Genomic DNA, 57,671 nt, shown 5'->3' on the forward strand with positions numbered 1-57,671 from the left:
AGTAGTTTGAGGTATATACATTACTGGTCATATCCTTTCGAGTAGAATTTTGTGTGGTAACTCAATTATTACTCTATATTGGATATGATTTTTAATTTTTTGTGAATTACTTTTGCAACACTCTAATCAAGAAAGTATAAAATTTTAGATTAGCACCACCATAAAAATTCATTGCATAAGGTTAGAAGGGGCGTAGTGTTACGCTCCTTTTTATTATTAAGGGAAGTATATAATTTATAAAAAATTATGTGAAACAATGAGTGTTTTAACTGGTTATTAGAATGCAACCTCTGTTGCTTCTTAGAATTTTTAATGAAATGCGACAAATGTCGAGAATGGATTGCCCTTTTCAGATAAAATAACCTCATAGATTAAGAGTTCCAGTTAGAAGGAGGTTGATATGAGAAGAGCTGAACTATTACTTTTACTGGAAAGGGGAGGTTGCATCCCCAGGGACAGAACCAATACCTTCAGTTTAAATCCAGAGGAGATCTACTTGAAACTCAAGTATTATTACCGAAGGCTGAGTATACAGAAGATTTGTGAGGGTATATATGAGATTAAGGGGAAGAGCGGATTTCAGATAATTATAGAGGAGGTTTAATTATGTTAGAGAGGTTTGAACAGTTTAGGAAGGAAAAATTGGGAAGTATTGAGTTTCTATTGTTTGTATATACCTTTTCAGCTTTTATCTCTACTATGTTTGCCATACTTGTAAGGACTGGTATACTCAGTATATAACTTTTTTATCCCCCAGAAAGGAAATACAATTAAATGGAGAATAGCTACTTAGCGAGGATTATTAAACATAACAACAAGATCCTTGGAGAAAAAGGGGGAAGAAATGAATTATAAGTTAGTAGCTATAAAGATGGATGACAGACAAAAATCAGCAGTAAAGGTGCAGAATATTTTGACTGAGAATGGATGTCTTATCAAGGTAAGACTGGGGCTTCACGATATTGGGAGTGATGTGTGCAGCGCATCTGGACTTATTCTTCTGGAGGTACATCCAGAGAACATTCAGGTAGATGAGATGATAAGTGCCCTAAATAGCATAGAAGAAGTTACTGCCAAAGATCTTACAGTTTAGATGATTATGAATTATTGAAAAATTAAAAGTTGAAGGATAAGAGGCAGCCAGGCTGCCTCTTATTTATATATTTAGAGTTGTTGAACTACTGATCTCAAGTAAGGAGGTACCCATGAATAGCCGGAAAAGACAGGAACTGAAAAAAGATATCGGTAAGTGGATAGAGAGTTATGGAGGGGGCAGGTCATCTATCCTCTCGGTACTAGAGGAGCTGATAAAAAAATATAAGAGGATAGATGGATTTGCTCTCCAGGAGATAGCCTTTAAGCTGGGGATCCATCCCAGTGAAGTATATGGAACCTCAACCTTCTACTCCTTTCTAGACGGAAGAGAGGAGAGGGGAAGTCACACTATAAGGCTCTGTAAGACCATCTCCTGTCACATGAAGGAGAAGGAAAGGATTGCCAAGCAGCTGGAAAATGAGCTAGGTATAGCCTTTGGAGAAACCACACCAGATAAGAGGTTTACCCTAGAGTACTGCAACTGCCTGGGGATGTGTGACCAGGGGCCGGCCCTTCTTATCGATGATGTGCTTATTCCCAAGGTGAAACCCCACGATATCCCAGAACTCATAGACAGCTGTATAAGGGGAAAACTCAAGGAGGCTTATAGGGATACAGTGGTCTCCACAGTGGCTCAGAAGGGAGCACTTCTTCTAGAGGACTACCATCCTGGAAGGATCCTGGAGAAGGTTCTTCTGGCAAAACCAGAGGAGATCTTGAAGGATATAGAGGATGCAGGCCTAAGAGGGAGGGGAGGAGCAGGTTTTCCTACTGGATTTAAGTGGCGGCTGGCCATGGAGGAGAAGGGAGATCTAAAGTATGTAGTCTGTAATGCCGATGAGGGAGAACCTGGAACCTTTAAGGACAGGTTTCTTCTGCACAAACACTTTTCCAGGGTAATAGAGGGGATGTGTGTGGCAGCCTATGTTATAGGGGCTTCCAAGGGATATATCTACCTGAGGGGGGAGTACTCCTACCTCAAGGAGAGGATGGAGGAGACCATCTCCCAATGGAAGAAAGATGGACTTTTGGGAGAGGATATCCTGGGGAAGAAGGGCTTTTCCTTTGATGTAGAGGTAAGGATGGGAGCAGGGGCATATATCTGCGGTGAGGAGACAGCCCTCATAGAATCCTTAGAGGGTAATAGAGGGGAACCCAGGAACAAGCCACCCTTCCCGGTGGATACAGGATTTTTAGGTGATCCCACCATTGTTAACAATGTGGAGACCTTTCTCTGGGCCTCCCTCATCTGTGAAAAGGGAGTGGAGTTCTTTCAGCAGTATGGAACTTCCAAGTCCAAGGGGAGTAAGTTCTTCAGTGTCTCTGGTGATTGTAGGAGGGAGGGGATCTATGAGCTTCCCTTTGGAATCACAATAGATAAGATAGTTGAGCTTTCAGAAGGAGTTGATATAAAGGCAGTACAGGTTGGAGGGGCTGCAGGTGAGTGTATTCCTAAAAGGGACTTTCATAGGACCATAGCCTTTGAAGCTGTTCCCACTGGAGGATCGATAATACTCTTTAACAAGGATAGAGATCTTCTGGATGTGGCGGAAAACTTCATGGAGTTTTTTGTTGAGGAGTCCTGCGGGCAGTGTACCCCTTGCAGGGAAGGGACAATAAAGATCCTTGAGGGAGTAAGGCTCCTTAAGGAGGGAAGGTGCTCCATGAGTCACCTGGAGAAACTGATGGAACTCAGCGAGACCATAGAGCTGGCATCTAAGTGCGGACTGGGACAGTTAAGTGTAAAGGCATTTAAATCTATTGTTGAAAACTTTAAGGAAGAAGTTCTTGGAAGACTTCCAGAGGAGGGATAGGCCATGATAAAAGCTTGTAAATATAGATCCTGTAGAACTCCTAAAACCGAGAGGCTGAGGGATGCCTGTGAAAGCAAGGGAGAGGAGTGTTCCATAGAGGTAGTAGCAGTTAATATAGATGGGAAGGAGATTCAGGTAAATAAGGGGACCACTATCCTAGAGGCTGCCAGAAGAATAGGGATAAAGATCCCTACCCTCTGCTACCACGAGGACCTCTGTGTAGCGGGGATATGTCGGATATGTCTGGTGGAGGTAGAGGACAGTAATACCTTAGAGGCTGCCTGCTCCTACTCTATCTATAAATCCCTTAAGATAAAGACCCATACCCCTAAGATTAGAAGGGCCAGAAAGAATGTACTGGAGCTTATGCTGGCCTCCCATGTGGGAGAGTGCTACAGCTGCATCAGAAACAACAACTGCGAGCTACAGCGACTTGCCATGGAGTACGGGATAACCTCCTATTCCTTTGGTCACGAAAACACCCCTAAGAAGGGAGTGGATAAAACTAGCCATTCAATTGTAAGGGATATGGATAAGTGTATCCTGTGCAGAAGATGTGTAAGGAGCTGTATCGACCTGCAGGAGGTAGGAGTATATACAGTAAAGAACAGGGGGAAGGATTCCTCTATAGCCACCTTCAAGGACTGCAGTATGGAGGATGCTGTATGTATAAACTGTGGTCAGTGCGTCAATAGATGTCCCACTGGTGCCCTCCATGAAAAGGATGAAACTGAGGAGGTTTGGAGGGCTCTGGAAGATTCCAGTAAACATGTAGTTATCCAGACGGCTCCAGCTCCCAGAGCGGGGATTGGTGAGGAGTTTGGTATGCCTCCGGGAACTCCTCTTACCCTGGAGATGAACACTGCTTTAAGGTACTGTGGCTTTAAAAGGGTTTTCGATACCTGTTTTACAGCGGATCTTACCATAATCGAGGAGGGAACGGAGCTTTTGGTGCGTCTCAAGGATCAATTGATAGGTGAGAAGAAGAAGGTTCTTCCCATGTTTACCTCCTGTTCTCCAGGTTGGGTAAAGTATTTGGAGCACTTCTATCCTGAGTTTATTCCAAGCTTGTCCACAGCTAAGAGTCCCCAGCAGATGTTTGGAAGTATTATAAAAACCTACTATGCTAAAACTCATAATATTGATCCTAAAGATATTGTGACTGTGGCTCTTATGCCATGTACAGCTAAGAAGTTTGAAGCTGGAAGACCTGAGATGAACTCCTCAGGTTACAGAGATGTGGACTACGGCCTGACAACTAGGGAGATGGCTAAGATGTTCAGGGAAACTGGAATAGATCTTCCAAATATGGAGAAGAGCGGGTTTGATACTCCCTTTGGGGGAGGCAGTGGTTCGGGAATAATTTTTGGAGCTACTGGAGGAGTGATGGAATCAGCCATTAGAACCCTCTTTGAGCTGGTAACTGGTGATGAGATCAACTCCCTCTTCCAGCATGGGGAGATTAAGGAGGTCAGAGGATTTGAGGATGTAAAGTATATGGAACTGGAGATCCCTAAGGTAGGAGAGGTTCCTGAAATTCTTAGAGGAGTTGTGGATGATTTCAACTTCCTGAAAGGAGCAACCCTCAAGGTAGCTATCTGTCACGGTACCGCCAATGCCAGAAGAGTATTGGAGGATATTAAGGCTGGAGGAGTATTCAGCGAGTGTCACTTTATAGAGTTCATGGCTTGTCCTGGAGGATGCCTCGGAGGAGGAGGACAGCCTATTCCTACAGATGAAAATATCAGAAGGGAAAGGGCCAAGGCTATCTACTCCGAGGACAATGAGGCCAGTGTAAGAAAATCCTATCAAAACCAGGAAGTTTTAAAGCTCTATGAGGAGTTCCTCCCAGAGGGACCAGGATGTAAGAAGGCTCATAAATATCTTCATACCTCCTATACTCCTAGGGGGAAGGAGGAAATTAAAATTTAGAAGTTATTGGAAATTAAAATTAATAGAAAGGGGAGGAGCAGGCTGTCTATTCAGCCTGTCCCTCCCCTTTAAAGGTCTCTATAAACTTTTGGGCTACCCTGGACAGGGTTCTGTTTCTTACCCATGTAATGAGGGTCTTGGTATTTAGAGAGGAGCTGTCTATCTCCCTTATCACCATATCCCTTGAAGGAAGAAGTTCTCCGGCGCTCCTTGGAACCACAGCAACTCCCATTCCCGAGGAAGCCCATCCCAGAAGGGATCTGCTGTCCTCCCCTTCACACAATACCTTGGGAATAAACCCCGCCTGCTGGCATGCCCCTATAATCAACTTTTCAAACCTTTTGTCTATAACCAGAGGTAAACCCTTCAACTCGTTCAGCTTCAACCTTTCCTCTCCCCAACCCTCTAAATACCTTTCTGTGGCAACGGCTACCATCCTCTCACCTGGAAGCTCTACATACTCGTAGTTTTCCAGGTTAAAGGGTGTTCTTACAATCCCCACCTCTATAATACCGTTGTTTAGCAGATCCAGTATCCTGTGGGTACTCCCCTCACGCACTTGAAAGGTGACCTCTGGATACTTCCTGTTAAAGTCCGGTATCCTGTGGGGCAGGAGGGCAGCTCCCGATGAAGCCACGAAACCCACACTGAGGGTTCCCTGCATCTCCGATACAGAATCCCTCACCTCCCTGACGGTACTGTCCATAAGTTCCATAATCTGAAGACATCTCTCCCTGAAAACTTTTCCCGCCTGGGTTATCTCCAAACTTCTTGTAGTTCTTTCAAAGAGTTTTACCTCCAGCTCCTCCTCCAGTGCCTTTAGCTGTTGACTCAGGGGCGGCTGGGAGATGTAGAGCTTCTTGGCGGCCCTGCTTATGCTTCCATCCTCTGCGATAGCCAAAAAATACCTAACTTGTCTTATATCCATAGCTCCTCCTATTTATATTTAAAACAACTTAATCCTATACTATTTAAATATTTTTCATATCTATATCTTCTAGGTATAATGTTACTACTTTAGAGGAAATTATTCCATAACTTTTAGGAGGAGCATATGAAAACATTGGGTATTCTCGGGGGGATGGGTCCCCTGGCCACTGCAGATCTTTTCTATAAGATAATTAACCTTACCCAGGCCAAGTGCGACAGGGACCACATCCATATAATCACAGACAACTACTGTGAGATTCCAGACAGAAGTGCATATATCCTGGGAGGGGGAGAGGATCCCATAGATCACATGTCCGAGGCTGCCAGGAAGCTTGAAAGTATAGGGGCAGATTTTCTGGTGATGCCCTGCAATACAGCTCACTACTTCTATTCTGAGCTCTCAAAGAGGGTGGATATTCCCTTTCTGAATATGATCGAGGAAACAGCTTCCTATCTTGCCGGGGAGGAGAGAGTAGGGCTCCTTGCCACTGAGGGGACATACAGCGCCAAGCTCTATGAAGGAGCCTTTCTTCCCCGTAATATCAAGGTGGTGACCCCAGATGAAGATATAAAAAAACTTATCAACACCCTCATCTACAACTTCAAGGGTGGAAGAGGTGCAGGAGAGGAGGATCTTTTCACTATTCTGAAGCACTTTAGGAGTAAGGGCGTGGATAAGCTTATCTTAGGATGTACGGAACTGCCTCTGATCTTCAAGGGAGTTGTCTCGGACATGACCCTGGTAGATCCCACAGAGATCCTGGCTGTGGCGGCTATAAGATATGCTGGTAAAGAGGTAGTGGGAATCAACTGATCTATAAGTATTCCTTCAATGTATAATAAAATTTTCTTAAAAGGGCTATTGAAAAATCAAAAAAACTGTGATATTGTATAGCTAAATTAACAAATATAACGCTCATATATTCTCGAAATATGGTCGAGAGTCTCTACGGCTAACCTTAAATTAGCTACTATGGGTGATAGGGATAAATTAGATTTTAGGAGGATCTGGCTTATTTTCTTTCACTTATAGTGGGAAGATAAGAAGATCCTTTTTGTTTTTCCACTAGATGAGCCGTTATTAAGAACTATTAATAAAAAGGTTTTAGGAGGAAAAGAAAATGACAAACAGATCACCTTATCACTTGGACGGGAGACCACCACTTAAGGAGGCGTTCCCTCTTGGGCTTCAGCATATCCTGGCTATGTTTGTAAGTAACCTTGCACCAATTCTTATTGTTTCAGGGGCCATAGGAGTTACAGATGCTGAAAGAACTATGCTTGTACAGTGTGCTATGTTAATGGGAGGAGTATGTACTCTAATTCAGACCTATAGAATCGGAAGAGTGGGAGCTAAGCTTCCAGTAGTTGTAGGAACAAGCTTTGCCTTTGTACCAGTGGCACTGTCCATTGGTAGCAGATATGGTATGGAGGGAGTCCTTGGAGCTGCCCTTGTGGGAGGTATATTTGAAGCTTTCCTGGGAACATTTATCAGTAAAATTAAGAAGTTTTTCCCACCTATTGTAACTGGTGTTGTAGTGTTGTCCATCGGACTGTCCCTGCTTCCAGTGGGAATTAAGAACTTTGCCGGAGGAGTGGGAGTACAGGACTTTGGTTCCCCTTCAAACCTTGCTCTTGGATTCATAGTTCTAATTTCAGTTATATTTCTTAAGCAGTTTACCAAGGGAATTACAAGTACAGGAGCTATCGCTCTTGGTACCCTTGTGGGGGTAGTAGCTGCAACTCTTATGGGTAAGATGAGCTTTGCTCCCATCGGAGAGGCTGCTATCTTTACCCTTCCAAAGCCATTTATGTTTGGATTTGCCTTCCACCTGGATGCCATCCTGGCTATGATGCTTATGTTTGTGGTATCAGCTGTGGAAACTGTGGGAGATATGTCTGGTGTGGCACTGGCTGCAGGTCAGAGAGATCTTAGAGACGATGAACTTACTGGAGGAATCATTGCAGACGGACTTGGAAGTGCCCTCTCCACTGTATTTGGAAACCTGCCAATGACATCATTTAGCCAGAATACAGGTATCATCATCATGACTGGGGTTGTAAGCAGATTTGTAGTTGGACTGGGAGGAGCTATCCTGGTTGCTGGAGCATTTATTCCTAAGATCGGTGCTCTATTCACAGCTATTCCTACAAGTGTTATAGGTGGAAGTTTGGTAATGGTATTTGCCATGATTACAATTGGTGGAATCAGGCTGATCACAAAGGAGCCTCTATCCAACAGAAATAGTCTTATTGTAGCTGTTTCCCTGGGACTTGGATTTGGTCTTGGAAGTGTACCTGAGGCACTGGCTTACTTCCCTGAGGCTATTCAGCTTATATTTGGAGGATCGGGAATCGTAGTTGCTGGTGGAATAGCTATCATTATGAATGTTCTTCTTCCTGCAGAGATAGTGGAGACTGAAAAGAGTGTGGAAGCTAAGCTTCAAAATGCTTAAGGATTAGGATATTTTAGACCTTAGAAGATTCTAAGGTCTTTTTTTCTTTTCACGTAAGTTTGAAATTTGAAGAATAAGAGGTAATATAGTATAGAGGTGGTTAGATGTTTGTTTTTTCCAGCCGTATTAAGATAAGGCTTCATAGTAGTTTTTCCCTAAAGGATAAGAGGCAGGTTATTCACAGTCTTAAACATAAATTTAATTCATTCTTTAAGATCCTTCTGGTGGAGATAGGGGAGCAGGATAACAAGAGGTTATCCCTTTTAGCCTTTACCTTTGTGTGTGAGGAGATAGCCTATGGAGAAAAGCTTCAAGGTAAGATGCTGGACTTCATAGAGGAAAACTGTCTTGAAGAGGTAGTAGATATAGAAAATTTTTTAGAGAAGTATTAGGAGGAAAGATGTTTGTTGAAGAATATAAGGTAACTGTTGGAGATATAAACTATGGAGGACATATGGGAAATGAGAGAGCCCTTGTTGCCTTTCATCAGGGAAGGATTGCATGGCTTAATTCCATGGGGTACTCCGAGTTAAATATCGGAGAGGGTATTGGTATAATTCAAAGGGAGTCCAAGGTAGAATACCTAAAGGAAGCCTTCATGGGGGATATTCTTTCTGTAAGGATAGCCGATGTTATCCTAAAAAGAAGCAGCTTCAGAATCAAGTATGAGATCAAAAACCAGAGGGATGAGGTTATAATTATAGGGGATACCCTTATGATAGCCTTTGACTCTCAAAGGAAAAAAATTGTTTCCCTTCCAAAGGAATTTAGAGAAAAAGTCGAAAGAAGTATTGAGAACAATATGGATTAATCTTTAAAGGGAGTGATTTTATGAGTAAGAAAGGACTTCTTCTTGGGTCGGTACTGGCAGATGCTTTTTCACTGGGGGCCCATTGGATATATGACTGCGACAAGATAAAGCAGAACTTTGGTGAATACGACAGACTCCACGATCCACTGCCTGGAAGTTTTCATAAAAACAGAAGCAAGGGAGAGCACACTCACTATGGAGATCAGACCCTTCTTCTCTTGGAGTTCTTTGCTGAAAAGGGGGAGTTCAATACCCAGGAGTTTAAAAAGTTTTGGTATGAGCGAATGGAGAAGTATGACGGGTACCTGGATCATGCCACAAAGGAAAGTCTTTCAGCATTAAAGGCTGGAAGTGAGTGGGGATCTACCTCTACAGACTTGGCTGGAGCCTCTAGGATAGCTCCTGTTATATACTGTAACTCCGATAGGGAAAGAGGAGTGGAGTTTTCTGTACAGCAGACCAAGGTAACCCACAACAACCAGGGAGTCCTCCTGGCAGCGGAGTTCTTTGCAAGGGTGGCCTATGGGGTTCTTGAGGGCAAATCTCCTAAAAATAGTGTAGAGGCTGTTACTGCTGAGATGGATAACTCCTGGATTGCTGCCAATGTGAATAAGGCTGTGGAATCTCTGGAACTTTCTCCAGAGGAGGCTATAGGTAAGCTTGGTCAGGCATGCACCGTCTCTGGAGCTTTTCCTGCAACCATCTATATAATCCTTAAGTATGAAGATGACTATAGGAGTGCAATGATTGCCAATGTAATGGCTGGGGGAGACTCAGCAGCAAGAGGACTCTTGGCTGGAATGATTATAGGGGCCTACAGAGAGGAGACAATTCCCAAGGAGTGGATGGATGAGATGTGCAGCTTGGAAAGAGTTCACTTCTAAATAATGACCTTAAAAAATTCCATGAATATATGAGTAAGAACTTAAAAAAACTAAAAACCCCTTCACCGGGCTATCTGGTGAAGGGGTTTTATATTGATTGATTTTTCTACTTGTATGAACCTACTTTGCTACCTTCATACTACCAGTCTTCATGAATCTCTCATGCCATGAGAGAGCTTCCCCGATGATGTGAGGCTGGTGTCCTCCCACCTCAGCTTCAGCTCTTGTAAGATACTCCGTGAGCATCTCTTTATAGTCTGGATGAGCACAGTTTTCTATAATTGCTCTTGCTCTCTCTCGTGGGTTCAGTCCTCTCAGGTCTGCAATTCCCTGCTCAGTAACCACTACCTGTACATCGTGCTCTGTATGATCCACGTGGGATACCATAGGTACGATGGAGGAAACAAGACCTCCCTTAGCTGTGGATACAGTGGTATAGATGGAGATATAGGCATTTCTGGTAAAGTCTCCAGATCCTCCCAGACCATTCATCATCTTACTTCCCATTACATTTGTAGAGTTAACGTGGCCATAGATATCCACCTCTATAGCTGTATTCATGGCAATTACTCCTAATTGTCTTGCTATAGATGGGTTGTTGGAGATCTCCATAGGTCTGAGAACACAGTGTTTGCTGTAGTGCTCGATATTTCCCAGAAGCTTCTCCAGTCCCGCTTCCGATGGAGTGAAGGAGGTTCCAGATGCAACAGTAACCTTTCCGGCATCGATGAGGTCAAACATGGAGTCCTGAATTACCTCTGTATAGCAGGTAAGGTTTTCAAACTTAGAATCTACAAGACCTCCCAAAACAGCATTGGCTACAGATCCCACACCAGATTGTAGAGGAAGTAGGTTTTCTGGAAGTCTACCGCACTCAACCTCATTTTCAAGGAAGCTTATGATGTGCTGGGAGATTTTCTTGGAATTATCGTCTATAGCTCCAAGAGGTCTTACCTTATCCGAGATATCGGAGTGTACTATAGCTGCAATCTTAGCTGGATCACACTCTATATAGGGCTTACCTATTCTGTCTCCTGGATGCTTTAGAGGGATAGGGTCCCTGTGGGGAGGATTTTCAGTCATATAGATATCGTGAACTCCCTCTAGAGCCAGGGGCTGGTTTGTATTTACCTCAACTATAACCATGTCTGCATTTTTAACAGCCTGGGGAGATATTCCCACAGATGTTGACGGAACGATTCCTCCCTCTTCAGTTATGGCAATGGCCTCCACTATAGCCACATCCACCTTTCCAAAGAAGCCGTAGTTCAGCATCTGGGGAACGTGGGAGAGGTGCATATCCTGATACCTGATACTACCGTTGTTGATTCCCTTTCTGAGGTCCTTATTTGTCTGGTAGGGATAACGCTTGGCAATGGCTCCTACCCTTGAAAGTGCCCCGTCCAGTTCATCTCCTACAGATGCCCCGGTGATCAAAGTCAACTTCATCTCCTCGCCGGTTTCCTCCACCCTCTTAGCTAGAGCTAGGGGTACAGCCTTGGGATATCCAGCTGGTGTAAAACCACTGGTAGCAATAACCATATTTGGCTTGATAAGCTCTGCAGCTTTGTCAGCTTCCACAACTTTATTTAATAGATCCTTCCTTCTGATTCTGCTATTTAACATATTACTCAATCCTCCTTCTTACATAGGTAGTTTGTGAAGTATGATAGTGAAGAGTACCATTCCAAAGAGTGCAAAGGGATAGGTAGCCCCATATCCAGCAGCAGGGTCATCGGAGCCTACAGCATCAATGGCTACTCCAAGTCCCGGAGTAGAGGTCATACCTCCGCATATAGCTCCAGAGAGCATGATCCAGTTGATCTTAAATACATATTTTCCAACAATAAATCCTATAACCATAGATACTACTCCCACTGCAGTGGAAACAAATGCCAGGTAGAGACCTGAACCAGTGAGAGAGTCGATAACTGCAAATCCATATCTCAGACCAACTATTCCCAGGAAGAAAGCAAGTCCCACCTCTCTTATTGTTCCGAGGATCTTTTTATCCATTCTGAAGTTTAAAAATCCGATTTTTCCGATATATCCTAGTATGAGGGAGATAATTAGTACCCCTCCAGTAGATCCCAGGCTGAAGTATCCAAGGGGACCTAGATTCACCTTGAGCATTCCAAAGGTATATCCTCCTGCACAGGCAAGGGCAAAGGCAATGAGATCAAAGGAAACAGGCTCTATGTGGGTCACTCCGCTAGCTTCTTCAGCTGCAGCCATCTCCCTTCTGAATGTCTCATACTCCCTCTCCATATCTAACTTAAATAACTTTGGGATGAGTCTCATAGCCAGGATAACAATGAGTACACCAAAGGGATATCCTATGGCATGTCCGACTCCTACTCCCGCTTCAGCATTAACAAGGAGGCTGTCCACCTGCCCAGGGACTAACCTCTTCACCTCGGTGGCTGAGAGGTGGTTCCCGGGACTCACTATGCTGAGGATCCTGTTTTTATCGTGTTCCGTGAGAGTGTCATACTCCCCGGCCCACTGGGAGGCATGGTCTCTGGCTGTTTCAAGGGCTGCCGCCAGACCGGGAGAGCTGGTGAGGGCTCCTGTATATACTCCTGATACTTCATAGGGGTTGGAGCTGTCACTGAGAATAGTGAGAAGGTATGTAGTTCCCGCTCCCAGGAAGGTAATGAGGAATCCAAGAAGGATGAATTTAGCTCCGTATTTTTTTATGATAACAGCTATCTTATCTGCAGCAAGGAGTCCCACAGCGGCCACAAAGAGTATTAAAAATAAGCTGAAGAATCCCTTATCTACAACACTAACCTTTAAAATTCTCTCAGCAGCTCCGATGTTACCCTGGCCACCCTCTACTACTTTGTTGGCAGCCTTCATAACACCCCATCCTATTCCAAGGCCTGTAAAGAGTGCTCCAGAGGTACCGATCTTTAATAGTTTTCCCAATAACATTCCGCTGAGTACTGCAATGAACATAAGCATAAATGGATTCATTGCCCACTTAATTAAATCGAAACTCATACTTCCCCTCCTTTATAAAAAACGGCAACTTTTGGCTGATTACATCTATCAACACCACTCTTCCTTAAAAAATTATCCAAAACAGGTCTATAAAAGGGTAAAAAAAATTGGGCCCCCCCTGCTCTAGGCAGGGGAGCACTCCAAATCTTTAGAAATCCTCTCTTTAAAACTTACTTTAAAACACTCTAGATCTAATAGAGGTTTTTATAGATATTAACTATATCTTCCCTTGTGAGAGGAACATAGTTGTTTGCCAGAAGTCTCTGCTGTCCTTCAATAACAGAGTCTGCAAAGCTCTCTATCTCCTTCTCCTTCATACCATACTCCTGGAGAGGTTTTCTTGATAGAAGCCTGTCTAGTACCTTGGACAGTTCCTCATATACATCGCATCCCTCGTCCACTCCCATTATTGAAGCCAGTACCCTGTTTATACCCTTTATCTTTCCTTCAGGGCTCTTTCTCAGGTAGGTTTTAAAAACCTCAGTAAAGAACTGGTAGTTAGCTTCTCCATGGGGAACATGGTATACTCCGCCTAACGGATAGGAGAGAGCGTGAACAGCTCCTACCCCTGCGTTACCAAAGGCTATTCCTGCGTAGTTGCTTCCAATTATAAACTCCTCTATAATCTCCTTTCTGTACTCCTCTCCCCTTTCGAGGATATCCATATACCCCTTTAATATCATCTCAATAGCTTTTACACTAAAGATCTCTGTGTATGGATTGGATTTTGGAGACACATAGGCTTCCACAGCGTGGATTAGAGCATCTATAGAGCTTGTAACAAAGAAGTTAAATGGCAGTCCCATAAATAACTCTGGGATAAGAACTGCACTCTCTGGATAAAGCTCGTCCACAGCCAGTCCCATCTTAGTCTTCTTGGATTTTATCTCGGAGATGGCGATGTTTGTAACCTCGCTTCCAGTTCCGCAGGTAGTAGGAACAATAATCAGCTCCTTATTCTTCTTAATTGGAACCTTTTTTTCAAAGTAGTTGAGGCAGTCATCTGTATCCTCTAAGACAAGAAGCTTGGAGATGTCGATAACGGAACCTCCCCCTACGGAAATTACCCTTCTTATATCCTTCCCTCTCATGGAAGCCATAATGTAGTTGATCATCTCATCTGAGGGTTCCCCTGTACCAAAGCACTCTATAAAGAGGTACTCTGCTTCCAGGTTTAGTTTCTCCATAAAGCTGTCATGAAGAAACTGGTGGGTAAATATTAGGTCCCCTTCTCCTATTTTATACTCCGCTGCAAACTCATCAAATCTATCAAATTTATGTATCTCAGGCTGTATCTTTAAAAGTCTCATTCGTCCTCCCTTATCCCCAGATCTCTTCGTCTGTAGGGATTACAACATCTTCTCTAATAAGTCCTATTCTGGATATGTTTATAAGGTGCTTATAGTCTAAGTTTTCAGAGATAATGTTATTTCCCCATGTTCCGCACCCAAGAGTAGTAGTTGGAGCAAATCCGTTTTGCATGGAACCACCTGCTGTAAGAGATGACGGAGCATTTACCACCAGTCTGCTCACAGTGAGGTTCTTTCCTACAAGCTCTATATTCTCCAGATTATTTGAGTGGATAGATGCAGTATGTCCCTTACCCTCTAAATCTAAGTTTCTCTGGGCTATTGCTATTGCATCCTCAATTTTATCATACTCAAAACTGGAAAGTACAGGACACATCTTCTCCTTACATAAATCATCCAGTTCATTTGCACTGTGGGTCTTTAAAATTATAACCTTTGCTTCCTTGGGAACCTCTACCCCAGCCATCGTAGCTATCTTCTCTACAGACTGTCCTACTACATTCTTATTCATGTGACCATCTACAAAGATGGTATCTCTGAACTTGGCAATAATCTCCTCATCCTCTGTATAGTATGCACCGTTATCTACCATAGCCTGGATAACCTCATTGTACTTATTCTTAGGGGCGATCACAGACTGCTCTCCAGAGCAGATAATTCCGTTATCAAACTTTCTTCCAGAGATTATCTTTGCAGCTGCATCGTGGAAGTTAGCATCCTCATCTACAATAACCTGGACATTTCCAGCTCCCACTCCAAAGGACGGTTTACCGCTGGAGTAAGCTGCCTTAACCATTCCCATTCCTCCAGTGGCTATAACCACATCAACTGAGTTCATTAGAAGGTTTGTATATTCAAGGGATGGCTCAGGAATAGCCTGGATAGCATCTTCTGGGCATCTGATCCCCTGGGATCTGATAGCATCATTTATTCTCTTTACAGTTTCCACAGTACACTTCTTAGACCTTGGGTGGGGAGCTATGATAATGCTGTTTCCCCCCTTGATTGCAAACATTGCATTACACATAGGAGTAACGATGGGATTTGTAGTAGGTGTAACAGCCCCTACAACTCCTATAGGTTTTCCAACCATAACTAAATTTTTCTCAAGATCCCTATCTATAATTCCAACTGTCTTCTTATCCTTGAGGTTGTTCCAGATATTTTTAGATTTTCCTCTGTTCTTGGCAACCTTGTCCTCATATACTCCCATTCTTGTCTCAACAACTGCCATCTCTGCCAGTTCCTCTGCATTGTCGTAGACAGTCTTCCCTATAATCTTAACAATTGCATCTAGCTCCTCCTGAGAGTATGTTGCAAGTTTTTCCTGAGCCTTTTGTGCCTTTTCAATTAAGTTGTTGATGTAATTTTTTGAATCCACCTTGATCACCCCTTAAATAAAATATATTTCAAGATATTAAAACTCATTCACTTCAACCTAGAACGTCACCTTTTAAAGGTTAGAACTCACACTTATATATCTTTTTCCATTCATCTATAAGACTCTCTCTGAAGTCTGGATGGGAGATCTTTATGAGGTCTCTTCCCCTTTCTTTGAGGGTTTTCCCCTTGAGTCTTGCAATACCATACTCGGTAACCACATAGTCCACGTCATTTCTGGAGGTAGTTACTATAGCTCCCCTGTCCAGTGCTGGAACTATACGGGATACCTTCCCCTTAGCTGCTGTAGAAGGGATAGCTATTATGGATTTTCCTCCTCTGCTCATGGTAGCTCCCCTTACAAAGTCCACCTGTCCTCCCACTCCGCTGACCTGCTTCTCTCCAATGGATTCGGAGCAGATCTGACCGGTTAGGTCTATCTGGATACAGGAGTTTATAGAAATCATCTTTTCATTTTGTGCTATCACCAATGGATCATTTACATAGTCCACCGGATAAAACTCTATGGCAGGGTTATCGTGCACATAGTCATACAGCTTTCTTGTTCCCATAAGGAAGGTTACTATGGATTTTCCCTTATGCAGTGTCTTGCACTTGTTGGTGATAACCCCTTCCCTTATAAGTTCCAGTACACCATCTGAGATCATCTCTGAGTGAATCCCTAGATCCTTCTTATCCTTCAGGAAGAGAAGAACTGCATCGGGAATAGCTCCTATTCCCAGCTGAAGGGTGGAACCATCCTCTATGAGGTCAGCACAGTTTCTACCTATTTCCCTCTCCACATCTCCAAGCTTTGGAGGCTGAAGCTCTGTCAGGTCCTCGCTGTGCTCTACGATATAGTCGATATCCGAGATATGGATAAATGAATCACCCATGGTTCTCGGCATCTTATCGTTCATCTGTGCTATAAGTAGCTTTGCGCTCTCAGCTGCAGGTTTGGTATAGTCCACAGATACTCCCACACTGCAGTTCCCATGCTTGTCTGGAGGAGTTACCTGGATCATAGCCACATCTACCGGCATCATCCCCTCCTTAAAGAGCTTAGGTACCTCATGGAAGTAGCAGGTTGTAAAATCAGCTCTTCCCTCCTGCACAGCCTTTCTTGTACTTGCTCCGGCAAAGATAGCGTTGTGTTTAAAGTGATTCTCCATCCCCTCGCTCACATACTCTGCCTTACCCATAGCCACCATGTGGACTATCTCCAGGTCTGTAAACTTCTCTCTATTTTTCACAAGGGAATCCACAAGAAGCTTAGGTTCTGCACATGCATGGGAGACTACAATTCTGTCTCCTGAATTTATCTTTGAGATAGCTTCGGTAGGAGAAACTATCTTTTCTCTGTAAACATTATTCCAGTCCATATATTCACCTCGTCTGTCTAGTTTAGGAATCTCCCCGCAATATCTTCCTTGCCATATCCAGCAGGTCCTCAGATACCCCGCTCTCCAGGATAACTTCCTTAATCTCAGGAACCTCCTGGAAGATTATCTTTTTTACCACATCCTCAAAGGTTGAGTTCATGTGCGGGCACTCTATGCAGGCTCCCTGGAGCTTCACAGTCAAGATATTGTCCTCTAGGGAGATTATCCTTATACCTCCCCCGTGCTCCTTGAGCAGGGGGAGGATCTTATCTTTAATTGTATCCTCTACAGATTTTTTCATAGTATTCATCCTATTTTATTCCTGTTAATTTCTTTACTAGTTCCTTCTTCCCATTGATATTTCCCTGTCTGGAGATCATTATTCTCTGTGCCTGAGGTGATCCCGCTCCGTGCATGGATTCGGTTCTGTATCCCACAGCTGCAGCTCCAAGGGTAAGATTTTCTATAAATCTTAGTACCTTCTGACGATTCTCTACAGGAACCTTGCTGTTTCCTGCAAAGTACTTGTTACAGTACTTACCGATCTCTGGGTGGTTGAAGTCCATATCTGTAGGCATAGTTACCATCAGTCCCCCTGCAATATCCTCAGCCAGTCTTGCTATCTCATATGGATATCTTGTTACATTCTGCTTACATACATTTGCAAGAAGAAGATCTATCTGGTAGTTTCCAGCCTTTGTCTGAACTCCCTCGGTAGAACATGCAAGACCACATGCATAGAGAGTTTCGTTTAGGTGGGTCATCTCGATCAGCTTGTCCTTAACATGGGAAGCTCTTGTAACACCGTTATACTCTGCAGCCAGTGCAGCAGCACCGATTAGGGCGTCTCCCACTCCTACCTTACATCCTCCGTAACTCTGTCTGTGGTAACCTGCAAATCTCTCCACAAGCATTCCTGCAAACTCATGCTCTCCATTTAGGTAGATTCTCTCATTTGGGATAAATACATCGTTGAATACAACCAGTGCTTCCTGTCCACCATAGGAAGGGTTACCTACATCGATACTTCCATCCTCAAGTTTTCTTGTGTCACAAGACTGTCTACCATAGATCATGATTATTCCTGGAGCGTCCGATTCGATAGAGAAGGATACTGCATAGTCCTTGTCATTTTCCCCCATGGCAATAGTAGGCATGATCAGGTGTTCGTGGGAGTTTACTGCACCAGTCTGGTGAGCCTTTGCTCCCCTTACTACGATTCCGTCTTCTCTCTGCTCAACTACACGAAGGTAAAGGTCCGGGTCCTCCTGCTGGTGTGGTGCAAGTCCTCTATCTCCCTTAGGGTCTGTCATGGCCCCGTCAACTGTAAGGTCGTTGTCCTGAACAAACTTCATATACTTTTTGAAGTTCTCGTGGTAGTGGGTACCGTGTTTTTCATCTATTTCAAAGGTAGTACTGTAGATGGCATTGAAGGCATCCATCCCCACACATCTCTGGAAACATGAAGCTGTCTTCTGTCCAAGAAGTCTCTGCATCTTAACCTTGTTTTTCAGGTCCTCTGTACTCTGATGAAGATGGCAGAAACGGTTAACTCTCTCCCCTGTGATATTGGATACTGCTGTCATTACCTCTCTGTGCTCATCCTCATGAGCCAGGTCATAGGTTGCAGCTACTGAATTCATCGACGGTCTGATCATAGGGTGGTCCACAAAATTCTCTACTAATTCCCCCATTAGATAGACCTTGGTTTTCATCTTTCTTAAACTTTCAAGATATTCTTTACCTGTCATCAATGCCATTCACAACACTCTCCTTCTATTTTTAATTTAAAAATAATAATAATCTTATTTTCATTAAAGAATTCAGAACTTTGTTAACAATTTTCACTAGAAGATAGCTCACACTTTTCATAAAGGCAAGAGTATTTTTTTTATTTTTACTTGTTTTTAATCCTGTTTTAATAAACAAAAACTGTTAAATTGTTATTTTTTTGGTACAGACTTGTATAAAGACAATTGATGTGCTTTAATATCCTTTTTCATTCTAAAAGACAAAAAACTATAAATAATTATGTTTTTCACTTTTTAGAACCGATACCAAATTATATTTTTTCAAAAAAATACAATTATTTTAAAAGGAAACTGCTGGCGAATAAACACTTTTTTCATAAAAAAAGATCCCGCCTATGGACAAAAGTGCACATAGGTCGGGACCTAATAAAATTATTTTTATTGGGAAAACTTTAAAAATATTTCTTCAAATTTCTGGTGAACTCTTTTAAAGGATTCCAGTACATCGGGATCGAAGTGCTCCGGCATGCTTCTACCATCTCCCTCTGTGATAATTTTTACTACTTCCTTGTGGGGGAGGGCATCCTTATAGTGCCTCTTGCTCATGAGGGCGTCGTAGACATCAGCTATGGTCATGAGTCTTGCAGAGACAGGAATATCCTCTCCAGAGAGTCCCTCAGGATACCCTGAACCATCCCATTTTTCGTGGTGGGAGTAGGCTATCTCCTTGGCAAAACGGAGAAAGGAGTTGGTACCCATTGTTTTTTCTGTTCTCGCTATGGCATCTCTTCCATAGGTTGTATGCTTCTTCATCTTCTCAAACTCCTCTTCAGTTAACTTCCCGGGCTTCATAAGGATAGAATCTGGTATTCCCACCTTACCTATATCGTGGAGGGGAGCTGAGTTAACGATGAGTTCAATATTTTTTTCATTTAAGTAGTGGGAAAACCTTGGATGTTCTCTGAGATCCTCTGCTAGGACTTTAACATAATCCTTGGTTCGCTGAATATGCGCACCTGTTTCGTTGTCTCTGATTTCAGCCAAACTTGCTAGGCTTCTGATAGTTATATCCTGAGTTACCTTAATCTTCCTTGTACGTTCCTTCACTCTTTTTTCCAAGACATCATTTTGTTCCTCCAGCTTTCTCTTGATTTTCTTCAGTTCCAGGTCTCTGATATTTATTTGTTTGATCATAGAGTTGAACTTCTGGATCAGGTAACTAAACTCCCCGTGGGAGTTATGCTTGATCTCATGCTTATAGTCACCGTCGGAAACTTCAACTACAGCATTGAATAATTTTATAATTGGCATAAAAAACTGGTTTATCAATAGAAAAAAGATGCTTAAAAGAAGTAAAATACCACTGGCAATATATTTTTTAATAAATAAATTTCTATTCCTCAAAAGAATCCTCTCATAGGATTCAACATTTGCCCTGACAAAAATAACACCGACTATATCATTTTTACTTACACTGCTATACCTTTCTCCCTTGATGGGAACTGCAACCTCAAAAACCTTTTTTTCAAAATTGGAAGAGATACTCTGGAGTTTATTTTGGTCTATAACCTTATCTACAATTGTTAGCTCCAGCTTTTTATTTATTTCATCTTTATTGTTGGAGGAAAGGATTCGGTCGTGGAGGTCATACACCCTTATTGTTTCTATAAAGGAGTATGCGCCTATGTTTTCAACCATCCTCTGGATGGAGTTAAAATCCTCCTTCTCTAAAAGGACTGAAATACCAAAATCCAGACCAGATAATGCAGAAAATACCTCCTCCTCTGCATGTTTTTCAAAATAATCGTGAAAGAGATTATCCGTTAGAGTAAAGGAAAAAAAGATATTTACCACTATAACAGCCATTATTCCCGTGGCGATCTTTAGATAAAAGTTTATAAAGGACCGATTCAACTCTCTAATCATCTCCCTCAACTCCAGCCGAGTTAACTATGCTGGGGTCAAATAGCTTACCTGTATCAAGATCAGTTGATATGAGGTTGCTTTCAGCAAGAAAAACCTTGATACCCTCCAATTCTCTCTTGAAGTCTTCTGAGAGGAAGGTTTCCCTATTTTCTTTTAGAGTGAAGAAGTAGAAGCTCTCGTAAAAGGATTTAAAATCCTCATAGGGAGTTCCCTCCTGGGCAGCCATGATTTCATAAGCTTCCCGAGGGTTATCTCTTACAAACTCCTGAGCTCTGTACCAGGCTCTTAAAATATTAACATAGTCCTCCTTCCTTTCATTTAAAACCTCGCTTCTGGCAACTAAAGTATCTATAATCTTGAAGGTATCTGAAGTAGAGATAATTATCTTTCCCATCCCCCTGTCAGCTGCCTGGCTGAGAAAGGGTTCATAGGTAAAGCAACCATCTACCTCTCCAGCTATAAAACGTCTCATCCCTTCCTCTGAATCTATAGGAATAATTGTTACCTCTTCCTCCCTTATCCCTGCTTCCTTTAATAATTTGTGCAGAAGAAAGTGTTCATCGGTCCCCACTTCCACAGCTATCCTTCTTTCCTTGAGATCATGAATATCTTCAATGCCTTCCTTAACCACCAGGCCATCTGCACCTCTTATCATATCTGAGGAAAGAATTATCTTGGCCTCCTCTCCCCTGGAGTTGTAGTACACAGCATTAAAGTAGGTAGAGTGGGTCAGGTCTGTTTTCCCCACATAAAGAGAAGCCATATTGTCCGACCATGTGGAAAATCTTATAATCTCCACAGGAGTATCTCCAAAATATCCCTTCTCCTGGGCAATATACCATAGTTCACAGGGGGGCCAGCCATTAACACCTATCTTAATGGGTTCCTCATAGGAATTACATGCAGCAAGTAAAGGGAGGACTACTCCTATAAATAAATTGATAATCTTGTTTTTTCTAATCTTCATCTTCGTCCCCTTTTCTTAACTACTACAAAATAAAAATCATAACTTTCTTATTAAAATACGATTATTCTAAATATAGATTACTAAAAATAAACTTCTATCCCTTCAAATAAATTAAACTCATACTTCCAGCTCATTCTTCTAGAGGGATGTAGCTCCTCCTCAATAGAGCTAGGCACCTTCTATAAAAAGGTATCAAAAAAGCCCAGACTAACGTCTGAGCTCCTCTATACTCTATTAAAATGAAGGTGGAGTACTTATCCATACTACCTTGGCAGGAGATTTCCCGCAATTGGAGATATAGTGGGTCTTTCTACACTTATAGTAGAAGCTTTCTCCCTTTTTTGCTCTGTGCTTCTTCTCACCCAGATGGATACAGACACTTCCCTGGAGGACATATCCAAACTCCTCTCCCTCATGGGCTGATTCCTCCTTATACTGTCCCCCTGGTTCTAAGGTAATAAGGATGGGTTCCATATCGTTCTTCTGGGCATTGGGTACAATCCAGTCTATCTTATATCCCAGCTCCTCGTCCTCTACCTCGAAGAAGTCTTCCCTGGTAAAGACTATTTTTTCAGGTTCCTCCTCATTAAAGAACTCCTTAAGGTTTGTTCCCAGGCTCTCCAGTATATCAACCAGGGTAGCAATGGAAGGTGAGGTTAGATCCCTTTCCAGCTGAGAGATGAATCCCTTGGAGAGTTCACATCTGTCTGCCAACTCCTCCTGTGTTAAAAATTTTTCCAGTCTTAAACGTTTAATCTTTTCTCCAATAATCATAAATATCCCTTCATTTTTAGTTCGCAATATTAATTGTAGATACCAATGTTTTGCCATTTTCTTCCTTAAATTATATATCTTAACACATAATAAATCAAGTCCAGGGAAGTTTTGGTAAAATAATAGTTGACATGAAAGTTTAAATATACTATACTTCTTTTCGGAAATATGGTATACTTTAATCATATTTAAAGTTCATATATATTAAACTCAAGGAATCGATTAGCCAGATAAAAAAGAGATTTTTTTTAAAAAAATCTTAATGGTAGTAATTTTTAAAAAAACAAAAGTTATGATTCGGAGTCAACAATAACAGTAGCTTTACGAGATAAGTTTATATAAAAAGTAAAGTTTTTTTTAAAACATAAAGTTTACTAATATTAATCTTGAGATATAGTTTTACACTACACGAAGTGAGGAAAAAGAATGAAAAATCAAAATGAAACTCCATTATTTGATGCACTAAAAAACTATCAGAAAGACAACATTATATCCTTTGATGTGCCTGGTCACAAGAAGAATTCCAAGGGGTTAGCTGAGTTTTCAGAGGTTATGGGGGAGAAGATTCTTCAGATGGATGCAAACTCCATGAAGCAGTTGGATCACCTGAGCAACCCAACTGGAGTTATAAAAAAAGCTGAGGAGCTTATGGCAGATGCCTATGGCAGTGACCACTCCTTTTTCCTTGTGAATGGAACTACTTCAGGGGTACAGGCTATGATCATGAGTGCAGTGAAGCCGGGGGAGAAGATAATCCTTCCCAGAAATGCCCATAAGTCAGCGGTAAATGCTCTTATACTCAGTGCTGCTATACCAGTGTATATACAGCCAGAGATAGATTCAGAGCTTGGAATCTCCACAGGTATCTCAGTGAAGAACCTGGAGGAGGCCATTGCAGAAAATCCAGATGCCAAAGCGGTATTCCTCATGAACCCCACATACTACGGGGCTATCTCAAATCTTTCTAAGATAATAAACCTGTCCCACAGAAATGGTATGGCTGTTCTGGTAGATGAAGCCCACGGTGCTCACCTTCCCTTTTCAGAGGAACTGCCGAAAAATGCTATGAAGCTGGGAGCAGATATGGCAGCTGTAAGTCTTCATAAGACTGGAGGTTCCCTTACTCAGAGCTCAGCCCTTCTTCTAAACGAGGGATTCATAGGTTACAGCAGCGTTAAGACGGTGCTGAACCTGACTCAGACTACCAGTGCTTCATACCTTCTTATGGGGAGCCTGGATGTAGCCAGAAAAAATCTGTCGGTAAATGGAGAGAAGAGATTCAGGGAGATCCTTCAGTGGCTGAGAGAGGCCAGAGAAAGATTAAACAAGATAGACGGAATCTATGCCTTTGGCAAGGAAACAATAGATGGAAACGGGACCTATGCCTTTGATGAAACTAAGCTTGGTATAAACGTCAACAAAACAGGTTTAAGCGGATTTGAGGTCTACGATATCCTGAGGGATGAATACAATATTCAGGTGGAGCTTGCAGATACCTACAATATCCTTGCTATAGTAAGTGTGGGAGACACCAGGGAAAACCTTATGGCCCTTGTGGATGCCATAGAGGATCTTGTGGAAAAGCACAGGGAGGAGCCCTTCACTGTAAAGTGTATTCCCCTTTGCAACCCTAAGATAATAGTATCCCCAAGGAGCGCATTTTATGCTGAAAAGAAGGTAGTTTCCCTTAAAAATGCTGTGGGAGAGATAAGCGGGGAATCCATCATGGCTTATCCGCCGGGGATTCCAATTGTTACCCCTGGAGAGAAGATAACCCAGGAGATGATTGATTATATAGGATTATTAAAGGAAGAACGTACTGTCCTTACAGGGACTGAAGACCCTGAGGTCAATAATATAAAAGTTTTAGGAATGAACTAGGAGGAAAAAATGAAATTAGAAACTTTAGGAAGACACATATTAATTGAGTACTACAACTGTGATGAGGAAGTAATGAAGAGCCACGAGCTTATTGAAAAATATATGAATGAAGCAGCAGCAGCAGCTAATGCCACTATAGTAAACTCTGTTTTCCACCACTTCAACCCATATGGAGTATCTGGAGCGGTTATCATCGCAGAGTCACACCTGGCTATCCACACATGGCCAGAGTATGGGTATGCAGCAGTAGATGTATTTACATGTGGAGACACTATCGATCCTTGGGTTGCATTTGATTACCTGGAGAAGGCTTTTGGAGCCAGCAGAAGTGAGTCTATAGAGGTTCCTAGAGGAATGACTGAAAAAATAAGAAAATTCCACCCAAGAGGGGAAGAACTTGGTAAAATAGTATTCAAGCCAGAGGAAAACTAAAAAGATCAGATTAAAACTATTACTGAGGGAGGAATTTAAATGTTAGATCTATGGTATACAGAGGAATGGACAGATAATTGTAGATTTTCACTAAAGGTAAAGGAGCAGATTCACTCGGAGCAGAGTGAGTTTCAGAAGATAGATTTCTTCAAGTCCGAGGAATTTGGAACATTCTTTACTCTTGACGGACTGATGATGGTAAATGAAAAGGATGAGTTTGTTTACCACGATATGATAACCCACGTGGCACTGGCTACAAACCCTAATATCAAGAGAGTTCTTGTTATCGGTGGTGGAGACGGTGGTACTGTAAGAGAGGTTACAAGATATCCACACATTGAAAAGATAGATATGGTAGAGATAGATGAGAGAGTGGTAAGACTGTCTCAGAAATACCTTCCAATTACAGCATCAAAGCTGGAGGATCCAAGGGTAACCCTTTACTTTGAGGATGGTCTTAAGTTTGTAGAGGAGAGTGCAGAGGGATCCTACGACCTTATCCTTGTGGATTCCACAGACCCTATCTCTGTTGGAGAGGGACTATTTACAACTGGATTCTATAAGAACTGCTACAGAGTACTGAGCGATGAGGGAATCCTTATAAACCAGCACGAGTCTCCATACTTTGCCAAGTATGCAGCTGAGATGAAGAAGGCTCACAATAAGATAAAGAACCTTTTCCCAGTGGCTAAGGTATATCAATTCCACCAGCCTACATACCCATCTGGTCACTGGCTCTTTGGATTTGCTTCAAAGAAGTTTGATCCGATTGCAGACCACCAGAGAGAAGCTTGGGAGAAGTTTGGACTTAAGACAAGATACTACAACTCAGATATCCACACAGGGGCCTTTGCCCTGCCTACCTTTGTAAGGGAGATGTTGGAAGATGTGGAAGGATAGAAATATATCGACATTTATAGCCTGCGAAAGCACCTATAAAGAAGCTGATACGGTTCTTTTCGGTGCTCCCTTTGACGGGACCACTACCTTCAGACCGGGGACAAGATTTGCCGCTGAAGTTATGAGGATGGAGTCCTATGGTCTTGAGACCTACAGCCCATACCTGGACAGGGATATGGAGGATTACTCTATCTTTGACGGGGGAGACCTGGAGCTGCCCTTTGGAAACAAGGAGAAGGCTCTGGATGCCATAGAGGACGCTGTAAAAACAATACTTACAGACGGAAAGAGACCATTTATGATAGGGGGAGAGCACCTGGTATCCCTTCCAGCTATAAAGGCGTGTTATGAGAAGTACCCGGATCTCCATGTAATCCACTTTGATGCTCACACAGATCTAAGAGAGGACTATATGGGAGAGCCCCTGTCTCACTCATCTGTAATCAGAAGAGCATGGGATTTTCTGGGAGACGGAAGGATCAACCAGTTTGGAATAAGATCCGGTCTGAGAGAGGAGTTTAAGTGGGCAGCTGAGGGTCATACCAACCTCACAAAGTTTAACCTGGAGGGCCTTAAGGAAACTATAGATTCTCTCAAGGGGAAGCCTGTCTACCTTACAATCGACCTGGATGTACTGGACCCATCGGTATTTCCCGGGACGGGAACTCCTGAACCTGGAGGAATCTCCTTCCACGATCTTCAGGGGGCCATCAAGATGATGGAGACCCTTGATATAATCGGGCTGGATGTGGTGGAGCTGGCTCCCCACTACGATCAGAGCGGAGCATCTACAGCTGTAGCATGTAAAACAGTGAGAGAACTACTTCTCACTATCCAGAAATAGTCCTATTAGATAAAATTAAGGGTAAAGTTGTTGACAACTGCCTATGGATTTAAAGATAATAGAGGAAGGTATCGGGATAACGGTATCTTCCTTTAAACTTTTTTTGGAGTTTTAAAGTCAATTATTATGGTGCCACAGGCATCTTTTAACTTATCTAGGAGGAACAAGATGAAAAAAATTATACTGGTACTCCTTCTGAGCTTTTCCCTGGTGTCCTTTGCTGAGGCAGACAACTACATCAAGGGAAGGGTTCTGGAGAAGATAGACACCTATGAAACCCCAGACTCGGATGAGGTGAGCTATATCGACACCTACAACGTTGAGATTAAGGAGGGAATCGACAGGGGAGCTACTATCCCCATAGAGTTTCCCATCTACAGGGAGGATGCCTTCAATATCCCACTGAAATCAGGGAAGAGTGTTGTTCTCTACACTGAAATAGGGGAAAATGGAGACAATATCTACTATATTGCAGATATAGACAAGAGGGGGGGACTGCTCACCCTGGGAGCTCTCTTCCTGGGGTTGATCTTTATCCTGGGAAGGCTTAAGGGGATAAGGGCAGCAGCAGCCCTTGTGGTGACAATCATAGCCACCTTCTTCTTCTTTATACCGGGGGTTATAGAGGGATACTCTCCCATAGGACTCTCAGTTATTACTGCGCTCTTTGCCTCCCTTGTTACCATCTACTTTATGACTGGTATCTCCACCAAGGGTCATGTAGCTGTTCTTGGGAGTATAGGGGGAGTGGCCTGTGCAGGGGTGATCTCCTACTTCTTCGTGTATAAGCTGGGACTTACCGGTTATACAGATATGGATTCCCTGAACTACGCTTCCTTCCTGAGGGGTATAAAGGTTAAAGAGCTCATATCAGCCGGGGTAATCCTGGGAAGTATGGGGGCTGTTATGGATGTGGCCATGTCCATCTCCTCTGCCCTCCACGAGGTAGAGGGGGTAAATGGTGAGCTCACCTCTAAAAATATCTTCAACTCAGGGATGAATATCGGAAGGGATATCATAGGTACCATGGTCAATACCCTGGTACTGGCCTATGTTGGGAGCTCCCTCTTTACAATAATGCTCCTCATTATGCAGAAAACCGAGTTTCCTCTGATAAGGATACTTAACTTTGAGTTTATGGCTGTAGAGATTCTGAGATCCGTCTGCGGAAGTCTAGGGATCTTGGTTACAGTACCTCTCACCTCCTATCTTGCAGGAGTCTTCCATAGCAGGATGGCAGAAAGAAAAAGTCAGGAGAGGGAAGAGGCAGTAAGAGGTTAAAGCAGACTCAGGAGACTTTTCAAGAGACAGACTAATAGTTAAAAAGGGCCCCGGGAATCTTCCCGGGGCCTTTACTCTATCTTGAAATCTTGAAAATTGATCTTTTATCTGTTGAAAAACTTTTATTTTTTAAGGAAAAGAAGAATTAAAAGCTAATCCAGACTATATCTTCCGCTGCAAAGGTGCACTTGAAGTCCTCTATCCTGTTGTTGAGAAACTCAATCCCCCTCATAACCTCATCCACCAGATCGTAGTTACACCCCTGGTAGTTGAGCTGAAGTTTGTTCTTCTCTATAAATCTGTACCTTATCTCATCTCCCTTGAGGTTGTCAAACCCCTCGATTACCTTGATACCCATATTCTCAAAAATTCCCCTGATATCCGATATCAGCCTCTCCTTCATAGAATCACCCCTTTTATTGTGTTATCCAACCAGCTAAGTATAGCTCTGAAAATTGTAAAAAACAACCTGAAAATACTTAAAAATAAACACTGTAATGATTTCTGGGGCTTGTTTTCTCTTAAAGTAAACTACTTCTGGGAGAAACTTCTATGAATCTGGAGGACCCTCTGGTCCCCCTTTCCTCTCTATAACTTCCATCTTCTTTGAGAGGCTGATGAGATTCTTTATCCTGTTTCCCACAAAGGGGTGGGTGCTTAGGATCTCCAGTCCGGAAGCCTCCGGGTTCTCCTCCAGCTGTGTGAGGAACTCCTCTACATCCACTGAATCGGTGAGTCCCCAGGTGAGCTTCAGGAGGGATGAGGTCAGGGGAAGGTGGCTTCCCCTGCTGGCAATGAGAGCAGCTGCATCGGCGGAATACTCACATGAACGGCTCCACTTGTAGAAGAGGAGGCGGCCCACGCCAAACTGTGTTCCTGCTATACTGATTATCCGTACATGTCCAAAGAGAATGTGCCCCATCTCATGACCTATTACAGCCCTTATCTCCTCCTTGGTGAGTTTCTCCACCAGGCTGGATGTGAGAACTATGGTATAGGGCTCATCATAACCGAAGGTATAGGCGTTCATCTGGGGATCCTGTATCACAAAGAGACTGACCCTCACAGGGGGCAGGAGCTTCTGTACCTCTGCAAGATCCTCATAGAGTATGGGACGCTGGTGGGGGCCGATACGGACAGCACTTGCCAGTATCTGATCCCTCCTCATATTTGCAGTGAGGTAACCTATACCGAAGAAGAGAAGGAGAAAGACCCCAGCCAGGAACCCTCCCAGGATAAGTATACCTATACCACAGACAAACCCCAGGGCCAGATCCCGGTTCTCCGTTTCACAGCGGTACTCCTCCAGCTTGACAGGTCTTCCCAGGGGAAGGTTACCTGTAATTATGAGTTTGTGCTCCCTCACCACAGCCTCGGGGCACATTGTAACAAAGAGTATAGAGGTGACTCCCAGGAGAAGAAGATCATCCAGAAGTCCCACAATGGGAAGAAAATCATCTGGAGGAAAGGGCAGGAGGAGATATGCAAGGGGAATGAAGATCAGGAAGATCTTGAGCCACTTATTTACCCGCTTGTCCAGTACCAGCCTCCCGGTAAGCCGGAAGTGATTGAATATATTCATAAGCATAGGATCCCCTCCTCTTTATCATAGTCTTTAATTTTATTTACAAGCTACTTCAGATAATTCCTTGATTCCAGAAGGTAATCAAGGGGGCCCTTTGGATTGTCTTCCTCACAGCTGGAGTCTTTTTATTATTAAAGGCGAAAGATACGAAATAGATAGTTTTATAACCGTGATTATGGTTTATTAATCTGCCCATTATTGTTATAATATTCAGGATAGATCTTATGTGGACGTATTTAGTTTTGGAAAGGTAGTTGGAAGTAGCGTTCTACGATAAATTCTTAGTGAGGTGCTGTGTGGAGAATCAGATAAAGAAATTTAATGATAAAGAATTAGAGGCTTCCTTTGAGAGGATGAGAAGCGCTTACTCGACTATTATAAGGTGTCAGGATATCATTGTAACTGCAGAGAGCGAGATGGAGATATATGAGGAGATCTGTAAGGTGCTTGTAGAGGAGGGACCCTATAACCTGGCCTGGATAGGCTCAGTTGATAATAGCCCCCAGAAGAGGGTAGTTCCCGTAGCCCAGGCAGGATTTAAAAGGGGATACCTCTCCTCCATAAATATAAGCTGGGGAGATGATATCTACGGCCAGGGGCCTACAGGAAGGGCAATCCGTGAAGGCAGGGAGGATATAGTAAAGGATATTGTGACAGATACAAGGTGTCTCCCCTGGAGGGAAAGAGCCATAGAGTATGGGTATCGTTCCAGCATGGCTCTCCCCATAAAGTATGGCGGAAGGATAGATGTAGTATTGAATATATATTCAGCGCACAGGGATGCATTTAACAGGGAGGAGGTCGACCTCTTCCAAAGGTTAGCTAAAAATATTGCCCAGGGGATCCATCTCCTGAGACTGAAAAGGGAGAGTGAGGCAGCTCAGAGAACCCATTATGAGATCCTCCTGAAAACTATAGATGCCTTTGTCCTTGCCATAGAGAAGAGGGACCCATATACAGCGGGACATCAGAAGAGGGTCACCGACCTGGCTGTTGCCATTGGAGAGGGGATGGACCTCGGCAGAAATAAGATAGAGGGTCTTCGTCTTGGAGCTCTCATTCATGATATAGGAAAGATCTATGTTCCTGGTGAGATACTCAACAGACCTGGAAGGCTCACCAAGCCGGAGTTCGATCTGATAAAACTCCACTCGGAGATAGGCCGGGAGATAATAAGCGGGATAGATTTTTCCTGGGAGATAGAGAAGATGATAGCCCAGCACCACGAGAGACTGGACGGCACAGGCTATCCCGGGGGCCTCAAGGAGGAGGAGATTATTGTGGAGTCCAGGATAATAGCTGTCTCAGATGTGGTGGAGGCCATAAGCTCCCACAGACCCTACAGGCCGGCTCTGGGAATAGAGGCAGCCCTGAATGAGATAAGGAGTGGAAGGGGAACAAAGTATGACCCCCAGGTAGTGAATATCTGTTTGAACCTCTTTGAGAGTGGAAGGTTTCAGTGGGAAGCTTAATAGATAGAACAGAAACAAGTAAAAATATAGAGAAATTTATTGGTTAGTGGCGGTCTGGCGGAGTGTTTTACTTTAGAGATTTAATTAGTTACTTTTAGTTGGGGTAGTATGAACTTAATAGAGTTTATTAATAGTCAAGGAGAACCATTAACAGAGTTATTGGACCTGCTCCCTATTCCTATTTTTTACAAGGACAGAAGGGGAGTCTATTTAGGCTGCAATAAAGCGTTTGAGAGATTTATAAAGTTATCCAGGGAGGAGTTTATAGGAAAGACGGTATATGAACTCTATCCCAAAAAACTGGCAGATATCTATTTTAAGATGGATGAGGAGCACTTTAACAACCCGGGTGTTCAGGTCTATGACGGTGAGGTAAGATCCAGTGAGAGGGAATCATATAGCGTCCGTTTTCATAAAGCCACCTTCACCAATGAGGAGGGGGAGGTAGCAGGACTTATAGGGGCAGTTCTTGATATCACCAAGGAGGTAGAGCAGGGAAGGTATCTGGAAAAATTGGCCTCCTACGATGTCCTCACAGGGCTATACAACAGGCGTAAGGGGATGATACTCCTGGAGAGGGCTATTGAAGATAGCAGGTATCAGGGTGAGGAACTTTCCATTATCATGATGGATGTGGATCACTTTAAGAGGATCAACGACCTCTATGGTCACCTCTATGGGGATGAGGTCCTTAAAAAGATCTCCCAGGTACTGGAAGATAACCTCAGGGATCAGGATATAGTATTTAGGTATGGGGGGGAGGAGTTTATCTGCTCCCTACCCAAGACCAGTAAGGGAGAAGCCCTTTTAGTGGCCGAGAGGATCCGTGAGAGTATAATAGCTTCCTTTACAGATCATGAGAAAAATACAGACAGATATGTAACTGCAAGCTTTGGAGTATCCACATATCCAGAGGACGGAATGAGCATGGATCAGGTGGTAAGCAGAGCCGACGATGCCATGTACAGGATCAAGAAGAACGGCCGGAATGGCATTGGGGTTGCAAGGAGGAGGAAGGGATAAATTTTTAACCTTACCTTGAGGATTAAAGAAAACAGCAGTTGATATCAACTGCTGTTTTTTATTGAGGAAAGTATAGAACTTAAAAAAAATTCCGTGAAGTCATTGGTGCTCCAGTTAATTGTTAGGATGCAACGTCACGCTGCTTCTTATTTGCAGGATACTTTATTGACGGAGGTTAAGGAGCATCACATAGTCATCCTCTCTCTCAACAATAACTTTAAATCCCAGCTTCCTATATAATCTTACAGCGTAGTTCCCCCTGGATACGCTCAGGGAGGCCTGGGTGCAGCCATCACCCTTCAGAAGAGAGATCATCTCCCTCATGAGAGCACTACCAACTCCCCTTCCCCTGTAACCCTTTAAGAGGGAGATGGAAAATTCCGGAGTAAAGTCATCTACATAACCATACCCCTTGTCGGTACCACTCCACTTTCTTACCCACACTCCCCCTATAATCCTCCTATCTGCCTCTGCTACCAGGCACCGGTCGCCACTTCTTCCAAAATCTCTTATGTATTTAAACAGTTCAGGCTTCCCTATAATATCCCTGGAAATCCTTTCCCCTCCAGCAGGCTGAAAGATAGCTTCATAGAGGAGATCCTCTAAGATCTCCTCTTCATCTTCTCTTAACTTTCTTATGGTGTAATCCATTCCCCCTCCTTTTTAAATGAGATCAGCCTCGTAGATGATCCTCTTCCCTATAGACTCCATATGAAAGAAGTCGCTGTCTCCCTTGACATCCAGGGTATTAAAGGTATCGTAGTATAGAAATCTGTCCCTTAAAGATACAAGAACCAGAGTAAGCTCCGAGTTGTGGGAGATAGAGGTGATGGCTCTCCGATACTTACCGAAGATGCTTGGCAGTGTCCCAGAATTACTCCCCTCGATGACGTGAAAAAAGATCCCCCGGGCATCTTCAAGAATAAGCTTCTGAAAATCCTTCTCTATACTTCCATAGGCACAGTTGGTTGCCTTGAACTCTATATTTGTCTGCTCCCTGAGATCGGGAGAGTAGGTAGAAACATCGATATTTCCAGAGAGGAGAGTTTCTCCAGAAAAGGAGTAGGGCAGTCTGGTAGGGGTCTCCACTGAATACTTCACCCCATTCCTGATAACCTCGTGTATAAAGACCTGCTTTGCCTCCTGTTCGCTGATCCTTCTTTCAGCCTTAGTTCGGTAGGTGGGATAGATAATTGTATTATCCTCCAGCCTCCCCTCCTCCAGGAGAAAAAGGTTTTTAACTGTATCAAAGATGATTTTTTTCACTGTATACCTCCGGGAATCTAAAATTATACCCTATGATAGTACAACTAAGCGAAAGGATGCAAGGGTATCCTTAGCTCTTTACGGGAGAGCAAGTAGAGGAAGGATTCCAGGGATGATCTGAGCTCAGCCCAAGTAAAAGATTAATTAAAAAAGTTAGTGTTTCTTTAAAGGGAGAGATAAAGATATATCGGGGATTAAACAAAAGTTTACAAAATCCATCTTCCCAGTGGAGGAGGTCAGTGATTTAAGCCTGAAGACACCTGTATAAAAGTGAACGCCTATAGAGGTTTGTGAACTAGTCTTTGTTTTTTTGAAATTATGTCATTGTAAAAGGTGACAAAAAATGTATTTTTAACATAAAAAGTATAAAATTTAGTTGAAACCCTATCTCTTTTAGGTTATATTGTTAGTAGGAGAGTAAAAAATAAAGAGGGAGAGAGAGCTATGAAAAAATTAATATCACTTTTAACGATTACATTTCTTTTAACGGTATCGGGAGACCTATATGCCAAGAAAGACGGAGAGAGAGGCAAATCATCTGACAGAGGAGGAAGATCGGAATCCGACAGGGGAGACAGGTCCGGCGGAGACAGGGACAGAGGAAGGTCATCGGATAAAGAGGATAGATCAGATAGATCAGATAGATCAGATAAGTCGGAGAAATCTAGCAAGTCAGAGGAAAGGGAAAAAAATCAGAAGGCTGTAGACGCCCAGAAGAACTGGGGGCAGCTGAAGGATGAGCTGATGAATGATCCTGAATATGCAGAGAAGTATGCAGGGGAGTATGGGGAGAAGAGGCTCAAGGAGGAGATCAAGGCCAAGAAGAGAATCAGAAGAGAGGTAAGAAGGAACTACGATTCAGATCTGCCTGAGGATGAGGTTGAAAAGGAGATCGAGAAACTTGTAGATGATTACTTTAATAGGGAGATTGTTCCTGGTGAAACCGAGGGAGTTGAGATGACTGAGAGATCCCAGAGAAAGATTGAAAAAGCACTTTCAAAGTATGATACAGCCATTGACAGAATAGATGCCAAGGAGCAGGAGGATACAGAGGATGAGGAGATAGAGGAGGCGCCGGAAACACCGGATATGGGAGAGACCCCTGAAGAGCCGGAAACACCAGATATGGGAGAAACTCCTGAGGAGCCTGAAACACCCGATACACCAGAAGTTCCAGAAACACCTGAAGACGGGGGAGAGGAAGTAGAAAATACCCTAGAAGGATAGGTACGTTCCTCAAAAGAAGGAGACAAAACAGAGCCACTCGATTGAGTGGCTTTTTTTATTTTTTGAACCTTCCTCCTTTGGAATAAAAAAAGCCCGGGAAATCCCCGGGCCTTTAGTGCTTTGAAGTTTTCCTTTGTTGGAGTAAGGTTAACTTTCCAGGAAAAAAGCAAGAAGAGCCAGAATAGCAAAAACCAGCTTTAATGCCTTCTTCTCCATAAAGAATGATCCTGTGAGGTATATTACCGATGGTATAACTGACTTCATATTACTTCCTCCTTAACTCAGCTGGGCTGCAGCTCTTCTTCTCTTGAAATTAATATTAAGCACTCCCATGGATATGAGGATTATCCCCATCCCAGCAACCTGCATACCTTCCAGTACCTCCCCAAAGGTTAGGTAGGCAAGAACAGCAGCCACAAGGGGCTCCATGGAGATAATGATACTTCCCGTGCTGGCCTCTACATACTCTGTGGATTTAACGTAGGCAGCGTTAGGTATAACTGTGTTTATCACTCCCAGGATAAAGAGGTTTACCATCATCCCGTGAAGGTTCCCCCCCTGGAATACCTGGAAGGTGTTGGCAAGGTCCGTGAAGAACAGGAGAAAGATGCTGGCAAAGAGGAACCCGTAGATAAGTAGGGTATCCTTGCTGTACCTGTCCTCAACAAACTTCGGCATAACAACCTGAAGGGCAAAGGTTATCCCTGCAACTATGGCAAAACCTATCCCCAGAAGATCCATGTCCAGGCTGTCCAGTTTATACCCCTTGGAGATAAGGAAACACCCCATGAGGGAAAGCCCTATGGCCAAGCCCTTCCTCGCAGTGAGCTTCTCCCTGAAGAATATCTTGGAGAAGATGATAACCCATACAGGGGAAGTGAACATAAGCACCGTGGCAACAGCTATTGGTATCCTTGAAACAGCTATATTGTAGGCAACAAAGGCCAGACCAAAGCTCAGAATACCATAGACAGCACAGAAGAGAAGCCCCCTTCCGTCTATCTTCAGCACGCTTCTGTCCTTCCTCCCGAAGAACACCAGGTAAAATACAAAGGCTATTGCAGTACGGAAGAAGGAGATTGAGAAGGGATCCAGCTGGAACTCATTCAGGTTCCTTATGGTGATCCCCATAGATCCCCAGAATAATGCCGCCATGGCTACCATGAGCAGACCGATACTTCTTTTGTTTTTCATAAAAAAATCCTCCTAAAATTTTGGTAACAAAAAAAAGACAACCGCAGCTGTCTTCAAAAAAAAAACAACTGGATCAACAATTCAATTTAGCGGAATGGACGTAGTAACGCCTGATGACACTTCCGCAGCACCAGTGAAATGGACGGCAACTTCCCGCCTAATGACACTCTCACAGCACCCTTGAACTGGTGAAACCCAGTTTGATGATATTTAATATTGTTTTATGTTATCAAATCCAAAAAAATCTGTCAAGAGTAAATTTTAATTTATTATTACAATGGATAATGCCTACTATATGGAACATTTGAGGAAGTCTAGATTAAATTTTCAGGAGAAAATTCACCCCATATTTTTTGGGAGTCAGAGGAAAAAAGTTGTTATTTTAAAGAAAAAATCTGAGGAGGATAGGCAGAGGAGCAATATGATAAAAGTCCTAAGCTTTAAAGGGAACTTTCTATAGTTGTGTATTCTTTTAGTTGGTTTTGGCAACTTTACGTAGAGTAAAACGTTGTGTGGTTGATTAAGTCAATTAACTTTGGAAGTGAAAAGGAGTATTATTGAAATAGTTGAAAAGAAAAGAGAGTGAAAGTTCTACAGAGTTATAAATATTTGAGTACAGTGGATTGTATTAAAAAAATTAGTAGCTATATAATTATAGTTAGTTATTATAAGTCACTTAGTTCAAAATAAGCCTTTAAAAAATCAGGAGGGGAAATGAAACAGGATAGTGATCTTAAAGTAAAAATTCAAAAACCTAAGTTATATCAAGGTAAAAACTACCCTTTGGAATGTATTGGAGATCAAGAATTTGAAAAAATTACATCAATCCTTTTTAATTGCAGTAGGGAATTAAAAGGAAAATATGATTATTCTAAAGCAGAATTAATAGAAGGTGGATCAGACAAAGGTCGAGATGTTATTTGTTATGATGAAAATGAAGAAGTGAATATTATAATTCAGTGTAAACATTCTATAAATCGCCATACTAAAATGGGGAAGCTTTATGGACAAAAAGAAATATTAAAGACAATAGCAAATATATACCTAGACAAAAGTATGGTAAAGGAAAATGAATTTAAATATATTCTATTCATTGCATATGGTATAACTGTTGAAAACAAAAATAGTTTAGAAAAGTTTTTTTATGAAGATGTAATGGAAAAGGACACTATTCTTAGGCAAAGAATTAATAAATTAAAATCAGATGATGGAGAAGGGTTTGTAAAAATTAGAGAAGGAATTCCAAAAGTTACAAATAGCGTTTTAGAAGATTTTAGAAAAATTGCTAAGAGAATGACGATTCATGTAGAGGAAGAAAAAGAAATTCAAAGTTATTTAAGAAACGTAGAAGCAATAAAATTTAAAGATTTCTTTGAAATGAAAATAGTTATAGAAAAACCTAAAGATTTATTTGCTTTCCAGCCTAATAATGATAAAGAAATGTTAAAGAGTGATGAGGTAAAAAAACATAAAGAAAAAATATTTTATAAAGAGTTGGAGAAAATAGAATTAGATAATAAAAGTAAAGAAGAAGCGTTATTAGACTTTCAAAAAAAAATACTTTGGCAGTTAGAATTGATAGATCATATGGAAGTAGAAGGAGAAAAATTGAGATATTCTTTAAGTGAATATGAAAAGGATATTTTAAGTAAAGAAAACGGCCATAGAATGAATTATAAAGATGATATTTTGTTAACAAATGATGGTGAAGGAATAGAAAAACTAGCTGTTCCAACTCAAAAGACACATTCAAGAAAGTACTATAGACAATTTATGAATGATATAACAAGAGAAGTAGCAACTTTAAGAGGATTTTCTGAAGTACCTTCAGGATTTACTAAAGGAACATGCCACGATTTAGTAGAGTCAAAAGAGATTAAAGGGTGGCATTTAGGAGAGAAGGAGGAATAAGAATGTCAAGTTTTGGTCAAAAGCTAATAAAAGTTACAGATAATCCATTTTTTATTGCTGAAATTTTAGCAGTTGCATTTGAAAATTTTATAGATAAAAGAAGAGCTACCTTGTGGGATGCTTACCTTATAATTCCTCTAATTCTGAAAAAAAGAACTAGAGAGAGGTTTGTTTCAACAAATAAAACAGGAACAATAATAAACTTATTTTCAGAAATTAAAAAAGTTGATTTATTAAGTTTGGAAGAAGATGTAAAAGTATATAAAAAGAAGGTTAACAAAGCAATTATTATTGGAATTGAAAGAGGTATAATATCTTTGAATAAGGAAACTTTAAGCTTAAATGGTAAGAAGACGAAGGGATTATTAGAGGACGAAAATTATAGAAAAGCTTCTCAAAATATAGGAAAAATATTTAGTAAATACGAGGTTTATGAAATATTTGAATTTATGGAGGTATACAACATATGAAATCTTACATTTCAAGAATAATAGCTTTTTCAGAAGATGGATATAAAAATGAAGTGAAGTTAAAAGAAGGTTTAAATGTAATTACTGGAAATTCTAAAACAGGAAAGAGTGCGTTACTTGAAGTAGTAGATTATTGCCTCTTTAATTCAGCAGATTGTATTCCGGCAGGGGTTGTAAGGGAGAATATTGAAGTATACGCAGTTGTTATAGTTTTTCAAGATAAAAAACTTATTTTAGGTAGAAAACCATTTAATAATGGTGGTAATAGAACAGGATTCTATTCTCTAGAAAGTTTGGGCTTTCAAGAAAAGAATATAGATTCTAATTATTTTAAAAATAAAAAAAGTAACTTTAGACCAAAATCTGAAGTGATTAAATTTTTATTAGAGATATTTAATGTTAGCACATCTACAAGAACAACTTATGTTAATAATAAGCTAAAAAAGCAGACTCCTACTATCAGAAATATTTCTTCTTTTATTTTTCAACATCAAAATTTAATAGCAAGTAAGTTTGCCTTATTCTATAGGTTAGATAACTCTGAAAAAAGAAAATCTGTAATTACAGAGTTTCCTATTTTTACGGGATTAGTAAACCAAAACTATTATCAATTAGCCGTAACCAAAGAGGAGCTAATCAAAGAAAAAAAACGTTTAGAGAGAGAAATAAAAATAAATAACCAGCTTGAAGAAAGTTTTATATCTAAAGTTAATAAACTAAGGGCTGAAGTTTCTGAATTATTAAATATTTCTAATGATTTTAACTTAGATGAATTAGAAATCAGTAGCCATATTAAAAATACAGATACTTTACTTAGGGAAAAACTAAAGTTAGAAGATGAGGTAGAAGGATTAGAAAAAAATATTTATCAAACAGGACTACAGTTGTCAAATCTAAATAAAGTAATCATTTCTAGTAATAAAATAGAAGATAAACTTAAAAAAAGAGCATCAATGAACTTTCATGAAGTCGAGAAATGTCCTCTTTGTAACTCCGAGCTAGAAGAGCTTAATAATGAAATAAAGAGTTTAAATAATCAAAAAAAAGAGATATTTGGGATGCTTACTGGTGTTCAAAAAACTTCACCTAGAGTAATTGAACGTCAAAATGAATTAAAAGTGAGTCTTGAAAGTTTAAAGAGATTAAAGAATAAGAAAAATAGAGAACTAAAGGACATTGAAGAAGCATTTGATTTATCAAAAAAGAAAAGTTTATATCATTATATTTTCGAAAAAAAAATAGAGTTAGAAATAACAGAAAAAAAACTTACTAATAAGGATGGAGAACTAGAAAAAGAATACGATAAAATTTCTGAAGAATTAGATGATTTAGTTAGAGAATTAGATGGATATGATTTAGAAAAGAAAAAATCTGAAGCAGAAGTTGAAATTTCAAAATTTATGAATAAAATGGCTAAAAAGCTAGATTTTGAAGTAAGCTTGGGAAAACCAGATTTAGTTTTTGATTTGAAAAACTTTGATTTATATCAAAGGCGAGGAAACGGGAAAATTTATTTATCATCTATGGGGAGTGGCTCCAATTGGTTAACATGCCATTTATCATTATTTATGGGGTTACATTATTATTTTGCAAGTAGAGGAAATAAATGTTCTATTCCAAATATTTTGTTTTTAGATCAACCAAGTCAAGTGTACTTTCCTGATAAAGAATCTATACACAATAAAGAATCTAAAGATTATAAAAATGTTGAAGAAATTTATAAGGCAATTTTATGGGGAATTAGAGAAATTGAAAAAGAGACTGAAATAAAACCACAAGTTATTATTATGGATCATGCTGATAATTTGGATTTAGGTAAAGAAAATGATTTTGAAAGTTATGTAAATGGAAATAGGTGGAAAGAAAAAGGAGAAGGATTTATAAAGGTTGATCAAAATTAGAATAGTGTGTATAAAATCTTATATTTTTAAAGGAAGTATAAGGTTTAAAAAATAAGTAGTAGAATTTTAAATATTCATAGAAAATTTGTAGAGATAAGTTTATAACATGCGTCTACTTGTAATAGCTATAAAAGATTCTAAATAAGCTTTTAAACAGTCGACTGCAGGTAGTCGTTGGGCTACACTTATTATTCCTACTTCGTTTCGTCGAGCAGGATAGGTTCTATCCAGAGCCCGGAAAAGAAACGGAAACCTTGCTATACCTAAAAAGACAATTACCGGAGGTCTTGAACTTTGGGCACCTTTCTTTCAAGAGAAAGGTGCTCCTTTTTTTATTTGAAATAGATTTTACAAGGGATACAGGTACTATAATTAAAGCGAGGCTTCTCGCCTCTCTTTTCTATTACAAAATTAAACCAACCCAAACTCCACCCGATTCCTCCCCCTATCCTTAGCTCTGTAGAGGAGTTCATCCACCCCTGTGAGAAGCCCCTCTATATCCTTGGATGAGCACCCTTCTACTACCCCTATACTCATTGTGATCCTCTCACCCTCTGGAAGGTACTCCGCCTCATATTCCATAACAGCCCTTCTCAGCCTCTCAGCTGTTTCCAGAGCCTGGGTAAGGGTAAGCTTAGGCAGGATGATGAGAAACTCCTCCCCGCCCCACCTTCCAAGGGAGTCCGAGGAACGGATATTTTCCCTGGTTATCCTGGTCACATCCACTAGCACCCTGTCCCCTACCTGGTGTCCATAGGTGTCGTTTACCCTCTTAAAGTGGTCGATATCCGCAAGGAGAAGGGAGAAGGGGGTCCCGTAGTTTTTAAGTCTCTCCACCCTTCCTGCAAGGATCTCCTCGGTCCTCCTCCTGTTCCAGACCCCTGTGAGGGAGTCCGTTGTGGCAAGGAGCCTGGTCCTCTCAAGGAGCCCCTCCCTCTCATCTGCAGCCTCATCTGCCCTGGAGAAGAGGTTGCTGATGATCATCACCTCAAGGAGGAAGGCCAGAAGAACGGTAAGCCCCTGGCTCAGGAGAACAAAAAATCCATCCATCATGGGGGTGGAGAAGTAGCCCTCCACCCTCCCCTGGGCAAGGGCATAGAGGATCCTCAGGGTGTTCACTGCTATAAAGAGCAGGGATAGCCACCCAACCCCCAGGGCGTGCTTTCTGAGCTTATTGGGAGAACCCCAGAAGATCAGGTATGCCACATGGAGGAAGATGGGTATGGTCATGGCTGAGAAGAGGACTATCCTAATCCTTACATCGGGGGCTATGAAAACGTAGTAGAGGTAGGTAGTGGTAAATACTCCCGTGTAGATATAGTAGGGCCTCCTCTGAATGTTTAGTTCCAGGAAGCATCCCATACCAAGGAGGAGTAGAAGGATACTTGAAAACATGAGGATGTTGGGGAGAAGCACCGATATAGTAGGGGGAAGCCCCCTCCAGAATGCAGCCAGGGTGAGCCCCGCCGAGTGGAGGATGAACTCTCCCAGGAAAAATTTGAGCCCCCTAAAGGTCCTCCCGTAGGAAAACCAGAGGTGGAGGATGATGAGGGTGGTGATATAGCTGATAAATATATAGTTTATAATAAGGGTATTCATATGAAGGTAGTTCACCTGGGGGTCACCTCCCGAATCAAAAAGTTTACACAGATAACTATCTATCTACTTCTCGAAATCTGCCATATATCCTCTTCCAGAGGGAAGGTTTAGGAGGGAATTTTGCAGGATAAAAAAAGCCCCTGAGTACTCAGGGGCAGGTTCTTTAAAACTTTAAAATCTTACTTCGCAGGTACAAACCCCTCTTCAGCTACGATAGCCTGTCCCTCAGGTGAAAGGGCAAACTCGATGATGTTTGAGATAACCTGGGATCTCTCAGCTGGTGCATACCAGAAGAGCTCCCTTGCAATGGGGTACTTCTTGCTGGATACATTCTCAACTGTAGGAGCAGATCCGTCTACTTCCAGAGCCTTAACGGTCTCATCCATGTAGGCCATTCCCACATAACCGATTGCATTCTCATTGCTGGCCGCTTCCTGCACGATAGCTGAGTTTGACGGAAGGAACAGAGTAGCATCTGCATACTCCTTAGCTGACTTCTTAACTCCCCCTCTTACTACAGCCTCCTTGAAGTATACATGGGTACCAGAGGATGAATCCCTCGAAAGAAGTATGATAGGAGCATCCGCTCCTCCTACCTCCCTCCAGTTGGTGATCTCTCCGGAAAAGATCCTACCTATTACCTCCTTGGAAAGGGCATTTACAGGGTTATTTGGGTGAACGATTACAGATAGACCATCCCATCCGAATACGATCTCCTCGAGAGGGTTTCCTGCATCTGCCGCACTCTTAAGCTCACTCTCCTTGGCATCCCTTGAAGCCATGGCAATATCTGTAGTTCCGTTGATGGCCGCAGCGATACCTACCCCGGAACCTCCACCAGTTACTGCAATCCTTGCATCCCTATTGCTCCCCATATAAGCTTCCGACAGCTGCTGGGTTACATTTAGACATGTATCCGATCCGGTGATCTGAACCACCTGGGATTTCTCCTTATTGCTGCCACATGCAGCCAGTAATAATAACGATACTCCCAAAAGCATTTTCTTTAACATCATAATTCCTCCTAGAACTTTTTTTCTTATCTTTCTTATACAACCACTTTACAGTAAACTTGTAAAAGGGGTATATAGAAAGTGTAAATGTTGTGTAAATGGCCCCTTATCCTAATTCAGACCCGTAAATTGACCCTGAGGAAGGTTTGGGAGTATAGGTCGGTGAGGGGAGGAAGGTGCAGATATCTTCCCTTTAATGGTCCTTTGCGGGCAAAAAAAAATAAAAAGTTGCATAAATCACTTAACTTTAGAGGTAAAAAAATACTATAATTAGGGAGGATATCCCAAAATTTAAGACTTAGAGGGGTATTTGGTTTAGGCTTCCGGCAGAGGAAGCAGCGAGAGTTTAAAATTAGTACAGAAGGAGAGTTGAGATGGAAAAAAGATTGATGGAGTATGCCAACCTGGCTATAGCAACAGGGGTAAATGTTCAAAGGGGTCAGAAATTATATATAAATGCTCCCATCCATGCAGTTAAGCTGGTAAGGATGCTAACAAAGATTGCATATGAAAGGGGAGCAGCAGAGGTGGTTCACAACTGGATGGACGATGAGCTGGAGCTAATGAAGTACAGCAACGTAACTATAGAGGATCTTTCGGTATTTCCTGCATGGAAGATAAAGCAGATGGAGGACCTGGCAGAGGAGGGGGCTGCTTTTCTTCACGTGATCTCCCCAGACCCGGAGCTTCTAAAGGATATAGATCCAAAGAAGATAGCTGAGGCCAATAAAGCCAACTCCATAGGACTCAAGGCCTTCAGGGAGAAGATGATGAAGCCGGACAACGCATGGAGTATCATAGCGGTACCCAATGAAGCATGGGCAGAGAAGGTGTATCCAGAGGCAACTACCGAGAAAGCAATGGAGATGCTCTGGGACAGTATCCTAAAATGCTCAAGAGTGGGAGAGGGAATGGCTGTGGAAAACTGGGATAACCACAACATCAGACTGAGGGAGAAAACGGACCTTCTTAACAGTAAGAAGTTTGTTAAGTTCCACTACAGATCCGAAAAAACAGACCTCATAGTAGAGATGTCTCCAAAGCAGGCATGGAAGGGAGGGATATCCGAGACAACCAATGGGGTATCCTTCAACCCAAATATCCCAACAGAGGAAGCCTTCTCCATGCCAAAGAGGGACGGAGTAAACGGGGTCCTTGCCAGCACAATGCCTCTAAACTATGGAGGAAACCTTATAGATGAGTTTGTTCTTACCTTTAAGGATGGAAGGGTAATCGACTTTACAGCAAAGAAGGGGTATGAGATACTGGAGAACCTTCTCAATACAGATGAGGGTGCCAGATACCTTGGGGAGATAGCCCTTGTACCGGTGGATTCTCCCATCTCAAACCTAAACACTATCTTCTACAATACTCTCTTCGATGAGAATGCTTCATGCCACTTTGCCTTTGGAACAGCATACAAGGGTTGTATAGAAGGGGGCGAAACTATGACCGAGGAGGAGCTTAAGGAGAACCAGGTTAATACAAGTCTGGTTCATGTGGATTTCATGGTGGGAAGTAAAGACCTGAATATAGATGGAATCGATGAGGAGGGGAACAGGGTTCCTGTCTTTGTAGATGGAAACTGGGCAATATAGTAAGGAGTTATAGCATTTAAATTAAGAGGCGGCAGGTATCTTTTATTATGGGATACCTGCCGCTTTTTTATTGTTAAGGAAAGTATAGAACTTATTAAAAATTTTCATGAAGTAATTAGTATTCCAACTGATTATTAGGATGCAACGTCACGTTGCTTTTTATTTAAGTTATAGAATTTTCAGTTGAAGATATTTAACCCTTAAGGAGCTCCCTGGCTAACCTCATATCAATTATCCTTAGGGTCCTTCCCTCCTTCTCCAGGATACCTCCTGCAATGAGCTTTTTGATTATCCTCTGAAGGGTACGTATCTCGATGTGGAGCATCTGAACCAGGTCCTCATTGGAGGTATAGGTGATCTCTCCCCCAGTGGAGATAAGAAAATCCACAACATACTGTTCATTGGAGAGGTTGACCTTGGCAGCATGTTTCTTTATGAGTTTTAAAGCATTTTTGACTATAGCCTTGTTTAACAGGTTATTTAAGCCAGTGAGGGTCTGGGCACCGATACTGTCCATAATCCTTATCATTGGTACCTCTAAGACTGTGGCAGAGGGCATCCCCTTTAATATAATATCCAGGGACTTATCTACCAGTAGTTCCAAGTGGCCCAGGCAGTCACCCTCCTGAAACTCCATGGTGACCTCCAAGTGATCCTCTATAAACCCTGTAATCACAACCCTCCCCTCCACTACAATATAGAGGCAGTCATCCTTGGGTATGAAGATCTCATCCCCAGAAAAACTTTGCAGTGTAAAGTAGTTGTTGAGGGATCTAGAAGAAATTATATTTAAATCCTCTGAAGTTAACTGAGGCATTAACTCAGATAGCTGTTCAATATTCATAGCTCCTCCTTTGCCTAATATTCATTTAATTATAGCAAACTTAAGATACTGAACTCCACTTTTTGTTAAAATTTTAAGGGAGGATAAGGGGAAGAAGAACTCCTCCTCTGTAAACCACTTAAAAGAATCCTTATCTATATATGAATCATAAAATATATTTTATGATTTCTTTTGGAAATTAATTACCTTGGTATAAATTCTTTAAAGAGAAATATGGTTTTTTATTAATAAAATGGACTAAAGCACTTGTTTTCCCCTGGAGATATATTGATAATATGTTTAAATTGAAATTATTTTCTGTGAAAAATCTGTTTCTTTATGGAAGGGATATAGGGGAAGATTTCTAGATGAAGGGTGGAGTGGCAGTGGAGGAGTTAATCGAGAGGATTAAGATATTGCACGCTGATATTGAGAGGGAGTGCAATGAGAAGCTGGAGGTTTTAGAGGAGTGCAGTCGGAGGGATGGCCAGTGCAGTGGATGCTCCCAGGGGGAGAGGTGCAGGATAGATATGTCCAAGATAGTTAAGATCTCTCAGCTATATAATGAGCTGAGGTCCAGAGAGGGCTAAATGGTAGTGAGGGGGGCAACTTTTCAGCAGAGGGTTAACAGGGAAAGATTTAAGGATGAATATTTGGGGCAGTGGAAGGTATAATGAAACATCGAGGTGAATTGAATGTTTGAAAAGCTATTGGAAATCGAAAATTTATATAGATATTTAAAGGTGGAGTACAGTTTAACAAGGACCGATGTAAAGATTATTATCTCCAGTGTGAAAAATGACAGCCTCTATCTCCTGGGGGAGAACCTGGAAACAGACAGATCCCTTATCTCCAGAAGGGTAAAGAGGCTGCTGGAGAAGGGCTTTCTTCACAAGAGGGCTGAAAGTAAGGGGTATAAGATAATCCTTCTTCCAAAATCCCACAGGGTATTAGATGATATCAGGGATTTTCTGAGGGATGCAGACTTAGAGGGACTCATTGCAGCTGAGAAGTAGGGAGGATCTAGATGTGTTGGCTCTAGATGGTGGTCTTTATAGGCGGAAGTTATCTGAGGTAGGTATCGATGGAGGTGGAGGTAGTGGAAGGAAGTCAGCTTTTTTTGGAATCCAATCCCAGGGAAGCAAAAAAATTCGTGTATTATGGTAATATCAGGTATTTAAAGAGGGACTATGAGGGTGCCCTTGAGTACTATAAAAAAGCTTTGGAACGGGACTACTTCGATGGGGGAATCCACTACAACCTGGGTCTTATAATGGAAAAACTTCAGGATTATGAGGGGGCTCTGAGGAACTACCTTACCAGTATGAAGTTGAGCTGTCAGACTGAAACCTACTATGCCAAGTCTCAGAGGAAGGTAAGAAACCTCAAGCTTCACCTGAAAGCTAGGAAGAAGTAGGTAGAGCTTATTAATAATAAAGAGAAGGGGACTCCCAGAGGGTCCTTTTTTATTATTAAAAAAGCATAGAATCAAAAACTTGTATTTTTTAGATTATGAATTGGAAAAACTTTAGATATAGTACTGTAGATGTTTAGCAGATATATTTAAGTATTACAAAATGCCGTATAACTTTTCCTTCTGGATGTTTAATTTTTTTAGTATAGCCTTCAAGAAAATTTATAGAAAACAAGTATAGACTATTTGACTTTATCAACACTAATTAAATGTAATAGTGCAGATCTCCAAAAAAACTTTATTGGTGTACACTCTTGTGTTCCTTGGTTTTACTGGTGTGTAGTGGTGGTGTAAAAAAAGATGGAAAAAACAGGGGGAAAAGGTATTGTGTTCTAATGAAAATTAGTGTAATATCTGAGACATAGAGAGGAACAACAAAGAGGAAGACAAAATATTTAAATATAAATTATTAGTGTACTCTAATGAGGTGGTTAGGAATGTATTCTGAAAGACAGGAAAGAATAGTAGATATAGTATTAAAGAGAGGGCCTATAACGGGGAAGGAGATCGCTGAGATCCTGGGAGTAACCAGAGGAGCTCTGAGAACAGATTTCTCGGTACTTACAAAGGATAAGGTCATAGCTTCTAAGACAAAGATAGGTTACTCATACCTGGGAAACGGAACTCCCACAGGGAAGAAGCTGGGAAGAAAACAGGTAAGTGACTATATGAGTATGCCAAATATACTTCAGGAGGAAACTACTGTATATGAGTCCATAGTATCCATCTTTTTAAAGGATACTGGAAGCATATATGTAACTAAGAACGGAGTACTTTCAGGAGTGGTCTCCAGAAAGGATCTTCTTAAGCATATGATGGGGGGAACGGACAGCCGTAACTCACCTATCGGAATGATAATGACGAGAATGCCCAACGTAATCTTCTGCTACAGAGATGAATCGATTCACAGTGCAGCTGAGAAGATGGTGGAGCATGAGATAGATTCCCTTCCAGTGGTATCTGAGATAGAGGACGGGAAGTATAAGGTAGTAGGAAAGATATCCAAAACAACAATTACAAAAATCTTCGTAGAAGAGTTTAAGGGGTAGATGACATATGAAGGACTTTAGTGTACATGTATTTTCAGATTCCTTTGGGGAAACAGGGGAGCAGTTAGCAAGGTGTGCCCTGAGCCAGTTTGGCCTAAGGGAGAGCGAGGTAATAAAGCACTCTCACGTATGCAACCTGGAGGTATTGGAGAGGGAGCTGAAGATATTAAATGGAGCTAAAAATATTATTGTGCTCTACACAATAGTACACCTGGATGTAGTGGGGAGGCTAAAGGAGTTTTGCCAGGAGAGGGAGTTTAAGTGTATAGATATGCTTAACCCGCTGATAGACCTGCTTCAGGAACATGTAGGGAAAGCCCCTAGAAGGGAATCGGGGCTCTACAGAAGGCTGGATGAAAAGTACTTTAAGAGGATAGAGGCTATAGAATTTGCAGTAAAATACGATGACGGAAAGGATATCAGGGGAATCCACGAGGCAGACCTTGTTATTCTGGGAGTATCCAGAACATCTAAAACTCCGCTGAGTATATATCTTGGAAACAAGAAGAAGATAAAGGTAATAAATATACCTCTAGTACCAGAGGTAGAGGTTCCTAAGGAGGTCTTTGAGATACCAAAGAGAAAGGTAATAGGCCTTACAAACTCAATAGAGATGCTCAATAAGATAAGGGAGCAGAGACTGAAGACAATAGGATTTGAAAATGGATCAACATACTCATCTATGGGAAGGATAATAGAGGAGCTGGACTATGCAGAGAATGTAATGAAGAGAGTAGGGTGTCCAGTGGTGGATGTATCTGAAAAGGCCATAGAGGAGTCTGCTGAGATAATAATGGAGATAGCCAGAGAGAACGGCTTAAGACTCTACTAGGATTAAATAGAAGATAAAGACTTAATCATAAACTTAACTACTGATCTTGTGATCTACTCTAAATTGGAGAGTGATTAATACATGGGAAAAGGAGGGGGCAATGAGCAAGGGTAAGTACAAAAAAAATCACTTCTTAAGAAGAAAAGCTCTTAAGAAAACAGTCTAGGCTGAAAGGCGGGGAGGTAGTGTAGGGCCTCCCCTTCTAAATACAAAAAATTAACGAAATTTATTATAAACAGGGGGTCAAGGTATGAAAAAATTAGTGTATTCATTTGAAATGGGTGACAAGAGCTGGAGAGATCTTCTTGGAGGAAAGGGAGCAAACTTAGCTGAGATGACGAAGATAGGTCTTCCAGTACCACAGGGGTTCACAGTATCCACTGAAGCTTGTAAGGAGTACTACGAGAAGAACCAGTGGCTGAGTGAAAATGTTAAAAGCCAGATAGCTGTACACATGATGAAGCTAGAGGAGAGCATGGGGAAGAAGTTTGGAGGAGATGAAAATCCACTTCTTGTATCTGTAAGATCTGGTGCAGCAGTCTCAATGCCGGGAATGATGGATACAGTACTGAACCTTGGATTAAATGATACAAGTGTAGAAGCTCTTGCAAGAGAATCTCAGAATGAGAAATTTGCATGGGACTCATACAGAAGATTTATCCAGATGTTTTCAGATGTAGTAATGGACATACCTAAGTACAAGTTTGATATAGTTTTAGAGAGACTTATGGAGGAGAAGGGATGCGATTCCGTTGAGGGACTGGAAGCAGAGGACTTCAAGAAGGCTGTAGAGGAGTTTAAGGGGATCTATGTAAAGGAGACTGGTAACGACTTCTTAACAGATCCATTTGATCAACTGTTAGCTACGGTGGAAGCTGTATTTAAGTCTTGGAACAACCCGAGAGCTATCGTATACAGAGACATAAACGGAATAGACGGAAGCATCGGAACAGCAGTAAATATCCAGAGCATGGTATTTGGAAACTTGGGACAGACATCTGGAACCGGTGTAGCCTTTACAAGAAACCCAGCCACAGGAGAGAAGAAGATCTTCGGAGAGTACCTTCTAGATGCCCAGGGTGAGGATGTAGTAGCAGGAATAAGAACTCCTAAGGAGATCGAGGGAATGGCAGATGAGATGCCAGAGGTATACAAGGAGTTTATGGATGTATGCGCACTTCTTGAGAAGCACTACAACGATATGCAGGATATCGAGTTTACAATAGAGAAGGGTAAGCTATACCTTCTTCAGACAAGAAACGGAAAGAGAACCGCTCAGGCTGCAATAAAGGTAGCTGTTGACATGGTAGAGGAGGGACTTATCTCTAAGGATGAGGCTATCCTGAGAGTGGACCCGTCCAGCATAAACCAGCTTCTTCACAAGAACTTTGATCCAAAGGAGCTAAAGAAGGAGAGACCACTTACAGAGGGACTTCCAGCATCTCCAGGGGCAGCAAGCGGAAGAGTGGCATTTACAGCAAATGACATAAAGCAGGGTAAGGGAGAGATCCTAGTTAGATTAGAGACATCTCCAGAGGATATAGAGGGAATGAACCTGGCAGAGGGAATCCTTACAATCCATGGAGGTATGACTTCCCACGCAGCAGTAGTAGCTAGAGGAATGGGTAAGTGTTGTATCAGCGGATGCAGCTCTATAGAGTTAGATGAAGCAGCTAAGAGAATGGTTATAGGGGATGTAGTTATCCAGGAGGGAGACTGTATCTCACTAGATGGTGGAACTGGAAAGGTATACAAGGGAGAGATTCCTAAGAGAGAGGGAATGATCGACTCTACCTTTGAGAAGTTCATGGAGTGGACTGGAGAGTATAAGAGTCTTGGAATCAGAACCAATGCCGATACAGTTAAGGACTGTGAAACTGCTATCAGATTCGGAGCAGAGGGAATTGGACTTTGCCGTACAGAGCACATGTTCTTCGATGAGAACAAGATCTGGCCAGTTAGAGAAATGATCGTATCTAAGACTTCCTATGAGAGGGAGCAGGCTCTGGCAAAGCTTCTTCCACTACAGAAGGAGGACTTTGTAGGAATCTTCAAGACTATGGGAGCAAGACCTGTAACTGTAAGACTTCTTGACCCGCCTCTACATGAGTTCCTTCCACATGAGGATGATGATATCGAGAAGTTATCCAAGGATATGAACATAGAGTTCAGAGACCTGAAGAACAGAATCGAGGGTCTTAAGGAATTTAACCCAATGCTAGGACATAGAGGATGCAGACTGGCAGTTACCTACCCTGAGATCTATGAGATGCAGGCAAAGGCTATTATGCTGGCAGCTATTGAAAACAAGAGGAACGGTGTAGATGTATCCCCTGAGATCATGATACCACTTGTTGGAGAGGTAAATGAGCTTACTTATGTAAAGAAGAGAGTACAGGGAGCTATCGAGGAGGTATTCAGAACTGAGGACTTCAAACTTGAGTACAAGCTGGGAACTATGATAGAAGTACCAAGAGCGTGTGTAACTTCAGATGAGATCGCCAAGGAAGCAGAGTTCTTCAGCTTCGGTACAAACGACCTTACTCAGATTACATTTGGATACTCGAGAGACGACTCACCTAAGTTCATAGGGGAGTACAAGAGCAAGGAGATCCTTGCCCACGATCCATTTGAATCTATCGATGAGAGAGGGGTAGGAAGACTTATGAAGATGAGTGTTGACCTGGCTAAGGCTGAGAAGGGCAACATAAAGCTTGGAATCTGCGGAGAGCACGGAGGAGATCCTAAGAGTATTGAGTTCTGTCACGGACTGGGACTTGACTATGTATCATGTTCACCATACAGAGTACCAATTGCAAGGGTTGCAGCAGCTCAGGCAGAGATTAAGTCAAAGAGAGGATAGTTTATTGGGGGGGACAGGGAAACCTGTTCCTCTTTTTATTATCTGGGGAAGTAGAGAAGTTATAAAAATCATGTGAAGCAATGAGGGGGCCATCAGATTATTGGGATGCAACGTCACGTTGCTTTTAATGGAGGAAGAAATTTTTCCGGGGAGTCTATGGTTTGGGGAAAAGATGGGGTAAAATGTAGTAGTGGCAGAAGCGACTATACATCTAAGAAGAATGGAAGTGATATTATGATGGAAGTAAAGATGAGTAAGAAGACAGTGAACTATCTAGAGGCTGGTGGATACAGAAGCGTGGTAATTAGTCTGGAAAAAAGTTGTTCATGCGGAGGAAGTAATATCACAGGGCTTCATCTGGAGCTTGCGACCGGCAGAGCAGGAGAGAGGGAGGGGTACACCTACCTCAGGGCAGAGGGATTTGATATCCTGGTGGACAGAAGATTAAAGTGCAGATCAAAGGTGGCATTTTATCTCAATGAGAGTGGAATAGGAAATATATTTGATATAGAGGGGATAGAACTATGAATATAATGGTATTTACAACCTTTAGCAACAAGGAGGAAGCCAGAAGGATAGCGGGGATACTCTTAGAGGAGAAGGCAGCTGCATGCGTGCAATTGAAGGAGATAGAAAGTCTCTACATGTGGAAGGGACATATAGAGGAGGACAGGGAGGTCCAGGGACTTATTAAGACTAGAAGGGAGCTCTTTGGCATAGTAGAAGAGATAATCAAGAGGGAGCACTCCTATGAGGTGCCCCAGATTGTGGCAGTGGATATAGAGAGTGGAAGTGAGGCCTACCTTCAGTGGATAGGAGAGGTGACCAGATAGCAGAAATACTGGTATATTAAAGGTTAAATCCCCAAAGAGACGGTTGAATTGTAGGAGGGGATAATGTATAATATATCTAGATTTTATAATGGATTTAGGAGGAAGTAGATGAAGATAGCACTGGGAGCAGACCACGGAGGATACACACTAAAGGAGCAGATTAAGAAGCACTTAGAGGGGAAGGGGCATGAGGTAGTAGACCTTGGGGCACACTCAACTGAATCTGTGGACTATCCGGAGTTTGGAAGAGCAGTTGGAGAAGCTGTAGTTGAAGGTAAGGCAGACAGAGGAGTAGTTGTGTGCGGTACTGGAATCGGTATCTCTATCGCTGCAAACAAGGTAAAGGGGGTAAGAGCAGCTCTTTGCACAAATACAACAATGGCTAGACTGACTAGAGAGCACAACGACGCCAATGTACTGGCTATAGGAGCTAGAATGGTAGGAGACGTGCTGGCACTTGAGATGGTGGATACATTCCTTACAACTGAGTTTGAGGGAGGAAGACACGCAAACAGAGTGGCTAAGATAGAGGGAGAAGAGAAGAAGGGCGGATGCAGCTGCGGCGGAAACTGCCACTAAGATATATAAGAGATAGAGGAGGAATCATAGATGTCTACAATTTTTACTAAGATAATAGAAAGAGAGATTCCAGCAAACATCGTATATGAGAATGATAAGGTACTAGCCTTTAAGGATATCAATCCCCAGGCACCGATTCATATACTTGTAGTTCCCAAGAAGGAGATCCCTACAGTTAATGATATAAAGGCTGAGGACAGGGAGCTTATCGGAGAGATGTACCTAGCTATAGGTGAGATCACCAAGGAACTAGGAGTACAGGAGGAAGGATACAGAGTAATCACCAACTGTAACCAGTATGGAGGGCAGGAGGTATTCCACCTACACTTCCACATAATGGCTGGAGAACCTCTAGGGCCTATGAGAGCAAGGTAACATGAAGGTGAAGATGAATTTTTTATAGATTTTCATTTTTTGAAACTTAAAAAATTTTAAACCAGAAAAAATCAGGATAGATTTTTTCTGGTTTTTTATTTACTTAAATTTTCAGTAATTCTACGAAAAACTTCTACAGTTTCTATGGACCTCTCAGTTCCATCTAGGTTATAGTCTGTATATGCTGAACTCTTTACTATTACAACTCTGTGCTCGGGATTTACATAGATAAACTGGCTGTAAATTCCTTTTGCAAGATTATCTCCCTTTGGTTCCGGAGGAATCCACCAATGAAAACCATAACCAAATGGTGAATCTGAAAGAACGTTTTTCCCTGGCTCTAAGTGAGGTGAATCTGGAGTAACAGAGGCAGTAATCCAATCTTTCTGAATTATCTGCTCTCCATCCCATAAGCCATTATTTAAATAAAGCATGCCAAACCGGGCATAATCTCTGAGTACAGCATTAAAACCGCCAAAAGCCAATTCCATTCCTCTGTTATCGAGAAGCCAATAAGCATTGGACTCCATCCCTATTCTTTCCCATATTTTTTCCTGAAGATAGGTTGTTAAGGACTTACCTGTAGCTTCTCTTATTACCATTCCCAGAACCTGAGTATTTACACTGATATAGTGATTATAAGTTCCCGGTTTTTTTTCACGGCTCAAAGATGAAACATAAGTATCTAAAGAGGTGTTAAAAGCAATTGCCCTGCCTAAACGGTTGATATCTGAAAAAAATCTCCGTAATCTTCATTAAAATCTATTCCAGAAGACATCTGGAGAACATCCTTAATAGATACCCCTTCATATCCGCTGCCATGCAGGGAAGGAACATATTTTGTAACCGGCTCGGAAATATCTTTTATATAGCCTTCCTCCACAGCGATTCCTATCAACGCTGAAATAATTGATTTTACAACCGACCAGGAAATTACTTTAGTATCGGCACTATTCCCGTTATAATTTTTTTCAAAGGTGATCTTTCCATCTTTAATTACTATTAGCCCTGTTGTCTGCGTGTCTTTAAGAAATCCATTAACACTCCTTATCTCACCTAAGTATCTATATGTATCAGGAAGTTCAATAAGATCATACTCAAAGCGATGAATCGATTGTCCACGATAAACAGTTGACGTATCAAAATATCTGTCCATATTTCTAAAATTATCCACTATCTTATCTGAGTTAAACAGTGTGACTACACGATAGACGCGAATAATTTTTTTGTAAAATAATATAGATAGGATAAGAACGACTCCTATGATAATTAAAATCATTTTCTTATCTATTCTTCCTATTCTATTACTTTTAAATTTTCTCTCTTTCATAAGTTTTCTCCGGCTTACCTTTATTAATCAAGCTTTATAAATGTATTAGAGGATTTAAGGTTCTATCCTTTAATAGATTATTAGAGACTAAACCTATCAGGGAGGTATTCATATGCGCTGGAAAATTAGCTTTCTTAATATACTGCTGCTTATTTCATTTTTTACAGGATGTTCCACCGATAACCAAGAATTTTTTGAGGCAGAAAATTATTTTTCCAGCAGCTATGCAGAAGCCCGGAGGAAGTTTATAGGTGTATCTCTTGGATCTGGCGCCCATATAGAAAGCTTAGAAAATCCAAATAAGGGTCCTAGCGGCGAACTACTCTATACAGACATTGCTTTGTTTGAATCTGAGAAGGCAAAAAATATCCTTGTTTTAATATCGGGTACCCATGGAGTAGAGGGTTTTGCCGGTTCCGGCATTCAGATTGGCCTCCTAGAGGAAGGGATAATTTCAGAATTACCTCCCGATACAAGTTTACTTATGATCCATGCATTAAACCCATACGGGTTTTCCCATATACGTAGGTTTGATGAGAATAATATTGACCCAAACCGTAATTTTGTAGACCATTCAGAGGATCCACGTGAAAATAAAGGTTACGAAGTCCTTAAAGACTCCATTTCTCCAGAGTCTGTCTCCTTTTTTACAAATATAAAATCTTTATTCAGATTAATGGGATATGGTTTGAAAAACAGAAGCATGTCCAAGCTAAAGGTTGCAATAAGTAGAGGACAGTATACAGATCCTGACGGTCTTTTTTATGGGGGAAGGTTTAAAGGGTGGGTACATAATACAATAGAGTATATAACTCAGAAATACCTTTTCCAGGCTGAACGTGTTATTGTTTTAGATTTTCATACTGGTCTGGGAGATTATGGAAGTTGTGAAATCATAACAAATGAAAAGGAGAATTCAGAAGTCTATATACGTGCTAAAAAGATCTGGGGAAACAAGGTCAAAACTACCTATTCTGAAGATTCTGTTTCTATACACATAGCCAGCTCTCTTAAGCTTGCTCTTCCAAGTATGCTGTCAAATAAGGTTGAAGTCACTGTGGTAAGCCCTGAATTTGGAACTTTATCCCCTTTAAAGGTTTTTTGGGCCCTCAGATCAGAAAACTGGCTCCATCACCATGGAAGTAAAGATCATCCAAAAGCCAAGAAGATTAAAAGCAGGCTGTTACAGGCCTTTTACCCCGATGATTCTGATTGGAAAGTTAGTGTCTGGAAGCAAGGAAGGGACATTGTAAAGGAAGCATTAAGTAGTTTGGACATTAAAAATTAAAATTGGCAGCCAATGGCTATACTTATCAAGCTAATAAATCTCAAAGACCATAGTAATTATAACTGTGGTCTTTGCTTAGTGGAAAGTAGAAAGCCTGGCGACTTGCTAGAATAAAAAATTGGAATAAAAAAAGCACATAGGATTGCTTTCCTATGTGCCCTCTTAATTACTGTCTCTTGCTGACTTTCTTATGAAATTGATGGTTTACCAAAAATTTTAAACAGACTCTATACAAAACTTGAAAAAAGGTCAGGAGAATTCTTTAGTCTATATTTAACCTCGATTTTACCTTTTCGTCATTTTCGAAAGCACCCCTTATCTTTTCATTAAATAGGGTTACCGCCATCTTGTCTTCCCTGTATTCCTTAAGTTTTTTAAGATCTTTTCTCAGTCCAACATGAAGACTGTAGCTCATAAGTAATAATATAATTGCAAACGGGAAGCCAGATGCTACAACTCCTGCCTGTAGTGCATATAGAGCATTATTTCCACCTAACAACAGAAGGGCAATAGCTATCGTTCCCTCCATGGAAGCCCAAAACACCCTCTGTGGTATGGGAGAATCCAGCTTTCCTCCAGAAGTTAAATTATCTACAACAAGTGATCCTGAATCTGAAGACGTTACGAAAAAAGAGATTATAAGGAATGTTCCCATGGCAGACATTATAGTTTTCAGTACTCCAGGTATCTGCATCCCGTTAATCATAGCAAAAAGTGCTGTAGATGTATTGGAATTTACAGCCTCATAGACCTGCCCACCTGTAGCAGCATCCTGATATAGTGCCGTAGCTCCAAATGTTGACATCCAGACAAAAGTCAGAAGGACAGGAATTACTAAGATTGCAGTAACAAATTCTCTGACACTTCTACCTTTGGAAATTCTGGCAATGAACATCCCTACAAATGGAGACCAAGATATCCACCAAGCCCAGTAGAATACTGTCCAAGATCCCTGCCATGAGTTTCCGTTTTCACTGAAAAAACTAAGGGTAACAAAGTTATTTAAATAGTATCCCAAACCGTTATTAAATGACCTCAATATATAAAGTGTGGGCCCTAAAACTAATACCAATAAAAGAAAGACTCCTGCTACCCTCATATTCAATTCAGAGAGTATTCTTACCCCTTTACCAATTCCTGAAACAACAGATAGGGTTGCAATTAAAGTTATGATAATTATTATCCCTACCTGAATATTTGTACTTTGAGGAACACCAAATAAATAGTTTAATCCGGCATTTATCTGCTGAGCTCCAAGTCCTAAGGAGATGGCCAATCCAAACAGACAAGAAATTACAGCACTAATATCTATTATATCTCCGATCTTTCCAAAAACCTTATCCTTAAAAATAGGATAAAAAACAGATCTCAATGAGAGAGGAAGCCCTCTGTTATATGCAAAAAATGCAAGGGCTAAAGCTATAAGTGCATAGATCCCCCATCCATGAAATCCCCAGTGTAAAAAGGTTATAGCCAGAGCTTCAGTGGGTGAAGAGCCTCCAGTCATAGGGAGAACACTATTTGCGTGAAATATAGGTTCTGCCACACCAAAGAACAGTAAACCAATACCCATTCCGGCTCCCATCAGCATAGAATACCATGAGAAATTTGAAAATTCCGGCTTCGCTTCTGGTCCTCCCAGTCTTATTTCCCCCAGTTTGCTGCACATGAGGTAGATTGGAAAGACCAAAAAGAAGTTAGCACTTAATATAAAAAACCAGTTGAAGTTCCCTGTGATCTTATCCTTTAAACCTCTCAACATAACATTAGCATACTCTGGATTATAAAGTGTCAACCCAATGAGCAACAAAACAAAAGTTCCAGATATCAGAGATACCTCTGGATGAAAATCAAATCCATATTTGTTAAAATTTCTCTCGTGCAGCTTATCTGTTTTCCCCTTAAACCTATCGGTTTCGAATTTCGGTTTTTTTAATTTAACCATACAACTCCTCCTTAAAAATAAAAAAACACTCCAACTCTATTATCGGTTGATAATAGAGTTAGAGTGTTTAAGTTTCGCCATAGTGACTCACTTTATACCATTAAAAATAGTATAATTCATTGCCTGAAATCCAGACCCTGAATAAACCCCAGTTCTATAAGATGTTTTTCAGCCATGCTTTCCTTCTTTCGGCCAGTTTGAATCCCCACTACCAATAGCATTGAAGACCTTACCAGTCAAGTACTCACTTGATTTACTTTACATT

At 41.5% G+C, this 57,671-nt stretch carries 55 protein-coding genes and 1 riboswitch; of the genes, 33 read left to right on the top strand and 22 right to left on the bottom strand.

Features of this window, described 5'->3' with window-relative positions:
• Window positions 1-400: 400 nt before the first annotated feature.
• The 5 genes from QMG11_RS13075 (at window position 401) to QMG11_RS13095 (ending at window position 4,841) form a co-directional block, all read left to right on the top strand.
• The gene (locus QMG11_RS13075; RefSeq protein ID WP_281836534.1) at window positions 401-604 is read left to right on the top strand and encodes a hypothetical protein; all 204 of its coding nucleotides are present in this window, start codon (window positions 401-403) and stop codon (window positions 602-604) included.
• 2 nt (window positions 605-606) lie between these two features.
• The gene (locus QMG11_RS13080; protein WP_281836536.1) at window positions 607-741 is read left to right on the top strand and encodes a hypothetical protein; all 135 of its coding nucleotides are present in this window, start codon (window positions 607-609) and stop codon (window positions 739-741) included.
• Between the two features lie 103 nt (window positions 742-844).
• Window positions 845-1,093: a CPF_0552 family protein gene (locus tag QMG11_RS13085; RefSeq protein ID WP_281836538.1), complete on the top strand. Its 249-nt coding sequence runs from the start codon at window positions 845-847 to the stop codon at window positions 1,091-1,093.
• Between the two features lie 112 nt (window positions 1,094-1,205).
• Entirely contained in the window at window positions 1,206-2,909 is a 1,704-nt protein-coding gene (locus QMG11_RS13090; RefSeq protein WP_281836539.1) for an NAD(P)H-dependent oxidoreductase subunit E, read from the top strand.
• A gap of 3 nt (window positions 2,910-2,912) precedes the next feature.
• Window positions 2,913-4,841 carry an NADH-dependent [FeFe] hydrogenase, group A6 gene (locus QMG11_RS13095; RefSeq protein WP_281836540.1) on the top strand — a complete coding sequence of 643 codons (1,929 nt, stop codon included), beginning with the start codon at window positions 2,913-2,915 and terminating at the stop codon, window positions 4,839-4,841.
• A gap of 46 nt (window positions 4,842-4,887) precedes the next feature.
• Here QMG11_RS13095 and QMG11_RS13100 read toward each other — a convergent pair whose 3' ends face one another.
• Window positions 4,888-5,769 (bottom strand): LysR family transcriptional regulator, encoded by an 882-nt coding sequence (locus QMG11_RS13100; RefSeq protein WP_281836542.1) that lies wholly within the window; start codon window positions 5,767-5,769, stop codon window positions 4,888-4,890.
• 126 nt (window positions 5,770-5,895) lie between these two features.
• On the opposite strand from QMG11_RS13100, the gene cuyB reads away from it, so the two are divergent.
• The 5 genes from cuyB to QMG11_RS13125 all read left to right on the top strand — a co-directional run bounded on the left by cuyB (window position 5,896) and on the right by QMG11_RS13125 (window position 9,922).
• Entirely contained in the window at window positions 5,896-6,585 is a 690-nt protein-coding gene (gene cuyB / locus QMG11_RS13105; RefSeq protein WP_281836543.1) for a cysteate racemase, read from the top strand.
• Window positions 6,586-6,667: 82 nt separating this feature from the next.
• Window positions 6,668-6,765: riboswitch (purine riboswitch) on the top strand.
• Window positions 6,766-6,892: 127 nt separating this feature from the next.
• Window positions 6,893-8,227, top strand: coding sequence for a uracil-xanthine permease family protein (locus QMG11_RS13110; protein WP_281836544.1), 1,335 nt, complete (start codon window positions 6,893-6,895; stop codon window positions 8,225-8,227).
• A 104-nt stretch (window positions 8,228-8,331) separates the two neighbouring features.
• Window positions 8,332-8,619: a DUF503 domain-containing protein gene (locus QMG11_RS13115; RefSeq protein WP_281836545.1), complete on the top strand. Its 288-nt coding sequence runs from the start codon at window positions 8,332-8,334 to the stop codon at window positions 8,617-8,619.
• A gap of 8 nt (window positions 8,620-8,627) precedes the next feature.
• Entirely contained in the window at window positions 8,628-9,038 is a 411-nt protein-coding gene (locus QMG11_RS13120; RefSeq protein ID WP_281836546.1) for an acyl-CoA thioesterase, read from the top strand.
• Between the two features lie 20 nt (window positions 9,039-9,058).
• Window positions 9,059-9,922, top strand: a complete 864-nt coding sequence (locus QMG11_RS13125) for an ADP-ribosylglycohydrolase family protein (RefSeq protein ID WP_281836547.1) — start codon at window positions 9,059-9,061, stop codon at window positions 9,920-9,922.
• A gap of 120 nt (window positions 9,923-10,042) precedes the next feature.
• Here QMG11_RS13125 and scpC read toward each other — a convergent pair whose 3' ends face one another.
• From scpC to QMG11_RS13175, 10 genes are all read right to left on the bottom strand, one after another.
• Window positions 10,043-11,548 (bottom strand): succinyl-CoA:acetate CoA-transferase ScpC, encoded by a 1,506-nt coding sequence (gene scpC / locus QMG11_RS13130; RefSeq protein WP_281836548.1) that lies wholly within the window; start codon window positions 11,546-11,548, stop codon window positions 10,043-10,045.
• An 18-nt stretch (window positions 11,549-11,566) separates the two neighbouring features.
• Complete coding sequence (locus tag QMG11_RS13135) at window positions 11,567-12,928, bottom strand: aspartate-alanine antiporter-like transporter (protein ID WP_281836550.1); 1,362 nt, start codon at window positions 12,926-12,928, stop codon at window positions 11,567-11,569.
• Between the two features lie 191 nt (window positions 12,929-13,119).
• Window positions 13,120-14,238 (bottom strand): 4-hydroxybutyrate dehydrogenase, encoded by a 1,119-nt coding sequence (locus QMG11_RS13140; RefSeq protein WP_281836552.1) that lies wholly within the window; start codon window positions 14,236-14,238, stop codon window positions 13,120-13,122.
• A gap of 10 nt (window positions 14,239-14,248) precedes the next feature.
• Complete coding sequence (locus QMG11_RS13145; protein ID WP_281836553.1) at window positions 14,249-15,619, bottom strand: aldehyde dehydrogenase family protein; 1,371 nt, start codon at window positions 15,617-15,619, stop codon at window positions 14,249-14,251.
• Between the two features lie 79 nt (window positions 15,620-15,698).
• Window positions 15,699-17,000 (bottom strand): acetyl-CoA hydrolase/transferase family protein, encoded by a 1,302-nt coding sequence (locus QMG11_RS13150; protein WP_281836554.1) that lies wholly within the window; start codon window positions 16,998-17,000, stop codon window positions 15,699-15,701.
• Window positions 17,001-17,022: 22 nt separating this feature from the next.
• Window positions 17,023-17,301: a NifU family protein gene (locus tag QMG11_RS13155; RefSeq protein WP_281836555.1), complete on the bottom strand. Its 279-nt coding sequence runs from the start codon at window positions 17,299-17,301 to the stop codon at window positions 17,023-17,025.
• 10 nt (window positions 17,302-17,311) lie between these two features.
• Window positions 17,312-18,760, bottom strand: coding sequence for a 4-hydroxyphenylacetate 3-hydroxylase family protein (locus tag QMG11_RS13160; protein WP_281836556.1), 1,449 nt, complete (start codon window positions 18,758-18,760; stop codon window positions 17,312-17,314).
• Between the two features lie 429 nt (window positions 18,761-19,189).
• Window positions 19,190-20,677 carry an HD domain-containing phosphohydrolase gene (locus QMG11_RS13165; protein WP_281836557.1) on the bottom strand — a complete coding sequence of 496 codons (1,488 nt, stop codon included), beginning with the start codon at window positions 20,675-20,677 and terminating at the stop codon, window positions 19,190-19,192.
• A complete protein-coding gene (locus tag QMG11_RS13170; protein ID WP_281836558.1) occupies window positions 20,670-21,644 on the bottom strand; it encodes an ABC transporter substrate-binding protein in 975 nt (324 codons plus the stop codon). Before QMG11_RS13170 ends, QMG11_RS13165 begins: the two co-directional genes overlap by 8 nt.
• Before the next feature lie 234 nt (window positions 21,645-21,878).
• Window positions 21,879-22,418: a helix-turn-helix domain-containing protein gene (locus QMG11_RS13175; protein ID WP_281836559.1), complete on the bottom strand. Its 540-nt coding sequence runs from the start codon at window positions 22,416-22,418 to the stop codon at window positions 21,879-21,881.
• A gap of 426 nt (window positions 22,419-22,844) precedes the next feature.
• Between QMG11_RS13175 and QMG11_RS13180 the strand changes: the two genes are divergently transcribed.
• The 5 genes from QMG11_RS13180 to QMG11_RS13200 all read left to right on the top strand — a co-directional run bounded on the left by QMG11_RS13180 (window position 22,845) and on the right by QMG11_RS13200 (window position 27,756).
• Complete coding sequence (locus QMG11_RS13180) at window positions 22,845-24,299, top strand: aminotransferase class I/II-fold pyridoxal phosphate-dependent enzyme (RefSeq protein WP_281836560.1); 1,455 nt, start codon at window positions 22,845-22,847, stop codon at window positions 24,297-24,299.
• 9 nt (window positions 24,300-24,308) lie between these two features.
• Window positions 24,309-24,731 (top strand): adenosylmethionine decarboxylase, encoded by a 423-nt coding sequence (gene speD / locus QMG11_RS13185; protein WP_281836561.1) that lies wholly within the window; start codon window positions 24,309-24,311, stop codon window positions 24,729-24,731.
• Between the two features lie 39 nt (window positions 24,732-24,770).
• Window positions 24,771-25,631, top strand: coding sequence for a polyamine aminopropyltransferase (gene speE, locus QMG11_RS13190; protein ID WP_281836562.1), 861 nt, complete (start codon window positions 24,771-24,773; stop codon window positions 25,629-25,631).
• The gene (speB, locus tag QMG11_RS13195; protein ID WP_281836563.1) at window positions 25,618-26,475 is read left to right on the top strand and encodes an agmatinase; all 858 of its coding nucleotides are present in this window, start codon (window positions 25,618-25,620) and stop codon (window positions 26,473-26,475) included. Before speE ends, speB begins: the two co-directional genes overlap by 14 nt.
• A gap of 168 nt (window positions 26,476-26,643) precedes the next feature.
• Window positions 26,644-27,756 (top strand): YibE/F family protein, encoded by a 1,113-nt coding sequence (locus tag QMG11_RS13200; protein WP_281836564.1) that lies wholly within the window; start codon window positions 26,644-26,646, stop codon window positions 27,754-27,756.
• Between the two features lie 145 nt (window positions 27,757-27,901).
• Here QMG11_RS13200 and QMG11_RS13205 read toward each other — a convergent pair whose 3' ends face one another.
• A complete protein-coding gene (locus QMG11_RS13205; protein ID WP_281836565.1) occupies window positions 27,902-28,159 on the bottom strand; it encodes a hypothetical protein in 258 nt (85 codons plus the stop codon).
• A 147-nt stretch (window positions 28,160-28,306) separates the two neighbouring features.
• The gene (locus QMG11_RS13210; RefSeq protein WP_281836566.1) at window positions 28,307-29,344 is read right to left on the bottom strand and encodes a M48 family metallopeptidase; all 1,038 of its coding nucleotides are present in this window, start codon (window positions 29,342-29,344) and stop codon (window positions 28,307-28,309) included.
• 293 nt (window positions 29,345-29,637) lie between these two features.
• Here QMG11_RS13210 and QMG11_RS13215 point away from each other — a divergent pair, with 293 nt between their 5' ends.
• The gene (locus QMG11_RS13215; protein WP_281836567.1) at window positions 29,638-30,813 is read left to right on the top strand and encodes an HD-GYP domain-containing protein; all 1,176 of its coding nucleotides are present in this window, start codon (window positions 29,638-29,640) and stop codon (window positions 30,811-30,813) included.
• A 108-nt stretch (window positions 30,814-30,921) separates the two neighbouring features.
• Window positions 30,922-31,836 carry a GGDEF domain-containing protein gene (locus QMG11_RS13220; RefSeq protein WP_281836568.1) on the top strand — a complete coding sequence of 305 codons (915 nt, stop codon included), beginning with the start codon at window positions 30,922-30,924 and terminating at the stop codon, window positions 31,834-31,836.
• 162 nt (window positions 31,837-31,998) lie between these two features.
• Here QMG11_RS13220 and QMG11_RS13225 read toward each other — a convergent pair whose 3' ends face one another.
• On the bottom strand, window positions 31,999-32,487 hold the full coding sequence (locus QMG11_RS13225) for a GNAT family N-acetyltransferase (protein ID WP_281836569.1): 489 nt from the start codon (window positions 32,485-32,487) through the stop codon (window positions 31,999-32,001).
• Window positions 32,488-32,499: 12 nt separating this feature from the next.
• Window positions 32,500-33,102 (bottom strand): hypothetical protein, encoded by a 603-nt coding sequence (locus QMG11_RS13230; RefSeq protein ID WP_281836572.1) that lies wholly within the window; start codon window positions 33,100-33,102, stop codon window positions 32,500-32,502.
• 444 nt (window positions 33,103-33,546) lie between these two features.
• On the opposite strand from QMG11_RS13230, the gene QMG11_RS13235 reads away from it, so the two are divergent.
• A complete protein-coding gene (locus QMG11_RS13235; protein WP_281836574.1) occupies window positions 33,547-34,329 on the top strand; it encodes a hypothetical protein in 783 nt (260 codons plus the stop codon).
• Window positions 34,330-34,605: 276 nt separating this feature from the next.
• Here QMG11_RS13235 and QMG11_RS13240 read toward each other — a convergent pair whose 3' ends face one another.
• Entirely contained in the window at window positions 34,606-35,523 is a 918-nt protein-coding gene (locus tag QMG11_RS13240) for a DMT family transporter (RefSeq protein ID WP_281836575.1), read from the bottom strand.
• A gap of 714 nt (window positions 35,524-36,237) precedes the next feature.
• Here QMG11_RS13240 and QMG11_RS13245 point away from each other — a divergent pair.
• From QMG11_RS13245 to QMG11_RS13255, 3 genes are read left to right on the top strand one after another with little or no spacing between them, the layout of a single operon-like run.
• Window positions 36,238-37,434 carry a hypothetical protein gene (locus tag QMG11_RS13245; protein WP_281836577.1) on the top strand — a complete coding sequence of 399 codons (1,197 nt, stop codon included), beginning with the start codon at window positions 36,238-36,240 and terminating at the stop codon, window positions 37,432-37,434.
• Window positions 37,435-37,436: 2 nt separating this feature from the next.
• Window positions 37,437-37,904: a three component ABC system middle component gene (locus QMG11_RS13250; protein WP_281836579.1), complete on the top strand. Its 468-nt coding sequence runs from the start codon at window positions 37,437-37,439 to the stop codon at window positions 37,902-37,904.
• Entirely contained in the window at window positions 37,901-39,805 is a 1,905-nt protein-coding gene (locus QMG11_RS13255) for a DUF3732 domain-containing protein (RefSeq protein WP_281836581.1), read from the top strand. The genes QMG11_RS13250 and QMG11_RS13255 overlap by 4 nt, the downstream gene beginning before the upstream one ends.
• A 411-nt stretch (window positions 39,806-40,216) precedes the next feature.
• Here QMG11_RS13255 and QMG11_RS13260 read toward each other — a convergent pair whose 3' ends face one another.
• Both QMG11_RS13260 and QMG11_RS13265 read right to left on the bottom strand, forming a co-directional pair.
• Window positions 40,217-41,419, bottom strand: a complete 1,203-nt coding sequence (locus QMG11_RS13260) for a GGDEF domain-containing protein (RefSeq protein WP_281836582.1) — start codon at window positions 41,417-41,419, stop codon at window positions 40,217-40,219.
• A 164-nt stretch (window positions 41,420-41,583) separates the two neighbouring features.
• On the bottom strand, window positions 41,584-42,420 hold the full coding sequence (locus QMG11_RS13265; RefSeq protein ID WP_281836584.1) for a phosphate ABC transporter substrate-binding protein: 837 nt from the start codon (window positions 42,418-42,420) through the stop codon (window positions 41,584-41,586).
• Between the two features lie 371 nt (window positions 42,421-42,791).
• Here QMG11_RS13265 and QMG11_RS13270 point away from each other — a divergent pair, with 371 nt between their 5' ends.
• Window positions 42,792-44,015, top strand: a complete 1,224-nt coding sequence (locus QMG11_RS13270; RefSeq protein WP_281836585.1) for an aminopeptidase — start codon at window positions 42,792-42,794, stop codon at window positions 44,013-44,015.
• Between the two features lie 193 nt (window positions 44,016-44,208).
• Here QMG11_RS13270 and QMG11_RS13275 read toward each other — a convergent pair whose 3' ends face one another.
• Window positions 44,209-44,859, bottom strand: a complete 651-nt coding sequence (locus QMG11_RS13275; RefSeq protein ID WP_281836586.1) for a Crp/Fnr family transcriptional regulator — start codon at window positions 44,857-44,859, stop codon at window positions 44,209-44,211.
• A 347-nt stretch (window positions 44,860-45,206) separates the two neighbouring features.
• Between QMG11_RS13275 and QMG11_RS13280 the strand changes: the two genes are divergently transcribed.
• The 10 genes from QMG11_RS13280 (at window position 45,207) to QMG11_RS13325 (ending at window position 52,843) form a co-directional block, all read left to right on the top strand.
• The gene (locus QMG11_RS13280) at window positions 45,207-45,428 is read left to right on the top strand and encodes a hypothetical protein (RefSeq protein WP_281836587.1); all 222 of its coding nucleotides are present in this window, start codon (window positions 45,207-45,209) and stop codon (window positions 45,426-45,428) included.
• 105 nt (window positions 45,429-45,533) lie between these two features.
• Entirely contained in the window at window positions 45,534-45,854 is a 321-nt protein-coding gene (locus QMG11_RS13285) for a hypothetical protein (RefSeq protein ID WP_281836589.1), read from the top strand.
• 83 nt (window positions 45,855-45,937) lie between these two features.
• Window positions 45,938-46,255: a tetratricopeptide repeat protein gene (locus QMG11_RS13290; protein ID WP_281836590.1), complete on the top strand. Its 318-nt coding sequence runs from the start codon at window positions 45,938-45,940 to the stop codon at window positions 46,253-46,255.
• A 494-nt stretch (window positions 46,256-46,749) separates the two neighbouring features.
• Window positions 46,750-47,361 (top strand): helix-turn-helix transcriptional regulator, encoded by a 612-nt coding sequence (locus QMG11_RS13295; protein WP_281836591.1) that lies wholly within the window; start codon window positions 46,750-46,752, stop codon window positions 47,359-47,361.
• Between the two features lie 7 nt (window positions 47,362-47,368).
• Window positions 47,369-48,193, top strand: coding sequence for a pyruvate, water dikinase regulatory protein (locus QMG11_RS13300; RefSeq protein ID WP_281836592.1), 825 nt, complete (start codon window positions 47,369-47,371; stop codon window positions 48,191-48,193).
• 250 nt (window positions 48,194-48,443) lie between these two features.
• Window positions 48,444-51,056, top strand: a complete 2,613-nt coding sequence (ppdK, locus tag QMG11_RS13305) for a pyruvate, phosphate dikinase (protein WP_281836593.1) — start codon at window positions 48,444-48,446, stop codon at window positions 51,054-51,056.
• A 156-nt stretch (window positions 51,057-51,212) separates the two neighbouring features.
• The gene (locus QMG11_RS13310) at window positions 51,213-51,584 is read left to right on the top strand and encodes a hypothetical protein (RefSeq protein ID WP_281836594.1); all 372 of its coding nucleotides are present in this window, start codon (window positions 51,213-51,215) and stop codon (window positions 51,582-51,584) included.
• Window positions 51,581-51,889: a divalent-cation tolerance protein CutA gene (gene cutA / locus QMG11_RS13315; protein ID WP_281836595.1), complete on the top strand. Its 309-nt coding sequence runs from the start codon at window positions 51,581-51,583 to the stop codon at window positions 51,887-51,889. The genes QMG11_RS13310 and cutA overlap by 4 nt, the downstream gene beginning before the upstream one ends.
• 108 nt (window positions 51,890-51,997) lie before the next feature.
• Window positions 51,998-52,468 carry a ribose 5-phosphate isomerase B gene (gene rpiB / locus QMG11_RS13320; RefSeq protein WP_281836596.1) on the top strand — a complete coding sequence of 157 codons (471 nt, stop codon included), beginning with the start codon at window positions 51,998-52,000 and terminating at the stop codon, window positions 52,466-52,468.
• Between the two features lie 30 nt (window positions 52,469-52,498).
• Complete coding sequence (locus QMG11_RS13325; protein ID WP_281836597.1) at window positions 52,499-52,843, top strand: histidine triad nucleotide-binding protein; 345 nt, start codon at window positions 52,499-52,501, stop codon at window positions 52,841-52,843.
• A 95-nt stretch (window positions 52,844-52,938) separates the two neighbouring features.
• Here QMG11_RS13325 and QMG11_RS13330 read toward each other — a convergent pair whose 3' ends face one another.
• Window positions 52,939-53,571 carry a serine hydrolase domain-containing protein gene (locus QMG11_RS13330; protein ID WP_309302092.1) on the bottom strand — a complete coding sequence of 211 codons (633 nt, stop codon included), beginning with the start codon at window positions 53,569-53,571 and terminating at the stop codon, window positions 52,939-52,941.
• Entirely contained in the window at window positions 53,559-54,173 is a 615-nt protein-coding gene (locus QMG11_RS13335; RefSeq protein ID WP_281836598.1) for a serine hydrolase, read from the bottom strand. The genes QMG11_RS13330 and QMG11_RS13335 overlap by 13 nt, the downstream gene beginning before the upstream one ends.
• A 112-nt stretch (window positions 54,174-54,285) precedes the next feature.
• On the opposite strand from QMG11_RS13335, the gene QMG11_RS13340 reads away from it, so the two are divergent.
• Window positions 54,286-55,461 carry a M14 family metallopeptidase gene (locus QMG11_RS13340; RefSeq protein ID WP_281836599.1) on the top strand — a complete coding sequence of 392 codons (1,176 nt, stop codon included), beginning with the start codon at window positions 54,286-54,288 and terminating at the stop codon, window positions 55,459-55,461.
• Window positions 55,462-55,723: 262 nt separating this feature from the next.
• Here the strand turns inward: QMG11_RS13340 and QMG11_RS13345 are convergent, their stop codons facing one another.
• A complete protein-coding gene (locus QMG11_RS13345; protein ID WP_281836600.1) occupies window positions 55,724-57,406 on the bottom strand; it encodes a BCCT family transporter in 1,683 nt (560 codons plus the stop codon).
• Between the last annotated feature and the right edge of the window lie 265 nt (window positions 57,407-57,671).

The organism is Propionigenium maris DSM 9537, assembly GCF_027925155.1.
GTDB lineage: Bacteria > Fusobacteriota > Fusobacteriia > Fusobacteriales > Fusobacteriaceae > Propionigenium > Propionigenium maris.

Bases quoted from the DNA above. Each gene is read 5' to 3' on its own strand.
- QMG11_RS13135 (WP_281836550.1), bottom strand. From the start codon at position 12,928: ATGAGTTTCGATTTAATTAAGTGGGCAATGAATCCATTTATGCTTATG.
- speE (WP_281836562.1), top strand. From the start codon at position 24,771: ATGTTAGATCTATGGTATACAGAGGAATGGACAGATAATTGTAGATTT.
- QMG11_RS13225 (WP_281836569.1), bottom strand. From the start codon at position 32,487: ATGGATTACACCATAAGAAAGTTAAGAGAAGATGAAGAGGAGATCTTA.
- QMG11_RS13235 (WP_281836574.1), top strand. From the start codon at position 33,547: ATGAAAAAATTAATATCACTTTTAACGATTACATTTCTTTTAACGGTA.
- QMG11_RS13265 (WP_281836584.1), bottom strand. From the start codon at position 42,420: ATGATGTTAAAGAAAATGCTTTTGGGAGTATCGTTATTATTACTGGCT.
- QMG11_RS13180 (WP_281836560.1), top strand. From the start codon at position 22,845: ATGAAAAATCAAAATGAAACTCCATTATTTGATGCACTAAAAAACTAT.
- QMG11_RS13080 (WP_281836536.1), top strand. From the start codon at position 607: ATGTTAGAGAGGTTTGAACAGTTTAGGAAGGAAAAATTGGGAAGTATT.
- QMG11_RS13120 (WP_281836546.1), top strand. From the start codon at position 8,628: ATGTTTGTTGAAGAATATAAGGTAACTGTTGGAGATATAAACTATGGA.
- QMG11_RS13140 (WP_281836552.1), bottom strand. From the start codon at position 14,238: ATGAGACTTTTAAAGATACAGCCTGAGATACATAAATTTGATAGATTT.
- QMG11_RS13340 (WP_281836599.1), top strand. From the start codon at position 54,286: ATGCGCTGGAAAATTAGCTTTCTTAATATACTGCTGCTTATTTCATTT.
- cuyB (WP_281836543.1), top strand. From the start codon at position 5,896: ATGAAAACATTGGGTATTCTCGGGGGGATGGGTCCCCTGGCCACTGCA.
- QMG11_RS13170 (WP_281836558.1), bottom strand. From the start codon at position 21,644: ATGAAGATTAGAAAAAACAAGATTATCAATTTATTTATAGGAGTAGTC.
- QMG11_RS13280 (WP_281836587.1), top strand. From the start codon at position 45,207: ATGAAGGGTGGAGTGGCAGTGGAGGAGTTAATCGAGAGGATTAAGATA.
- QMG11_RS13075 (WP_281836534.1), top strand. From the start codon at position 401: ATGAGAAGAGCTGAACTATTACTTTTACTGGAAAGGGGAGGTTGCATC.
- ppdK (WP_281836593.1), top strand. From the start codon at position 48,444: ATGAAAAAATTAGTGTATTCATTTGAAATGGGTGACAAGAGCTGGAGA.
- QMG11_RS13155 (WP_281836555.1), bottom strand. From the start codon at position 17,301: ATGAAAAAATCTGTAGAGGATACAATTAAAGATAAGATCCTCCCCCTG.
- QMG11_RS13160 (WP_281836556.1), bottom strand. From the start codon at position 18,760: ATGGCATTGATGACAGGTAAAGAATATCTTGAAAGTTTAAGAAAGATG.
- QMG11_RS13310 (WP_281836594.1), top strand. From the start codon at position 51,213: ATGGTTTGGGGAAAAGATGGGGTAAAATGTAGTAGTGGCAGAAGCGAC.
- QMG11_RS13250 (WP_281836579.1), top strand. From the start codon at position 37,437: ATGTCAAGTTTTGGTCAAAAGCTAATAAAAGTTACAGATAATCCATTT.
- QMG11_RS13285 (WP_281836589.1), top strand. From the start codon at position 45,534: ATGTTTGAAAAGCTATTGGAAATCGAAAATTTATATAGATATTTAAAG.
- cutA (WP_281836595.1), top strand. From the start codon at position 51,581: ATGAATATAATGGTATTTACAACCTTTAGCAACAAGGAGGAAGCCAGA.
- QMG11_RS13245 (WP_281836577.1), top strand. From the start codon at position 36,238: ATGAAACAGGATAGTGATCTTAAAGTAAAAATTCAAAAACCTAAGTTA.
- QMG11_RS13240 (WP_281836575.1), bottom strand. From the start codon at position 35,523: ATGAAAAACAAAAGAAGTATCGGTCTGCTCATGGTAGCCATGGCGGCA.
- QMG11_RS13115 (WP_281836545.1), top strand. From the start codon at position 8,332: ATGTTTGTTTTTTCCAGCCGTATTAAGATAAGGCTTCATAGTAGTTTT.
- QMG11_RS13110 (WP_281836544.1), top strand. From the start codon at position 6,893: ATGACAAACAGATCACCTTATCACTTGGACGGGAGACCACCACTTAAG.
- QMG11_RS13175 (WP_281836559.1), bottom strand. From the start codon at position 22,418: ATGATTATTGGAGAAAAGATTAAACGTTTAAGACTGGAAAAATTTTTA.
- QMG11_RS13325 (WP_281836597.1), top strand. From the start codon at position 52,499: ATGTCTACAATTTTTACTAAGATAATAGAAAGAGAGATTCCAGCAAAC.
- QMG11_RS13270 (WP_281836585.1), top strand. From the start codon at position 42,792: ATGGAAAAAAGATTGATGGAGTATGCCAACCTGGCTATAGCAACAGGG.
- QMG11_RS13300 (WP_281836592.1), top strand. From the start codon at position 47,369: ATGAAGGACTTTAGTGTACATGTATTTTCAGATTCCTTTGGGGAAACA.
- QMG11_RS13100 (WP_281836542.1), bottom strand. From the start codon at position 5,769: ATGGATATAAGACAAGTTAGGTATTTTTTGGCTATCGCAGAGGATGGA.
- speB (WP_281836563.1), top strand. From the start codon at position 25,618: ATGTGGAAGGATAGAAATATATCGACATTTATAGCCTGCGAAAGCACC.
- QMG11_RS13085 (WP_281836538.1), top strand. From the start codon at position 845: ATGAATTATAAGTTAGTAGCTATAAAGATGGATGACAGACAAAAATCA.
- QMG11_RS13125 (WP_281836547.1), top strand. From the start codon at position 9,059: ATGAGTAAGAAAGGACTTCTTCTTGGGTCGGTACTGGCAGATGCTTTT.
- QMG11_RS13150 (WP_281836554.1), bottom strand. From the start codon at position 17,000: ATGGACTGGAATAATGTTTACAGAGAAAAGATAGTTTCTCCTACCGAA.
- QMG11_RS13090 (WP_281836539.1), top strand. From the start codon at position 1,206: ATGAATAGCCGGAAAAGACAGGAACTGAAAAAAGATATCGGTAAGTGG.
- QMG11_RS13220 (WP_281836568.1), top strand. From the start codon at position 30,922: ATGAACTTAATAGAGTTTATTAATAGTCAAGGAGAACCATTAACAGAG.
- speD (WP_281836561.1), top strand. From the start codon at position 24,309: ATGAAATTAGAAACTTTAGGAAGACACATATTAATTGAGTACTACAAC.
- rpiB (WP_281836596.1), top strand. From the start codon at position 51,998: ATGAAGATAGCACTGGGAGCAGACCACGGAGGATACACACTAAAGGAG.
- QMG11_RS13095 (WP_281836540.1), top strand. From the start codon at position 2,913: ATGATAAAAGCTTGTAAATATAGATCCTGTAGAACTCCTAAAACCGAG.
- QMG11_RS13295 (WP_281836591.1), top strand. From the start codon at position 46,750: ATGTATTCTGAAAGACAGGAAAGAATAGTAGATATAGTATTAAAGAGA.
- QMG11_RS13255 (WP_281836581.1), top strand. From the start codon at position 37,901: ATGAAATCTTACATTTCAAGAATAATAGCTTTTTCAGAAGATGGATAT.
- QMG11_RS13345 (WP_281836600.1), bottom strand. From the start codon at position 57,406: ATGGTTAAATTAAAAAAACCGAAATTCGAAACCGATAGGTTTAAGGGG.
- QMG11_RS13335 (WP_281836598.1), bottom strand. From the start codon at position 54,173: ATGAAAGAGAGAAAATTTAAAAGTAATAGAATAGGAAGAATAGATAAG.
- QMG11_RS13275 (WP_281836586.1), bottom strand. From the start codon at position 44,859: ATGAATATTGAACAGCTATCTGAGTTAATGCCTCAGTTAACTTCAGAG.
- QMG11_RS13200 (WP_281836564.1), top strand. From the start codon at position 26,644: ATGAAAAAAATTATACTGGTACTCCTTCTGAGCTTTTCCCTGGTGTCC.
- QMG11_RS13205 (WP_281836565.1), bottom strand. From the start codon at position 28,159: ATGAAGGAGAGGCTGATATCGGATATCAGGGGAATTTTTGAGAATATG.
- QMG11_RS13210 (WP_281836566.1), bottom strand. From the start codon at position 29,344: ATGCTTATGAATATATTCAATCACTTCCGGCTTACCGGGAGGCTGGTA.
- QMG11_RS13165 (WP_281836557.1), bottom strand. From the start codon at position 20,677: ATGATTAGAGAGTTGAATCGGTCCTTTATAAACTTTTATCTAAAGATC.
- scpC (WP_281836548.1), bottom strand. From the start codon at position 11,548: ATGTTAAATAGCAGAATCAGAAGGAAGGATCTATTAAATAAAGTTGTG.